Here is a 56112-nt window from a genome sequence, read left to right as displayed (position 1 = left end):
ACGCTCTGGAGGGGGCTCAAGAGGGGTGGGGTCGAGACGTGCCGGGGCCGGTCCGCCGCAGCGGCCCGGGTCCCGGGACGGCCTCAGACGCGCCGACGCTTCGGGGGACGGGTGCCGTTGTGCGGCTGCGGGGTGACGTCCTGGATGGAGCCGACCTCGAGGCCCGTCGCGGTGAGCGAGCGGATCGCGGTCTCGCGACCCGAGCCCGGGCCCTTGACGAACACGTCGACCTTCTTCATGCCGTGCTCCTGCGCGCGGCGGGCAGCGGCCTCGGCGGCCATCTGCGCGGCGTAGGGCGTGGACTTGCGCGAGCCCTTGAAGCCCACCTGGCCGGCGGAGGCCCAGGAGATGACGGCGCCCGTCGGGTCGGTGATGGAGACGATGGTGTTGTTGAACGTGCTCTTGATGTGAGCCTGTCCGTTGACGACGTTCTTCTTGTCCTTGCGGCGCGGCTTGCGCGTCGCGGACTGGCGAGTCTTGGTTGCCATGTGGCGGAACTCCTCGGAAAAGTTCAGATGATCGGTGCGCCGTGCTCAGCGGCGCGGAGTGACTGCGATACGGCGCGGACGCCTCTCGCGCGGCACGGGGAGCGCGTCAGCGCGCCTTCTTCTTGCCGGCGACGGTGCGCTTGGGGCCCTTGCGGGTACGCGCGTTCGTCTTGGTCCGCTGGCCGCGCACGGGCAGGCCGCGGCGGTGACGCAGGCCCTCGTAGCTGCCGATCTCGACCTTGCGGCGGATGTCCGCGGCGACCTCGCGGCGAAGATCGCCCTCGATCCGGTAGTTCGCCTCGATGTGGTCGCGCAGCTGGACGAGTTCCTCGTCGGTCAGCTCGCGCACGCGCTTGTCGCCCGAGATCCCGGTCGATGCCAGGGTCTCGAGGGCGCGGGTGCGACCCACGCCGAAGATGTACGTCAGGGCGACCTCGAGGCGCTTTTCGCGCGGGAGGTCGACGCCCACCAGACGTGCCATAGTGCAGTTCTCCTACTTGTTCTCGGAGGCCTGATCCGACTCCTCGCGTTCCACGGATCCGGGGATCCGCCGCGCCGCAGCCTCCGCACTGCGGGTGTCCGATCGGCGGGGCCGATCGGCGGTGTCGTCTCTTCTGTTGTGTGTCCGCGATGCGGACGGGTGGCCCGGGGGCCGTGTCGCCGTGGCGACGGATGACGCAGGGGCGACCGGGTCGGGGGACCCGATCAGCCCTGGCGCTGCTTGTGACGCGGGTTGGAGCAGATGACCATGACGCGCGAGTGGCGACGGATCACCTTGCACTTGTCGCAGATCGGCTTGACGCTCGGCTTGACCTTCATTTCTTCCTTCTCACGAGAGGGAGGACGCCCGCTGGGCGCCCCCGATCTTCACCGCCGGGCGGCGTCGATCACTTGTAGCGGTATACGATGCGGCCCTTGTCGAGGTCGTAGGGGCTCAGCTCGACGACCACCCGGTCCTCGGGGAGGATGCGGATGTAGTGCTGCCGCATCTTCCCGGAGATGTGCGCCAGCACCTTGTGCCCGTTGTCCAGCTCGACGCGGAAGCGCGCGTTCGCGAGCGCCTCCGTGACCGTGCCCTCGACCTCGATCACGCCGTCCTTCTTGGCCATGCCTCTCCGATCTCCTCGCCCGTGCCTCGCGGGGCGGGGTCGCTTCGTCTCCGAGCGCGGTCCTGCTCCCCCGGGATCTCCGGGGGGTCTGGGGAACGCGCCGGGGTGGCACCCAGCAGCCCGGACGCTTCACACGCGCAGACAGGACGGAGCACACCCGATCGACCATCCTACACGTGACCGGCCGGAAGGCCGAGAGCAGGAGCGGATGACCCCGGTCACTCCTGCAGCGGGTCGGGGGCGATGCGCACGCCGAGCTCGGCGAGCTGCGCGGCCCCGGCATCGGCCGCGGTGAGCACGAGGATCCCCTGCTCGGTCACGGCCACGGAATGCTCCCAGTGCGCGGCCCGGCCGCCGCCGGTGGCCACGACCGTCCAGTCGTCCTCGAGCATCCGCCAGTCGCCGGGGCCCTGGATCAGCATCGGCTCGATCGCCAGGCACATGCCGGCGCGCACGGCCGGTCCGCGGTCGCGGGTGCGGTAGTTCATGACGTCGGGCGGCTGGTGCATGGCGGTGCCGATGCCGTGCCCGCCGAAGTCCTCGAGATGGGAGAGCTCCTCGCCCGCCGCCGCCTCGACATGGTCCTCGATCGCGGCGCCGATCTCGCCCACGCGCCGGGCTCCCGCGAGGGCGGCGATGCCTGCCCCGAGGGCCCCGCGGGTGACTTCGACCAGGCGGACGTCGGCCTCCGAGCGCGGCGCGCCCACGATGTGGGTGCGGGCGGCGTCGGAGTGCCAGCCCTCGACGATGCAGCCGCCGTCGATGGAGACGACGTCGCCCTCCTCGATCACCCGGGATCCCGGGATCCCGTGGACGACCTCCTCGTTGACGCTGATGCACAGCGTCGCGGGGAAGCCCTGGTACCCCAGGAAGTTCGGCGTCGCGCCCTCGTCGCGGATCATCGCCTCGGCCAGCCGGTCGAGATCCGCCGTGGTCATGCCCGGCCGCAGCTCGGCGGCGAGCATGTCGTGCACGCGGGCGAGCAGCGCTCCGCTGCGGCGCATGATCGAGATCTGCTCCGGGGTCTTCAGCTCGACCTTCGGGCGGCCGCGCAGGGCCATCAGGCGCCGAGCTCCGCCAGCAGCGCCGCGGTGACCTCGTCGATCGATGCCATGCCGTCCACGCGCCGCAGCAGCGAGCGCTCCTCGTACACGGCGATCAGCGGGGCGGTCTGCTCGGAGTACACCTCGATGCGACGACGGATCGTCTCCTCGGTGTCGTCGCTGCGCCCCTGCTCGGCGCCGCGGGCGACCAGGCGCTCCACGACGGCCTCGAGATCGACCTCGAGCAGCAGCACGGCGTCCAGGGACTGCCCGGCGTCCGCGAGGATCGCGTCCAGCGCGCCGACCTGGTCCAGGGTGCGCGGGTAGCCGTCCAGCAGGAAGCCGCCCTGGGCGTCGTCCTGTGCGAGCCGGTCGCGGACCATGTCGTTGGTGACGGAGTCGGGGACGTACTCGCCCTTGTCCATGTACGACTTCGCGAGCACGCCGAGCTCGGTCTCCTGGGAGACGTTGGCGCGGAAGATGTCGCCGGTGGAGATCGCGGGGATCGACAGGGCCGCGGCGATGCGCTCCGCCTGGGTGCCCTTGCCGGCGCCGGGAGGGCCGACGATCAGCAGCCGGCGCGCCGGGGCGGAGGAGGTGGGGGTGGTCATCGCAGGATCCCTTCGTAGTGGTGCTGCTGGAGCTTCGCATCGATCTGCTTCACGGTGTCGAGGCCGACGCCGATGATGATCAGCAGGGACGCGCCGCCCAGCGGGAAGTTCTGCGAGGCCCCGAGGAACACGAGGGCGAACAGCGGGATCAGCGAGATCACCGCGAGGTAGATCGCGCCGGGCGTCTGGATGCGGTTGATGACGTACTGCAGGTAGCGCTCCGTGGGGCGGCCCGCGCGCACGCCGGGGACGAATCCCCCGTACTTCTTCATGTTGTCGGCGATCTCCTCCGCGTTGAAGGTGATCGAGACGTAGAAGAACGCGAAGAAGATGATGAGGCCGACGTACACCAGCGCGTAGATCCAGGAGAACGACGCCCCCATCACCAGGTGCGTGTTCACCCACTGCACCCACGGGGCGGCCTGGTCGTCGGCGAAGGAGGTGGCCAGCTGCGGCAGGGCGAGGATCGAGGAAGCGAAGATCACGGGGATCACGCCGGCCTGGTTGATCTTCACCGGGATGTACGTGGAGGTGCCGCCGTACATGCGGCGGCCCACCATGCGCTTGGCGTACTGCACCGGGATGCGGCGCTGCGCCTGCTCGACGAACACCATGCCGACCATGACCACGAGGGCCACCAGCACCACGAGGGAGAAGATCATCCAGCCCTGCAGCTGGAAGATCTGGCCCAGGGCGCTGGGGAACGAGGCCGCGATCGAGGTGAAGATCAGCAGGGACATGCCGTTGCCGATGCCGCGCTCGGTGATGAGCTCGCCCATCCACATGATGATCACGGTGCCGACGGTCATGGTCATCACCATGAGCAGCAGGACCGGGATGGACTGGTCGGGGATCACCTCGAGGGCGCAGCCGACGAAGAAGTTGCCCGAGCGCACGAGCGTGATGATGGTGGTGGCCTGCAGGATCGCCAGGCCGATGGTGAGGTACCGGGTGTACTGCGTGAGCTTGGCGGTGCCCGACTGCCCTTCCTTGTGGAGGGCCTCGAACCGCGGGATCACCACGCGCAGCAGCTGCACGATGATGGAGGCGGTGATGTAGGGCATCACGCCGAGCGAGAAGATCGACAGCTGCAGCAGGGCCCCGCCCGAGAAGACGTTCACCATGCCCAGCACGCTGGTGCCGCCCGAGAGCGTCGGCTCCGCGCAGATCATGACGTTCGTGTAGTCGAAGCCGGGGGTCGGGATGAAGACGCCGAGCCGGTAGACGGCGAGAAGGCCGAGGGTGAAGAAGATCTTCGCCCGGAGCTCCGGGGTGCGGAACGCTCTGATGAACGCGTTCACTGGCTAAGTCCCTCCTGGGGTCCGATGGCGGACGAAAGGTCAGTGTGACCGGTCCAGCTGTGGGGCACCGGTGTCGCGCGCGTGCGGCGGCGCTGACCGGCCCCGACCATGACGAAGGGGCACCGCGGCACAGGCTATTCTGCGCCGCGGTGCCCCGTCAAAAGACACTCACGCGGTGGTGACGGACCCGCCCGCCGCGGTGATCTTCGCCTCGGCCGAGGCCGAGAACTTCTGCGCCGTGACGTCGAGCTTGACGCTCACGTCGCCGGTGCCCAGCACCTTGACGGGCTGGTTCTTGCGCACGGCGCCCTTGGCGACGAGCTCCTCGACTGTGACGGTGCCGCCCTCGGGGAACAGCTCCTGCAGGGTCGCCAGGTTCACGACCTGGTACTCGACGCGGAACGGGTTGGTGAAGCCGCGCAGCTTGGGCAGGCGCATGTGCAGCGGCATCTGGCCGCCCTCGAAGCCGGCCTTCACCTGGTAGCGCGCCTTGGTGCCCTTGGTACCACGGCCCGCGGTCTTGCCCTTGGATGCCTCACCACGGCCGACGCGGGTGCGCGCGGTCTTGGAACCGGGCGCGGGGCGCAGCTCGTGGAGCTTCAGGGGGCTCTGGGAATTGTTCTCAGTCATGGGATTCAGTCCACCTCTTCGACCGTCACCAGGTGGGTGACGGCGCGGATCATGCCGCGGATCTCGGGACGGTCCTCCTTCACCACCACGTCGCCGATGCGCTTGAGGCCGAGGCCGCGCAGGGTCGCACGCTGGGGCTCAGTCCCACCGATGGTGGAACGGACCTGGGTCACCTTCAGCTGCATCACGCACCCACCTTCTCGGCACGAGCGGCGGCACGACCGGCGGCCTGCGCACGCAGCAGGGCGGCGGGGACGACGTCCTCGACCGGGAGGCCACGACGGGCGGCCACGGCCTCCGGCTCCTCCAGCTGCTTGAGCGCCGCGATGGTCGCACGCACGATGTTGATGGAGTTGGTCGAGCCGAGCGACTTGGAGAGCACGTCGTGCACTCCGGCGCACTCGAGCACGGCGCGGACCGGACCGCCGGCGATCACACCGGTACCCGGAGCGGCCGGACGCAGCAGGACGACGCCCGCCGCATCCTCACCCTGGACGGGGTGCACGACGGTGCCCTGGATGCGCGGGACGCGGAAGAAGTTCTTCTTCGCCTCCTCGACACCCTTGGAGATCGCAGCCGGGACCTCCTTGGCCTTGCCGTAGCCGACACCGACGGTGCCGTCGCCGTCGCCCACGACCACGAGGGCCGTGAAGCTGAAGCGGCGGCCGCCCTTGACGACCTTCGACACGCGGTTGATGTTCACCACGCGCTCGAGGAAGGCGGACTTCTCCGCTTCCTGGTTGCGGCCGCCGCGGCCCTCGCCACGACGCCCGCCGCGCTCGCGACCGCCGCCGCTGCGCTCCTCGGTGCTGCTGCTGTTCTCGCCCCGTCGGCCGGTGGCCGCGGGACCGTTGCTTCGCTGCTGTGCAGCCATGTTCAGATCCTCTTCTCGTCCTGGTTCCGGAGGGCGGTCACAGTGCCAGGCCGGCTTCGCGGGCGCCGTCGGCGACGGCGGCCACGCGGCCGTGGTACTTGTTGCCGCCGCGGTCGAAGACGACGGCCTCGATGCCGGCGGCCTTGGCGCGCTCGGCGACCAGGGTGCCGACAGTGCGGGCCTTGTCCGACTTCGTGGCGGACGCGGCGCGCAGGTCCGCCTCCATGGTGGAGGCCGAGGCCAGCGTGACGCCCTGGGAGTCATCGACGACCTGGACGAACACGTGGCGCTGCGAGCGGGTGACGACCAGGCGCGGACGCGCCGGGGTGCCGACCACACGACGACGCACGCGCAGGTGACGACGGCCGCGAGCACGCAGCTTGCTGCCGACGCGACCCTTGGTGTGCTTGAGTGCGTAACCCATGATCACTTACCAGCCTTTCCGGCCTTGCGCAGGACCGTCTCGTCCGCGTAGCGCACGCCCTTGCCCTTGTAGGGCTCCGGCTTGCGCAGCTTGCGGATGTTGGCCGCGACCTCGCCCACCAGCTGCTTGTCGATGCCGCTCACCGAGAACTTGGTGGGGGTCTCGACCGCGAAGGTGATGCCCTGGGGCGCCTTCACCACGACGGGGTGGGAGAAGCCGAGGGCGAACTCGAGGTCCGTACCCTTCGCCGTCACGCGGTACCCGGTGCCGACGATCTCCAGCTTCTTCGTGTAGCCCTCGGTGACCCCGAGGACGATGTTGTTGATGAGCGTGCGCGTTAGGCCGTGCAGGGCCTTGTTGCGGCGCTCCTCGTCGGGACGGGAGACGACGATGGAGCCGTCCTCCGCACGCTCGACGGTGAGGGGCTCGGGGACCTGGTGGGTCAGCTCGCCCTTGGGGCCGCTGACCGTGACCGTGCGGTCCTCGATCTTGACGTTCTGGACAGAGGCCGGCACTGCGACCGGCAGGCGTCCGATGCGGGACATTTCGCCTCTCCTCTTCCGCTCACCAGATGTAGGCGAGGACTTCCCCACCCACACCCTTCTTGGCTGCCTGCTTGTCGGTCAGGAGACCGCTGGACGTGGACAGGATCGCCACGCCCAGGCCGCCGAGGACCTTGGGCAGATTGGTGGACTTGGCGTACACGCGAAGGCCGGGCTTCGAGATGCGGCGGATGCCGGAGATGGCGCGCTCGCGGCTCTGGCCGTACTTCAGCTCGAGGACGAGGGTCTTGCCGACCTCGGCCTCCTCCTCGTGCCAGCCGAGGATGTAGCCCTCGGCCTTGAGGATGTCCGCGATTCGGCTCTTCAACTTCGAATACGGCATGGACGCGGTCTCGTGGTACGCCCCGGAGGCGTTCCGGATCCGCGTGAGCATGTCCGCGATCGGGTCGGTCATGGTCATGTCTGTAGCTTCTTCCTCACCTGGTTTCCTTCACCGACGTGCGGCTCGGGACCTATGGTGATAGTCCTTACCAGCTGCTCTTCGTGACGCCGGGGAGCTCACCGCGGTGAGCCATCTCCCTCAGGCACACGCGGCACAGCCCGAACTTGCGATACACCGAGTGCGGACGGCCGCACCGCTGGCACCGGGTGTAGGCGCGCACCGCGAACTTGGGCTTGCGCTCCTGCTTCTTGATCAGGGCGGTCTTTGCCATGTCAGTTCTCCTTGAAGGGGAAGCCGAGCAGCTTGAGCAGCGCGCGTCCCTCGTCGTCGGTCTTCGCCGTGGTCACGACCGTGATGTCCATACCGCGGACCCGGTCGATCTTGTCCTGGTCGATCTCGTGGAACATGACCTGCTCCGTGAGACCGAAGGTGTAGTTGCCGTTGCCGTCGAAGTGCTTGGGCGACAGTCCGCGGAAGTCGCGGATGCGCGGAAGCGCGGTCGAGAGCAGACGGTCCAGGAACTCCCACATGCGGTCGCCGCGCAGCGTGACGTGCGCGCCGATCGGCATGCCCTCACGCAGCTTGAACTGGGCGATGGACTTGCGGGCCTTGGTGACCTGCGGCTTCTGGCCGGTGATCTGGGCGAGATCGCGGATCGCGCCGTCGATGACCTTGGAGTCGCGCGCGGCGTCGCCGACGCCCATGTTCACGACGATCTTCGTCAGGCCCGGGACGAGCATGACGTTCTCGTAGCCGAACTGCTCGGTGAGCTGGCCCTTGATCGTCTCGCGGTAGGTGGTCTTCAGACGCGGGGTGGGCGCCTGGGTGGCGGTCTCGGTCATCAGATGTCCTTCCCGGAACGCTTGGCGAAGCGGACGCGCACCTGCTTGGTGCGGCCGTTCTCGAGCTCCACGGTCTCCACGCGGTAGCCGACCTTGGTGGGCTTGTTGTCCTCCGGGTCGACCAGCGCCACGTTCGAGACGTGGATCGGGGCCTCGCGCTGCTCGATGCCACCGGCGCCGCCGGCCTGCGTCGGCTTCAGGTGGTGGGTGCGGCGGTTGACGCCCTCGACCAGCACGCGCTGGCTCTCGGGGAAGACCTGCAGGACCTTGCCCTGCTTGCCCTTGTCGCCCGCCTTCAGGCCGCGCTTGGCGGCCTTGTCCTCGTCGCTGGTGCGACCGGTGATGACCTGGACCAGGTCACCCTTCTTGATCTTGATCTTCGACATGATCAGATCACCTCCGGGGCGAGCGAGACGATCTTCATGAACCGCTTGTCACGCAGCTCGCGGCCCACGGGGCCGAAGATGCGCGTGCCGCGAGGCTCGCCGTCGTTCTTGAGGATCACCGCTGCGTTCTCGTCGAAGCGGATGTAGGAACCGTCGGCACGACGGCGCTCCTTGCTGACGCGGACGACGACGGCCTTGACCACATCGCCCTTCTTGACGTTGCCACCGGGGATCGCGTCCTTGACGGTGGCCACGATGGTGTCGCCGATGCTGGCGTAACGGCGACCGGAGCCACCGAGAACGCGGATGCAGAGGATCTCCTTGGCACCCGTGTTGTCGGCGACCTTGAGTCGCGACTCCTGCTGAATCACTCCGTACTCCTGTCGTCTCGCCGGTTCTCTCACCGGCGTTAATGGGCGGTGCGAGCCTGGCGGAACGGATGGTGGACCGTTGCCCGGCACCCGCCCCGGCGGGGCGGTGGTCGGTGCGGTCGGCCTCGGGCATCAAAAAACCCTCCGGCGGACTCAGGCACACGCCGCAGCATCGGCCGGATGGCCGGTGCAGCACGGGCGGTGCGAGGTCTCCGTCGGGGGATGGACGCTGCCGTCCGCGAGAGCCGTGGCACGATATGCCCGCCGCGGACCGGGGTCCGCGGCCGATGGGCACGACGCGTCACGACATCGCAACCGTTCCAGCATACGGGAGGCGGGCGGCAGGCGATAGGGCGGGTGCCGGGAGGGACATGTGTCCTTGCTCATGAACGACCGAATCCTGCCGATCCCGGTTCCCTCGGCCCCTCCCGATGGGGTAGGGCCTCGCGGAGGCCCGAGGGTCCGGCCCCGAGCGCTGCGGAGGGCACCGGCCCGAGGGGTGGCCCCTCGGGTCTAGGCGCCGGGGGCGACGTACCAGTACGACGTCGCGCCGTCGCAGGCCTCGGGCATGTCCAGGCCCGCGGACGCCTTCCCGGAGCCGGAGCCGCCGAGCCGGACGGCGTCGCCCACGGCGTAGGTCTCCGGCCGGGGATCGGTGACCTCGAAGATGAGATGGGATCGGGAGCCTCCGTGATCCAGCACCATGCAGCCGTCCTGCTCCGCGATCGTCCCCTCGACGAGCGCGGAATCGCCCATCCCCGTGGCCGGCATCGTGATCCAGGTCAGGCCCGACTCCCCCGCCGGGTCCCCCGAGCCGGCGCATCCCACGGCGCCCGCAGCGAGCGCCACCGACGCGACCGCCGCGGCCGCGGACTCCGCCGGACGCCGCGGCCCTCGCGCTCCGAGCCGCCCCGCCGTGCGGATCGCCGCTCCGCGGATCTCCGGCTCTCGCCTCGCCATCGGCCCAGAATAGCCATCGGCCCAGAATTCTGGCAGCCGCTGCCGGAGCGGCCTCCCCGCCGCGTCCCGGGGCACCCTCTCCTCCCGGCGGGCGCGTGCCCGCTCCCCCGGCGTCCCCTCCGTCGGCGCGCCGCCTGGGATTCCCGCCGCCCCACGGCGCTCTCGCGCCTCCTACACTCGACGGATGATCGACATCGACGTCGCACGACGACTCCGAGATGCCGGGCTCACGTGGGAGCCCTCCGACGGCGACCTGTTCGCCGTCGACACCGAGCTGCTGCGGGACGACGCCTTCATGCTGTCCTCCATGGTGATCGAACGGGGCCTGGGCCGGCACGGCGAACGGATCTTCAAGTTCAACGGCACCACCGAGTGGGCGCTGGACTCCATCGAGCAGCACGAGGCGATCTGGATCCCCCGCGAGGAGCAGCTGCGCGAGGCGCTCGGCCCCGCGTTCCGGAGCCTCGAGCTGCGCGAGGACGGCCATCACACCGTGCGCTTCCGGGCGGGCCCCGACGGTGCGCAGCAGGAGGTCAGCGCCCCCAGCGCGGAGGACGCCTACGCCGGCGCCCTGCTGGTCGCCCTCACCGCCGCCTGATCGATCCGGCCGTCCGGGTCCGTCGCCCCGGCGGGCACGCAGGGAGGGCCCGCGGCCGCCGGGGACGACGAGACGGGCCGGACCCCCGAAGGGATCCGGCCCGTCTCATGCATCGGGTGCGGTCACGAGGACCGTCCGATCACTTGGCCTTCTCGACGACCTCGACCAGGCGCCACCGCTTGGAGGCGGACAGCGGTCGGGTCTCCATGATGAGGACGCGGTCGCCGATGCCGGCGACGTTCTCCTCGTCATGGGCCTTGAACTTCTGCGTCTTCTTCATGACCTTGCCGTACAGAGCGTGCTTCACGCGCTCCTCGACCTCGACGACGATGGTCTTGTCCATCTTGTCGGAGACGACGAACCCGTTCAGGGTCTTGCGGTACGGACGCTCGTGCGAGGAGGCGTGCGTGCCCTCCTTGGCGAGGCCCTCGGTGGAGTTCTCGTTCATGGTTTCTCAGTTCCTCGCTTCGCGGTCACTCGGCGGAGCCGGGAGCCTGACGGATCCCCAGCTCGCGCTCGCGCAGGATCGTGTAGATCCGCGCGATGTCCTTCTTGACGGACCGCAGTCGTCCGGTGCTCTCGAGCTGCCCGGTGGCGGACTGGAAACGAAGCTTGAACAGCTCGTCCTTGGCCTTCGCCAGCTCGTCGGCCAGCTTGGCGTCGTCGAGCTTGTCGAGCGCTTCAGCGGTGAGCTTGGTCGCTGCCATCAGATGTCACCACCCTCTCGGCTCAGAATGCGGCACTTCATGGGGAGCTTGTGGATCGCGAGGCGGAGAGCCTCCCGAGCCACATCCTCCGGGACGCCCGCGACCTCGAACATGACGCGGCCGGGCTTGATGTTGGCGATCCACCACTCGACCGAACCCTTACCGGAGCCCATGCGGACCTCGGCAGGCTTCTTGGTGAGCGGACGATCGGGGTAGATGTTGATGAACACCTTGCCGCCACGCTTCATGTAGCGCGTCATGGCGATACGAGCGGCCTCGATCTGACGGTTGGTGACGTAGGCCGGCGCGAGCGCCTGGATGCCGTAGTCGCCGAACGCCAGCTCGGTGCCACCCTTGGCCATGCCGCTGCGGGTGGGGTGGTGCTGCTTGCGATGCTTGGTCCTGCGCGGGATCAGCATGTCGCTCAGGCCTCCGTTCCGGACTCAGCGGGCGCGGACGCCTGCTCGGCAGGGGCGGAGGTCTGCGGGGCAGACTCGGCGCCCTGACGCGCGGCGGCGTTGCGCTCGTTGCGACGACCACGGGGACGCTCGGCACGCGGGCCGCGTCCGCCGGAGCGGGGGGCCTGCGTCGCGGCCTGGGCCGCGAGCTCCTTGGCGGTGACGTCGCCCTTGTAGATCCACACCTTCACGCCGATGCGGCCGAAGGGGGTGCGGGCCTCGTAGAAGCCGTAGTCGATGTTCGCGCGGAGCGTGTGCAGCGGCACACGGCCCTCGCGGTAGAACTCGCTGCGGCTCATCTCGGCGCCGCCGAGGCGGCCGGAGACCGCCACGCGGATGCCCTTGGCACCGGCGCGCTGCGCGGACTGGATGCCCTTGCGCATGGCGCGACGGAAGGACACACGAGCAGCGAGCTGCTCGGCGATGCCCTGCGCCACCAGCTGGGAATCGGCCTCGGGGTTCTTGACCTCGAGGATGTTCAGCTGGATCTGCTTGCCGGTGAGCTTCTCGAGCTCGCCGCGCAGACGCTCGGCCTCCGCACCACGACGCCCGATGACGATGCCCGGGCGGGCGGTGTGCAGGTCGACGCGGACGCGGTCACGGGTTCGCTCGATCTCGACCTTGGAGATGCCGGCGCGCTCGAGCCCCTCGGACATGAGCTTGCGAATCGCGACGTCTTCCTTCACGTAGTCGCGGTAGCGCTGCCCCTCCTTGGTGGAGTCGGCGAACCATCGGCTGGTGTGCTCCGTGGTGATCCCGAGGCGGAACCCATTGGGATTGACCTTCTGGCCCATTCGGGACTCCTTACTTGTTCGCGGGAGCGACCACCACGGTGACGTGGCTGGTGCGCTTCTTGATCTGGAAGGCACGACCCTGAGCACGCGGCTGGAACCGCTTCATGGTCGGACCCTCATCGACGTACGCGGCGGAGACGACGAGCTCGCGCTCGTCGAACCGCTCCCCCGCCTGATCGGCCTTCACACGGGCGTTGGCGATCGCGGACTGGACGAGCTTGAGGACGGGCTCGCTGGCGGCCTGCGGTGCGAACCGCAGGGTGTCCAGGGCCTCGGCCGTGCTCTTGCCACGAATCAGGTCGACAACGCGCCGGGCCTTCATGGGCGTCATGCGGAGATACCGCACCTGCGCCTTGGCTTCCATTGCTTCCTGCTTTCTCTTCGAGTTCGAGAAGTGCAGTCGCTGCTGACCGGGGTCAGCGACGACGGCCCTTCTTGTCGTCCTTCTCGTGGCCCTTGAAAGTCCGCGTCGGGGCGAACTCGCCGAGCTTGTGGCCGACCATCGACTCGGTGACGAACACCGTGACGTGCTTGCGACCGTCATGCACTGCGAAGGTGTGGCCGAGGAAGTCCGGGGTGATGACCGAACGGCGCGACCAGGTCTTGATGACGTTCTTGGTGCCCTTCTCGTTCTGCACGTCCACCTTCTTCTGAAGGTGGTCGTCGACGAACGGGCCCTTGGAAATGCTGCGTGGCATGTTTCTGACTCCCTATCAGCGCTTCTTGCCCGTGCGACGACGGCGCACGATGAGCTTGTCGCTTTCCTTGCCCGGACGGCGCGTGCGGCCCTCCGGCTGGCCCCAGGGCGACACGGGGTGACGACCACCGGAGGTGCGACCCTCGCCACCACCGTGCGGGTGGTCGACCGGGTTCATCACGACACCGCGGACGTGCGGGCGCTTGCCCTTCCAGCGCATGCGGCCGGCCTTGCCCCAGTTGATGTTCGACTGCTCGGCGTTGCCGACCTCGCCGATGGTGGCGCGGCAGCGGGCGTCCACGTTGCGGATCTCGCCGGAGGGCATGCGCAGCTGCGCGAAGCGGCCCTCCTTGGCGACCAGCTGCACGGAGGCGCCGGCGGAACGGGCGATCTTCGCGCCGCCGCCGGGGCGGAGCTCGATCGCGTGGATGACCGTACCCAGCGGGATGTTCCGCAGGGGCAGGTTGTTGCCGGGCTTGATGTCGGCCTCGGGGCCGTTCTCGATCCAGTCGCCCTGACGCAGCTTCGCCGGCGCGAGGATGTAGCGCTTCTCGCCGTCCGCGTAGTGCAGCAGCGCGATGCGCGCGGTGCGGTTCGGGTCGTACTCGATGTGCGCGACCTTGGCGTTCACGCCGTCCTTGTCGTGACGACGGAAGTCGATCACGCGGTACGCGCGCTTGTGGCCACCGCCGCGATGACGGGAGGTCACACGGCCGTTGTTGTTGCGGCCGCCCGACTTCGACAGGGGGCGCACCAGCGACTTCTCCGGCGTGGAACGGGTGATCTCGACGAAGTCGGCGACGCTCGAGCCGCGACGGCCCGGCGTAGTCGGCTTGTGCTTACGAATTCCCATGGTGGGTTTCCCTCAGACTCTCTACGGCTCTTCGGTGATCAGTCGCCTCAGGCGACCGATCCTCCGAAGATGTCGATGGTTCCGTCGGTCAGGGTCACGATGGCGCGCTTGGTGTCCTTGCGCTTGCCCATCCCGAAGCGCGTGCGGCGCGTCTTGCCCTGGCGGTTGATCGTGTTCACCGAGGCCACCTTGACGTCGAAGATCTTCTCGACGGCGATCTTGATCTCGGTCTTGTTGGCGCGCGGGTCCACCAGGAAGGTGTACTTGCCCTCGTCCATCAGCCCGTAGCTCTTCTCAGAGACGACCGGGGCGAGCAGGATGTCGCGCGGGTCCTTGTTCAGCGAGGTCACTTCGAATCCTCCTCAGCGGATGCCCGGACGGCGGGCACGAAACCGGCGGCCTCAGCGGCCTCCGGGGTCGCGAACCAGACCTCGGCCTTGGTGCGGCCGTACCACGGGGAATCCTGGGTGTGGTACTTCTTCGAGTCCTTGTTGCCCTTGATGGTGAAGCCCTCGGGGGCGGAGCCATCGGCCAGCGGGGACGCGGAGCCCTCACCGAAGGGACCCTCGACCGCAGCGGCCGGAGCGGCCTCGGCGGCGGGAGCCGCCTGCGCGGCGGGGGCGGCCTCGGCGGCCGGGGCGGCGGCCGGAGCAGCCTTCGCGGTGCCGAAGGTGGGCAGGGACAGGGTGGCCTGGGCCACGAAGTCCTCGAGCGCGCCGGAGGTGAACACGACGTCGTCGGAGAGCATGACGTCGTAGGTGTTCAGCTGATCGGCGTACAGGACGTGCGCGGTGGGCAGGTTGCGCGAGCTGAGCGCACCGAGCTCGTCGTCACGACGCACGACCACCAGCAGGTGCTTGCGGTCGGAGACGGCGGCCAGGGTCTTCAGCGCGGCCTTGGTGGACGGGGCGTCACCCTCGAGGAGGGCGGACACGACGTGCACGCGGCCGTTGCGGGCCCGATCCGAGAGGGCACCGCGCAGCGCGGCGGCCTTCATCTTCTTCGGGGTGCGCTGGGAGTAGTCGCGCGGCACCGGGCCGTGCACGACGCCACCGCCGGCGAACTGCGGAGCGCGGGTCGAGCCCTGGCGGGCGCGACCGGTGCCCTTCTGCTTGTAGGGCTTGCGACCGCCGCCGGAGACCTCGCCACGGTTCTTCGCCTTGTGCGTGCCCTGGCGGGCAGCGGCCTGCTGGGCGACGACGACCTGGTGGATCAGCGGGATGTTGGTCTGCACGTCGAAGATCGACGCGGGCAGCTCGGCCGTGCCGGACTTCTCACCGGCCGGCGAGAGCACGTCAATGGTCAGATTCTCTGCCATCGGTCTCAGGCCTCCTTCACGGGGCTCTTGGCAGCCGAGCGGACCAGCACGAGACCGCCCTTGGGGCCGGGGACGGCACCCTTGACGAGCACGAGGCCCTTCTCGACGTCGACCGCGTGGACGGTCAGGTTCTGGACACTGGTGCGGACGTTGCCCATGCGGCCGGCCATGCGCAGGCCCTTGAACACGCGTCCGGGGGTGGAGGCGCCGCCGATCGAACCGGCCTTGCGGTGGTTGCGGTGCGCACCGTGGGAGGCGCCGACGCCCGAGAAGCCGTGACGCTTCATGACACCGGCGGTGCCCTTGCCCTTGGTGGTGCCGACGACGTCGACCTTCTGGCCGGCGGCGAAGACCGACGCATCGATCTCCTGGCCGACGGTGTACTCGGCGGCGTCGAGGGTGCGCAGCTCGGCGAGGTGACGGCGCGGGGTCACGCCGGCCTTCTCGAAGTGGCCCTTCAGCGGCTTGGTCACCTTGCGGGGGTCGATCTGCCCGAAGGCGATCTGGATGGCGTCGTAGCCGTCGGTCTCGACGGAGCGGACCTGGGTCACGACGTTCGAGCCCGTCTGGACGACGGTCACGGGGACGAGCTTGCCGTTCTCGTCCCACACCTGGGTCATCCCGAGCTTCGTGCCCAGGACGCCGGCGACGGCGCGGGCGCGCTGGCCTGTCAGTTCGTTGCTCATCTCGACCTACCTCAGAGCTTGATCTCGATGTTGACGTCCGCCGGCAGATCGAGGCGCATCAGCGAGTCCACGGCCTTGGGCGTGGGATCGACGATGTCGATCAGTCGCTTGTGCGTGCGCATCTCGAAGTGCTCACGGGAGTCCTTGTACTTGTGCGGCGACCGGATGACCACGAAGACGTTCTTCTCGGTCGGCAGCGGCACCGGGCCCACAACCGTCGCGCCGGCGCTGCTGACCGTGTCGACGATCTTGCGCGCCGAACTGTCGATCACCTCGTGGTCGTACGACTTGAGCCGAATGCGGATCTTCTGTCCCGCCATGGCGTCCTGTCTCTCTCTCGTCTGGACATTCGCGCAGCTCCCTCCCGGTACCCGAGGACGGGCGTGTCGGCCTCGCCGGGGCGATGAAGCCCATGGCGGAGCCGCCGAGGATCGGCTGCGGCTGTGCTGATCTCCCTCATGACGACGCGCATTCGACGCGGGGGCGCCGTTCGCGTCCTGGGGCTGGGCCTCATCCGGTGATCATTCGCCGCGCCGCGAGGCGTGGAGAACGGAACCGGGCATGTCGGCCCGCACAGACAACTCGTCCAGTCTGCCAGAGACCTGGGCGCATTCCAAGGTCGAGGGCTCGTGCACCGGCTCACACCGACGCGGATCACACCCCGGCCCCCGTGGTGACGCGGGGGCCGGGGCGGGGGCTCACTTGCTCGTGCTCGGCCCGACGCCGCCCTGCAGCTGACGCTGGAAGATCACGTAGACGATGAGCACGGGGATGATCGTGATGGTCACCGAGGCGAACATCCCCGACCAGTCCGTCTGGTAGCCCTGCTGGGCCTGCATGTTGGCCAGTCCCTGCGCGAGGACGTACTTGTCCTTGTCGGTGTTCAGCACGACCGGGATCAGGTACTGGTTCCACAAGCCCAGGAAGTTGAAGATCGCGACCGAGACCATGCCGGGCTTCGCCATCGGCAGCATGATCTGGAAGAAGGTGCGGAAGTCCCCCGCGCCGTCGATGGCCGCGGCCTCCCCGATCTCGTCCGGGAGCTGGCGGAAGAACGCGAACAGGAAGAACACCGTGAACGGCAGCGCGAACGCCACGTAGCTGAGGATCAGCCCCGTGTACGTCCCCAGCAGGGACATCGACTGCAGGATGAAGAACAGCGGCACGATCGCGAGGAACAGCGGGAAGGTCAGCCCCGCCACCAGGGCGAAGTAGATGATGCTGCGCCCCGGGAACGAGAACCGCGCCAGCACGTAGGCGCACATCGCGCCCAGCAGCATGACCAGCACCAGCGCGCCGCCCACGACGATCACCGTGTTCAGGAAGTACCCGCCGATGCCGGCCGTCGTCCACGCCCGCGCGAAGTTCTCGACATGCCAGGTGGTCGGCAGGGCGAAGGGATCGGCGAGGATGCCCAGGGAGTCCTTGAAGGAGCTGATCACGGTCCACAGCAGGGGCAGGACGACGATCAGCGCCCAGATCACCAGGACCCCGTGGCTGACGCCGGCGAAGATGCGGTCCGAGGCCGGCACGGTCGCGCCCCGGGACGGGCTCGGCCCCTCCGGCACGGCGCGGGGATCCTGCTCGCCGCGGAGGTCCGATGCGGCACGGGGACCCGTGGCCCCGTCACGGGAGACGGCGCTCATGCGTCCTCCTTCTTCCGGGTGACGACCTGGACGAGGATCGCCATCATCAGGGTGATCACCGCGAGCACGACGCCCATGGCGGAGGCCCGCCCGAAATCGGACTTCTGGAACGCGGTCTCGTACAGGTAGCGGGCCACGACCTCGGTGCTCTTGGACGTGCCGCCGCCGGGGGTCATGACGTTGATGAACACGAACATGTCCAGCGCCATGATCCCCATGTAGGTCATCGCGGTGGAGACGTTGTCCTTGATGATCGGCAGCACCACCTGCACCGCCAGGCGCAGGCGGCCCGCGCCGTCCAGTCGCGCGGCCTCGATCACCTCGGAGGGGACCGCCTTGATCGCCGCGACGAACAGCACCATGTAGAAGCCGACCATGTTCCAGACGACGGCGAGCACCACGGCCGCCATGGCGAAGCGGGGGTCGCCCAGCCAGGCGATCTGCGACTCGATGCCCACCAGGCCCAGCAGGCCGTTGAGCAGGCCGCCGCCCGGTGCGTAGATGAAGGCGAACAGGATGCCGATGACCACCGAGGGGATCACGTACGGGAAGAAGCTGATCACCCGGTAGATGTTCGCGCCGCGGATCCCGCGGATCTCCCCGCGCGAGCTGCCGCCGATGGTCACGAGGGTCGCCAGAGCGAACCCGAGGGAGATGACCACGACCGGCAGCACGATCATCAGGACGAGGTTGTTGCGCAGCGCCAGATGGAACGTGCGGTCCTCGAGCAGGGCCCGATAGTTCCCCAGGCCGATGAACTCCTGGTGCGAGGAGACTCCGCGCCAGTCCGTGAAGGAGTAGTAGATGGCCTGCGCGAAGGGGCTCACCACGAACACCACGTAGACGAGCAGGGGGAGCCCCAGGAACAGGGCGAAGAAGAGGACCCTGCCGGGTGTCAGCCGACGGCCCGCCCCGCGGGGGCGCCGGGGCGCCCCCGCGCGGGCATCGGCCGGTGCGCCGCTGGTGGGGACGGCCGTCACGGGACGTCGAACTTCGTGACGGTGTCGTCCTCGCGGACGGCGTCGATCAGCGCCTGCTGCTTCTCGCGGAGCTGATCGGCCGTGGTCCTCCCGTCCAGGAACTCGGTCCACAGGGTCACGTTGTCCGCGCCGAGCCCGTACCACTCCGAGAAGTTGTAGTTGAACGTGTCGGCACCCGCGGCCTCGATCATCGCCAGCGTCGAGGTGAGCGCCGTGGAGGCGTCCGCCGGATCCGGGGCGGCGCCCTGGACCACGGTCGGCGAGCCGGTGAGCGCGGTGAACTGGGTGGCCTGCTCCTGGGAGAGCATGACGCGCAGGAACTCGAGCCCGCCCGCGGCGTTCTTCCCCTGGGACGGCACCATGAAGGGCTCCCCCGCCGTGCCGTGGATCGCGGCCAGGGGCAGCGCGGCCCCCTCGCCCAGGAGCGGGACGGGCGCGCCGGTGAGCGCATAGTCCTCCGGCGTGACGTCCCGCTGCTCGTTCTCGATCCACGATCCGGAGGGGTACATGACCGACTTGCCGGTGACCCAGTCCGTCTGCGCCTGCGTGTGCTTGACGCCGGCCCCGCCGGGCACGAAGAACCCGGCCTTCACCGCCTCCTCGAGAGCGGCGTAGGCCTGCACCACGGCATCCTGCGCGAAGGCGTCCGGCTCGAGGCGGTCGATGTTCTTGGCCACCTCCACGCCGCCCTGCTTGACGGCCATCGACAGCGCGAGCTCCTGGTAGTACGTCGAGGCGTTCTGCCCGCCGTAGGAGAACAGGTGGCTGCCGGCCGCCTTCACGGTCTCGCCGAGCGCCATCAGCTCGTCCCAGGTGGTGGGGACGCTCCACCCGTTGTCGTCGAACTGCTTCTGGGAGTACCAGAGGGCGTAGACGGTGTACACGTAGTTCATGGCCAGGAAGGACCCCGAGTACGTCCCCGGATCCGTGGCGCCGGGCAGCAGGCTCTCCCCCACGGTGCCGCCGTCGATGCTGGGCGCCTCGAGCAGCGCGTCGAGCTCGGCCAGCTGCCCCTCGCTGATGAGGGCCTCGGTGTCCATGCTCTGCGCGCCGGAGTTGTCGAAGACATCCGGCGGGGTGCCCCCGACGAAGCGCGGCTGCAGCTCCGGCCCGATGTTGACGGTGGAGTTGACCTCGACCGTCACCCCGGGATGGAGCTCCTCCATGGCCTTGCCGGCCGCGATCGCGTACTCGTCGCCGTACCCGCCGTCGAAGATGACCACGTCGACCGTGGATCCCTCGGCCACGCCGAAGGGATTGCCGTCGCTCTTCTCCCCGCCGCCGTCGGCAGGCGCGTCAGGGGCGCCGCCGCCTCCGCCGCCCGCGCAGGCGGAGAGCGCGGCGACCCCGGCCGTCGCGCTCGCGGCGGTCATGAACCGGCGTCGCGACAGCGCCAGACGGTCTGCCGGGGTGAGGAGGGCGTCATCGTGTGCGTGTTCCATGGCTCCTGCTTTCGTCGTTGAACCGGATCCTCCGGGACGGGGCGGGACCGCAAGCACCTCGTGAGCACCCCGTGACCGCGCCGTCGGCCCAGCGTACCCCCGCCTGGTGACTGTATGTGCTCGCATCGGCCACCTTTCGGTCACAATACGACATTCCGCCGGCCTCCGGTGCGAGGACCGGGCCCTGCCCATGCACGCACTGCCCAGGAGACTGCCGGAAGACATGCGGCCTGCTGATCTACCCTGAGGCCCATGAGCAATCCCCAGACCTCCCCGCTGACCGCGCGGCTGTACGACCTCGAGTACCCCCGCTCGCTCGGCGTCTACAGCACCTACGCCGAGGTGCAGACCGTGGTGGACACCCTCGCCGATGCCGAGTTCCCCGTCCAGCACACCATGATCGTGGGCACGGACCTCAAGCTCATCGAGCGCGTGACGGGCCGGAAGACCTGGGGCCGCACGATCCGCAACGGGGTGCTGTCGGGTCTGTGGATGGGACTGTTCATGGGCCTCCTGTTCGTCCTGCTCACCGGACAGCCGCTCGTCATGCTGCTGACCACGGTGATCATGGGCATCATCTTCTTCACCGTGTGGTCGGCGGTGGGCTATGCGGCCAGCGGCGGGAAGCGGGACTTCACCTCGATGACCGCCACCATCCCGATGCAGTACGAGCTGATGGTCGAGCACACCCACGCCGGCACCGCCCGGGAGATCCTCGCCGCCCACGGCACCGCCGTCCCCGCGGCGCCGCCGCGCCGGCCCCAGACGTCCTCCCCCGGCAGCCCGCCGGTCCCGCCCTCCGCGTCCGTGCCTCCCCCGGCTCCGGGCAGCGGTCCCGGGACGGGAACGGGTCCGGGGGCGTCGCCCCATCGCCCCACCTACGGCCGTCCGGCCGCGCCGCCGGCGGCGACGCCCGCAGCCGCTCCGTCCTCGCCGCGGCCCAGCTACGGCCGCCCCGCCCAGAGCGCGCCGTCCGCCCCTGTCGCTCCGGCGCCCGCCCCGGGAGCGCCCTCCTCGGCGGCCCCCGGACCCTCGGCGCCGATGCCGCCCGCCTCCCCGACGGCGACGCCCGCGCCCCCGGCGCCCTCCGGCGGCCGCAGCTACGGCTACTCCGCCCCTGGACCGTCCGCCTCCGAGGACTCGGAACAGCCCGCGCGCCCGGCTGCCGAGCAGAGCGAGGACCAGCACCGCTCCTGAGACGCCCTCGCGCGGGGCCGCGCAGGCCGCGGTCACGCAGGACCCGAAGACGCCGTTCCGGATCTCCCGGGACGGCGTCTTCTGCGTCTGCGCAGAGGCGACCGGTCGCCCGATCGCCCGTCCCCCGATCCCGTCCCGGCCGCCTGGTCCCGGTCGCCTCTGCGTGCGTCCGGACCGGTCCTCGCCCCGCGGCAACGGCCCCGGTGGAGCACGCACGGCACCGGGCATGGCAGAAGCCCCGGACCGTTCCCGGTCCGGGGCTTCTGTGCTCAGCATCCGCAGGGCGGACGCATCACGGCTGCGGGGTCGCCCCCGCGGTGATCACTTGGTGATCTTGGTGACGCGGCCGGAGCCCACGGTGCGGCCACCCTCACGGATGGCGAAGCCGAGGCCCTCCTCCATGGCGATCGGCTGGATCAGCTCGACCGTCATCTCGGTGGAGTCGCCGGGCATGACCATGTCGGTGCCCTCGGGGAGGGTGATCACGCCGGTGACGTCCGTGGTGCGGAAGTAGAACTGCGGGCGGTAGTTCGAGTAGAACGGGTTGTGACGGCCGCCCTCGTCCTTGGACAGGATGTAGACCTGCGCCTCGAAGTCGGTGTGCGGGGTGATCGAACCCGGCTTCACGACGACCTGGCCGCGCTCGACGTCCTCACGCTTGGTGCCGCGCAGAAGCAGACCGCAGTTCTCGCCGGCCCACGCCTCGTCCATCTGCTTGTGGAACATCTCGATACCGGTGACCGTGGTCTTCTGCGGCTCGCGGATGCCGACGATCTCGACCTCGGAGTTGATGGCGAGCTTGCCGCGCTCCACCTTGCCGGTGACGACGGTGCCACGACCGGTGATCGTGAAGACGTCCTCGACGGGCATGAGGAAGGGCTTGTCCATGTCACGGACCGGGTCCGGGACGGACTCGTCGACGGCGGCCATCAGGTCCTGGACGGACTTGACCCACTGCTCGTCGCCCTCGAGGGCCTTCAGAGCGGAGACGCGGACGACGGGGGCGTCCTCGTCGAACTCCTGCGAGCCCAGCAGCTCACGGACCTCCATCTCGACGAGCTCGAGGATCTCCTCGTCGTCGACCATGTCGGACTTGTTCAGCGCGACCAGCAGGTAGGGGACGCCCACCTGGCGGGCGAGCAGAACGTGCTCGCGGGTCTGGGCCATCGGGCCGTCGGTGGCGGCGACCACGAGGATCGCGCCGTCCATCTGCGCCGCGCCGGTGATCATGTTCTTGATGTAGTCGGCGTGACCCGGAGCGTCGACGTGAGCGTAGTGACGCTTCTCCGTCTGGTACTCGATGTGCGAGATGTTGATCGTGATGCCGCGCTGCTTCTCCTCGGGCGCGTTATCGATCTGATCGAAGTCCCGCTTCTCGTTGAGGTCCGGGTACTGGTCGTACAGGACCTTGGAGATCGCAGCGGTCAGCGTGGTCTTGCCGTGGTCGACGTGACCGATGGTGCCGATGTTGACGTGCGGCTTGTTCCGCTCGAACTTGGCCTTCGCCATGGTGGTGTCCTCCTAGGACTTCTAATCTGGGTACTTCGTGTGGATCGGGATCGGAGACCGCCCGCCGCAGCGAGGGCTCCGCGCGATGCCGGGGAAGCGGGCCGGATGAATCCTACCGGCTTCCCCGGCTTCTCACTCGCCCCGGGTCTTCGCGATGATCTCGTCCGAAATGGTCTTCGGGACCTCCGCGTAGCTGTCGAACTGCATCGTGTACATCGCGCGACCCTGGGTCTTGGACCGCAGGTCGCCGACGTACCCGAACATCTCCGACAGCGGGACGAGAGCACGGACGATCTTGACCCCGCTCGCGTCCTCCATCGACTGGACCTGCCCGCGACGCGAGTTCAGGTCGCCGATGACATCTCCCATGTACTCCTCCGGAGTACGGACCTCGACGCTCATGACGGGCTCGAGCAGCACCGGCGACGCCTTGCGCAGCGCCTCCTTGGTGGCCATCGAGCCGGCGATCTTGAACGCCATCTCCGACGAGTCCACGTCGTGGTAGGCGCCGTCGATGAGGTCGGCCTTCACGTTCACGACCGGGTAGCCGGCCAGCACGCCCGAGGCGAGGGCATCCTTGACGCCGGCGTCGACGCTCGGGATGTACTCGCGCGGGATGCGGCCGCCCGTGACGGAGTTGGCGAACTCGTAGAACACGCCCTCCTCCGCGTCCTCGAGAGGACCGAAGGTGATCTGGACCTTGGCGAACTGGCCGGAGCCGCCGGTCTGCTTCTTGTGCGTGTAGTCGAACTTCTCGACGGTCCGCTTGATGGTCTCGCGGTACGCGACCTGCGGCTTGCCGATGTTCGCCTCGACCTTGAACTCGCGGCGCATGCGATCGACCAGGATGTCCAGGTGCAGCTCGCCCATGCCCTTGATGACCGTCTGCCCGGTCTCCTCGTCGAGCTCGACCTGGAAGGTCGGGTCCTCCTTGGCGAGCTTCTGGATCGCGACCGAGAGCTTCTCCTGGTCGCCCTTGGTCTTGGGCTCGATGGCCACCGAGATCACGGGCTCCGGGAAGCTCATGGACTCCAGCTGGATCGGGTTCTGCAGATCGCAGAGCGTGTCACCGGTGTTGGTGTCCTTGAGGCCGATGAAGGCGTAGATGTGGCCCGCGAAGGCCTCCTCCACCGGGTTCTCCTGGTTGGCGTGCATCTGGAACAGCTTCCCGATGCGCTCCTTCTTGCCCGAGGTGGCGTTCAGCACCGCGTCGCCGGAGGCGACGTGGCCGGAGTAGACGCGCACGTAGGTCAGCGCACCGAAGAACGGGTGCGAGGCGACCTTGAAGGCCAGCGCGGAGAAGGGCTCCTCCGTGGAGGGCTTGCGGGTCAGCTCCTTCTCCTCGTCCTTGACGTCGTGGCCGATCATCGGCGGCACGTCCAGGGGCGAGGGGAGGTAGTCGATGACCGCGTCGAGCATGGGCTGGACGCCCTTGTTCTTGAACGCGGAGCCCGCGAAGACCGGGTAGGCCTCGGAGTTGATCGTCAGGTGGCGGATGCCGGCCTTGAGCTGCTCCTCGGTGAGGTCGCCCTCCTCGAGGTAGGCCTCCATGAGCTCCTCGGTGGACTCGGCGACGTCCTCGACCAGCTTGGCGCGGTACTCGTCGACGGTGTCCTGGAGATCGGCGGGGACGGGGATCTCGACCTGGTACTGGCCGAGCGTCGCGTCGCCCTTCTTCTTGCCGAAGGGGGCGGCGGACTCGTCGTCCGGGAAGACCTCGGGCCACTCGAAGGCGGCCTGCTTGACGAGGTCGACGACGCCGCGGAACTCGTTCTCCGCGCCGATCGGGACCTGCATGACCAGCGGCTTGGCGCCGAGGCGCTCGATGATGGTGCGCACGGTGAAGAAGAAGTCCGCACCGAGCTTGTCCATCTTGTTCACGAAGCAGATGCGCGGCACGACGTACTTGTCGGCCTGGCGCCACACGGTCTCCGACTGGGGCTCCACGCCCTCCTTGCCGTCGAACACGGCGACCGCTCCGTCGAGCACGCGCAGCGAGCGCTCCACCTCGACCGTGAAGTCCACGTGGCCGGGCGTGTCGATGATGTTGATCTGGCTGTCGTTCCAGTAGCAGGTCGTCGCGGCGGACGTGATGGTGATGCCGCGCTCCTTCTCCTGCTCCATCCAGTCCATCGTGCCGGCGCCGTCGTGGGTCTCGCCGATCTTGTAGTTCACGCCGGTGTAGTACAGGATGCGCTCGGTGGTGGTGGTCTTGCCGGCATCGATGTGGGCCATGATGCCGATGTTGCGGACCTTCTTGAGGTCCTTGAGCACTGCGAGTGCCACGGGCTTGTGCCTTTCTGGAGGGCTGCTGGTCAGCTGTGCCGGATGAGGTGAGGTGGGGCCCGCCCGGAGGCGGACCCCACCGGAGCTCACCAGCGGTAGTGGGCGAAGGCCTTGTTGGACTCGGCCATCTTGTGCGTGTCCTCGCGACGCTTGACCGCGGCACCGAGGCCGTTGGACGCGTCGAGGATCTCGTTCATCAGCCGCTCGGTCATCGTGTGCTCACGACGAGCGCGCGAGTAGCCGACCAGCCAGCGCAGAGCCAGGGTGGTGGAGCGGCCGGGCTTCACGTCGACCGGGACCTGGTAGGTCGCGCCGCCGACTCGGCGGGAGCGGACCTCGAGGCTCGGACGGATGTTGTCCAGGGCCTTCTTCAGGGTGACGACGGGATCCTGGCCGTTCTTCTCGCGGCAGCCCTCGAGGGCGCCGTAAACGATCGACTCGGCGACGGTCTTCTTGCCGTCGAGGAGGATCTTGTTGATGAGCTGGGTGACCAGCGGCGAGCCGTAGACGGGGTCGACGACGAGCTGGCGCTTGGGAGCTGCTCCCTTACGAGGCATTACTTCTTCTCCTTCTTGGCGCCGTAGCGGGAGCGCGCCTGCTGGCGGCCCTTCACGCCCTGCGTGTCGAGGGACCCGCGGACGATCTTGTAGCGGACACCCGGGAGGTCCTTCACTCGGCCGCCGCGCACGAGCACGATGGAGTGCTCCTGCAGGTTGTGGCCGACGCCGGGGATGTAGGCGGTGACCTCGATGCCGGTCGACAGACGCACGCGGGCGATCTTGCGCAGCGCCGAGTTCGGCTTCTTCGGGGTCGTGGTGTACACGCGCGTGCACACGCCGCGACGCTGGGGCGAGCCCTTCAGCGCCGGCGTCTTCGAGGCGGAAGTCTTGGGGTTCCGCCCCTTGCGCACCAGCTGTTGGATAGTAGGCACTTCGTCTCTTCCTCTTCAGCCCCCGGAACTGTTCGCACCGGAGGATCGACTTCTTGCGGCCGCTCGCGCGGCCCGCGACCCCATGCATCCGATCCCACGTCAGGGAACGACAGCGATGCGCAGACCCGCCCGACCGGCGGTGCCGGTCGCGCGTCCGAGAACCGTGAGCGCGGCCCGTCCGGCCGGGGCGTGACGCCGCCTCGGTCGGGTCCGTGGGCCATGGGCTCCCCGGATTCGGGCACACTGCGAGGATCCGCTCCTCGCGGGGGATTCCTCCGGCTGCTGCTCACGGTCCGGCCGGCCGATGGGCCGTCCTCCCCGCGAGCGCGGGCCGGGACTCATCCCGGTTCACGACCAGAGGGCGCTCCGGACGCTCTGACCAGTCTAGTGACGCACTGTGACTCGGTCAAAGCTCCGGAGGGCATCCGTCGCACATCACACCCTGTGGTAGTCGCGCGCGGGCGAGGGCCGCGCGGGCCGGTTCCTGCGCCCCGCGCGGGAGCAGCGCGGCACGCCGGAGCCCCGCACCTGCGGATCTGCAGGTGCGGGGCTCCGGGCGTGCGGGGGACGGGACGGTCAGGAGATCTTCTGGTACTGGACCGTGATGTGGCCCTGGCCGAGGTCGGCGATCTGGCTGAACGCGCCGGAGGACAGGTCCAGGCAGCGGCCGCCGATGTACGGGCCGCGGTCGTTGATCCGGACCACGACGCTCTTGCCGTTGGAGGGGTTGGTGACCCGGAGCTTCGTGCCCAGCGGGAGGGTCTTGTGGGCCGCGGTCATCGCGTTGCGGTCGAAGGTCTCGCCGCTCGCGGTCGGGCCGCCGTGGGTGCCGTCGCCGTCTCCGTAGTGGGAGGCGCCGCAGGTGCTCACGTTGCCCGACGGGGTGCCGGACTCCTCGGACTGCGAGGACGACTTCCGCGAGGAGGAGCTCGAGGACGACCCGGAGCTCGAGGAGGAGTCGTCGGAGGAGGAGTCGTCGTCCGAGGAGGAGTCGGAGGACGAGCTCGAGCTGCTCTCCTGGGTCTCCTCGGGCTCGGGGGCCTCCTCCTTGGTGCCCTTGAGGACGACCTCGGTGGTGGGCTCGACGGTGACCTTCTCGGAGACGGTCTCGGTGGCGGTGACCTCGCCGTCCTCCTTCGTCTCCTTGATGACCTTCTCGCGGGTGCCGTTCTTGCCCTCGGTCTTGACCTTCGTGGTGCCGGCGGGGAGCGTGTCGTCCTCGACGGTCTTGGTCTCGAAGGGGATCTCCTCGGTGACCGTGCGCTCGCCCTCGCGCAGACGCTGCACGTGGACGACCATGCCGTCCTCGACGGCGCTCTCGCGGGGCACGTCGGTGACGTCGGTGGGCTCGATGTCGGTGAGGACCTGGTCCATAGCATCGCCGACGGTCAGGGCGTTGACGCCGAAGGTGACCTCGCCGTACTGGCCGACGAAGGTGATGTTCTTGCGGGTGATGACCTCGACGGTGTTCGCGTCGTCGGAGAGCTCGGTGTCGGGGGCGGGGGTGACCTTCGCGCCCTCGGCCCGGAACTCCATCCCGGACAGCGCGTCGGAGACGGTGGTCCCCGTGGTCAGCACCTCGGTCGGCTTCCCGTCGATGGTGACGGTGACGGGGCGGCGGGCCTCGATCGTGATCTCGGTGCCGTCGCTCACGGTGCTGTCCAGCGAGGGGGTCACCAGGTCGGTGTCCTTCACGGTGATGCCCTGCGCCTCGAGGACCTCGGCCACGGTCGGGCTGAAGGTGCGCACGGTGCTCTGCTCGCCGTAGGCGTCGACCGCGACCTCGTTGGACATCGCGAACGCGGTGCCTCCGCCGCCTGCGGCGAGGACGCAGACCGTCGCTGCGGAAATGATCCAGGGGGCCTTCTTCGCCATCGTTCACCTTTTCGTATCAGGCGCCGTGGCGCCGCACTCTCACTGCGGACCGTTGCGGCCTCGCGTCGTCTCGAAATGTCGGCCGCCCGGCCGGAGGGGGTCCGAGGATCCTGGCCGGGGCCGGGCGGGAGCACGTGCGCTGCGGACGCACCGCGCGGAGGAAGGGACGCGCTCGATCGAACCGCTGTCCATCGTGCCCGGGCGCGCGCGGGGGCGAAAGGGCGGGGACCAGGCTTTGAGGTTCCCGCTGGCGATCCTTTACCAGTCCGTGACGGTCCTGGTCGCCCAGGTCACGCGGTGAGGGGGCGAGGGGCGCAGAGCGGTGGTGTGGACCTCACCGGTCGGCGGGCGCGGCGGCTCCAGGCCGTTACGAGCGCTCCCGCTCCCGGGCGCGGGCTCGTGGCCTGCGCGCTCCGGGAGCGGGATCGGCGCTCCCCGCATACGCCGGGGAACCTGGTCCTCCCGGCGCCCAACCCCTGGGCACCTGCCATGCTTCCGTGCCGGACCCGCCCGGCGCCTCGCACGATCGGAGGAGATCAGGACTCATTCCGGTAACGGCCGCGGGGTGCGCGCTCCCCGCCGGGGCCCCGGCGCTGCGGCGAGCGGGCTCAGCTCGGCGAGTACAGCCGGTACTGCACGGCCCGCACCACCAGCTGGGCCAGGCTCTGCGCGCCCAGCTTGTCGCGCAGGCTGCGGGCGTGGGTCTTGACGGTGGTCTCGGCGACGTGCTGCCGAGCGGCGATGGTCTGGTAGTCCATCCCCTCGCAGATCAGCTGCAGGGTGGCGTGCTCGCGCTCGGTGAGCGCCGGGAACCGTGCCGGGCTGTCGGGCTGGAGGTCGCCGCTGATGGCGATGTCCGCGGCGAGGTTCTTCAGCAGCGAGGGCGACTCCCCCGCCGCGGCGAGCCGCACGGCGGCCACGAGCGCCTCGGGCGGCGCCGTCTTGGTCACGACCGCCATCGCCCCGGCCTCCAGGGCGCGGGCGATGCCGGGCCCCGGCGAGATGGTCGTGAGGATCAGCACCGTGGCGCGCGGGTCCTCCTGGAGGATCTTCGCCGTGGCGTCGATGCCGCTCATCCCCGGGGCCATGTTCACGTCCATGAGCACGATCTGCGGCCGCAGGGCGCGGAACGCGTCGACCGCGTCCTCGCCGCTGTGCTCGACGCCGAGGACCTGCAGGGACGGATCGGCCTCGAGCACGGCCGCGATCGCGCGCGTCGTCCACCGGTCGTCGTCGACCACGAGCACGGTGATGGGCGGATCGGACGGCGGGGGTGCCTGCGCGCTCACACGCACTCCCGCCGGTAGCGCTCGGGGTCGGTGTACTTCCAGAGCGCGCACCGCCAGTCGCCGAGCGTCTCCTCGGACACGATCCCGGAGATGATCCCGGGGACGGCCCGCCGCTCCCCCGCCTCCCGGTCGGCCGGGGCCCCGCGGGAGGGCGCGTCGGGGCGCGCGGTCCCCGCCGCCCGCATCAGCAGGACCAGCAGCAGCGTGATCATGGTCGGTCTCCCCCTGTCGTCAGGACGATTCCACGGCATGCGCCAGGGGCGGTGCCTCATCCGCGCGGAGGAGATCCTCCGCGGAGATCCCCGGCGGGACCGCGGGGACCGGGGCGCCATCGGCGGGCAGGGGGATGCGCACGAGGACCTCGGCGCTGTCCCCATCCGGGCGGCGCACCTCGCAGCTGCCGCCCAGGAGCTCCGCGCGCCGCGTCAGCGTGCGCGGGGTGAAGCCCGACGGCGAGGCGACGGCGTTGTGCGAGGCCAGCTGCAGGGCGCTCCCGCCCTCCCCCGGGATCACCTCGACCGTGATCACGCAGGGAGCATCGGTGCGGGCATGCTTGAAGACGTTCGTGGCGAGCTCGGTGAGCAGCTTCTGCGCCGCATCCACCACCGGCGCCGGGACCGCGGGCGGCAGCGCACCGAACCGGACGTCCAGGGCGAACCCTCCGGCCACGGCGCCGGCCGTGATCGCCCCGGTGACGGACTTCAGCGCCTCCGAGAGGTCGGTGCTGCGGTCCTGCTCGTCGTCCCCGCGCAGCCGGGACAGCAGCTGGCGCAGCTGGCGCTGGGAGCGGTCGTTGACCATGCCGAGCTCGGAGAGGGTGCGCACATCGGGGCCGCGCCCGGCGGCCGCCTCCTGCCCGAGGACCCGGATGATCGCGGCCTGGGTCGCCAGGCCGTGGGAGACCGTGTCGTGGGTGTCGATGGCGACCTGGATGCGCAGGCGCGACAGCTCGTGCTCGTGGCGGCGCACCGCATCCTCGCGCCGGGCGATCTCCGCCTGGATGCGGGCCTCCCCCAGCCCGGCGCCGAGGCCCAGCACGGAGACGAGCACGGCGACCAGCAGGGTGACCTGCGCATCGCTGGCGGATCCGGAGCTCGCTCCGACCATCCTCCCGACCAGGACCTCCAGGGCGAGGCCCGCCACAGCCACGGCCCAGAGCCGATACCGGCGGTACGTGAGCAGCACCCCGGCGGCGACCAGGACGTCCAGGTTGAACGGGTTGACCAGATCGGGGTCGACCCCCATGAACGCGAAGGTCCCCAGGATGCCCGCGACCAGCGTGAGCCGCGGGAGGAACGCGGAGACGATCACCAGCAGCCCGGCGATCACGCTCAGGGCCACGTAGCCGGGACCGCCGGCGGGATCGAAGCCGGTGGGGAGGATCGTCATCGTCCCGAAGAACACCGTCACGAAGCGCAGCGGCGGGTCGATGAACCGCGGGCCGATGAGGAAGGCGAGCAGGCGCCGCCACCACGGCGCGGAGTCCTGCGGGCGGAGGGAGGGGATCACCGCAGCCATTGTGCCAAGTCGCGGGGCCGGCGCCCAGCTCCCCGTTTCCGGAGGGGCCCGGGAGCGCCGCAGGGGCGGCCCCACCCGGAGGTGGGACCGCCCCTGCGGACGGGGGCCGGACGGGCCGGGGTCTCCCCCGCGCCCGCCCGGTCCGGATCAGCGGAAGTCGCTGCGGAACGGATCGGCGTAGTCGATGTCGTCCAGCGAGACCGAGCCGCCGCCGAAGCCGGAGAAGTCCAGCTCGTCGTAGCCGGGCACCTGGTACATCTGGGCCTTCGCCTCGTCGGTCGGCTCCACCGCGATGCGGCGGAAGCGGGACAGGCCCGTGCCGGCCGGGATCAGCTTGCCGATGATCACGTTCTCCTTGAGGCCCATCAGCGAATCGCTCTTGCGGTTCAGGGCGGCCTCGGTGAGCACGCGGGTCGTCTCCTGGAAGGAGGCGGCCGAGAGCCAGGAGTCCGTGGCCAGGGAGGCCTTGGTGATGCCCATGAGCTCGGGACGGCCGGAGGCCGGCTGCCCGCCCTCGGAGAGGATCTTGCGGTTCTGGCGCTCGAAGTGGACGCGCTCGGAGAAGTCGCCCGGCAGCAGATCGGTGTCCCCGGACTCGATGACCGTCACGCGACGGAGCATCTGGCGCACGATGACCTCGATGTGCTTGGCGTGGATGTCCACGCCCTGCGAGGTGTAGACCTTCTGGACCTCGTCCACGAGGTGCTTCTGCACCGCGCGGGGGCCGAGGATCCGCAGCACCTGCTTCGGGTCCACCGAGCCCTGCGAGAGCTGCTGGCCGACCTCGACGTGATCGCCGTCGAAGACCAGCATGGACACGCGCTTGGAGACCGTGTAGGTCACCGGGTCCGAGCCGTCGTCCGGGGTGATGGTGACCCGACGCTGCTTGTCGTTCTCCTCCACCTCGACGCGACCGGCGGTCTCGGTGATCGGCGCGAAGCCGGCCGGGGTGCGGGCCTCGAACAGCTCCTGCACACGCGGCAGACCGTGCGTGATGTCGCCGTCGGCGCTGGCCACACCACCGGTGTGGAAGGTACGCATGGTCAGCTGGGTGCCGGGCTCGCCGATGGACTGCGCGGCGATGATGCCGACGGCCTCGCCGATGTCCACCAGCTGGCCGGTCGCGAGCGAGCGGCCGTAGCAGGCGGCGCAGGTGCCCACGGCCGAGTCGCAGGTCAGCACGGAGCGGATCTTCACCTCGGTGGTGCCCGCAGCGACCAGCTTCTCGATGAGCACGTCGCCGACATCGGCGCCCGCCGGGGCGAGCTCGTTGCCGTCGGCGTCCAGCACCGCGGTCGCCAGGGTGCGGCCGTAGACCGTGGTCTCCGCGTGGTCGTGCACGCGCAGCGCCCCGGCCTCCTCGACCGCGATCGGCAGGACCAGGCCCTTGGAGGTGCCGCAGTCGGCCTCGCGGACGATGACGTCCTGCGAGACGTCGACCAGACGACGGGTCAGGTAGCCGGACTGGGCGGTCTTCAGCGCCGTGTCCGCCAGGCCCTTGCGGGAGCCGTGCGAGGCGATGAAGTACTCCAGCACCGACAGGCCCTCGCGGTAGTTCGAGAGGATCGGACGCGGGATGATCTCACCCTTCGGGTTCGTCACCAGCCCGCGCATGCCCGCGATCTGACGGATCTGCATCCAGTTGCCTCGGGCGCCCGAGTGCACCATGCGGAAGATCGCGTTGGTGGACTCGAAGTTCTCCCGCATCGCGTTGTCGACCTCGTTGGTCGCTTCGGTCCAGATGTCGATCAGCTCGGAGTTGCGCTCGACCTCGGACACGAGGCCCAGGTCGCGGTTCTCCTGCACCTGCGCGGCCTTCGCCTCGTACTTGGCGAGGATCTCCGGCTTCGACGGCGGGGCGACGACGTCGGAGAACGCGAAGGACACGCCCGAGCGGGTGGACCACGAGAAGCCGTAGGACTTCAGGGCGTCCAGCGACGCGGCCACCTGGCCCTTGTCGTAGCGCTCGGCCAGCTGGTTCACGATCGAGCCCAGGCGCTTCTTGGCGACCTGGCCCTCGACGTAGGGGAAGTCCACCGGCAGCGTCTCGTTGAAGAAGACGGTGCCCAGCGTGGTCGACAGGGTGATCGGGTCACCCTCCTCCCAGCCCTCGGGGGCCTCCCAGTCCGCCGGCGGCACGATCTCCGGGAACCGGATCGACACCGGGGCGTTGAGGTCCAGCTGCCCCATGTCGAAGGCCATGATGGCCTCCGCCACGGAGGAGAAGGAGCGCCCGGCGCCCAGGCCGTCCTCGTGGACCGTCGTCAGGTGGTAGAGGCCGATGATCATGTCCTGCGCGGGCATGGTCACGGGCCGGCCGTCCGACGGCTTGAGGATGTTGTTGCTGGAGAGCATGAGGATGCGGGCCTCGGCCTGCGCCTCGGCGCTCAGCGGCAGGTGCACGGCCATCTGGTCGCCGTCGAAGTCCGCGTTGAAGGCGGCGCACACCAGCGGGTGCAAGTGGATCGCCTTGCCCTCGACCAGCTGCGGCTCGAAGGCCTGGATGCCCAGGCGGTGCAGCGTCGGCGCACGGTTCAGCAGGACCGGGTGCTCGGTGATGACCTCCTCGAGCACGTCCCAGACCTCGGGACGGGCGCGCTCGACCATGCGCTTGGCGGCCTTCACGTTCTGCGCGTGGGAGAGATCCACCAGGCGCTTCATCACGAAGGGCTTGAACAGCTCCAGCGCCATGCCCTTGGGCAGGCCGCACTGGTGCAGCTTCAGCTGCGGGCCGTTCACGATGACCGATCGGCCCGAGTAGTCCACGCGCTTGCCCAGCAGGTTCTGGCGGAAGCGCCCCTGCTTGCCCTTGAGCATGTCGGAGATCGACTTCAGCGGGCGGTTGCCCGGGCCCGTGACGGGACGGCCGCGGCGGCCGTTGTCGAACAGGTTGTCCACCGACTCCTGCAGCATGCGCTTCTCGTTGTTCACGATGATCTCGGGGGCCCCGAGATCCAGCAGGCGCTTGAGGCGGTTGTTGCGGTTGATCACGCGACGGTACAGGTCGTTGAGGTCGGAGGTCGCGAAGCGGCCGCCGTCCAGCTGCACCATCGGACGCAGGTCCGGCGGGATGACCGGCACGCAGTCCAGCACCATGCCCTCGGGCGAGTTGGTGGTGGAGCGGAACGCGGAGACGACCTTGAGGCGCTTGAGCGCGCGGGCCTTCTTCTGTCCCTTGCCGTTGGCGATGATGTCGCGGAGGATCACGGCCTCGGCGTCCAGGTCGAAGTCCTGGAGCCGCTTCTGGATGGCCTCGGCGCCCATGCCGCCCTCGAAGTACGTGCCGTAGCGCAGCTTCATGGCGCGGTAGAGCTGCTCGTCGCCCTCGAGGTCGGCGACCTTGAGGTTCTTGAAGCGGTCCCACACGGCCTGCACGCGGGCGATCTCCGCGTCGTACTTCTTGCGGATCTGGGCCTGCTCGCGGGCCGCGGAGTCGCGGACCTTGCGCAGGGCATCGGCCTTCGCGCCCTCGGCCTCGAGCTTGGAGAGGTCCTGCTCGGCGGAGACGGCGCGATCGTTGATCGCGGCCTCGCGCTCGTTCTCGAGCTCCTTGATCTCCAGGTCGTGACGGGCCTGGAGGTCCGGGAGGTCCTCGTGGCGGGCGTCGACGTCCACGTCGGTGATCATGTACGCGGCGAAGTAGATGACCTTCTCGAGGTCCTTCGGCGCGAGGTCCAGCAGGTAGCCCAGGCGGCTGGGCACGCCCTTGAAGTACCAGATGTGGGTGACGGGGGCGGCCAGCTCCACGTGGCCCATGCGCTCACGGCGGACGGCCGACTTGGTGACCTCCACGCCGCAGCGCTCGCAGACGATGCCCTTGAAGCGCACGCGCTTGTACTTGCCGCAGTAGCACTCCCAGTCCCGGGTGGGACCGAAGATCTTCTCGCAGAACAGGCCGTCCATCTCGGGCTTGAGCGTGCGGTAGTTGATGGTCTCCGGCTTCTTGACCTCGCCGAACGACCAGGTGCGAATGTCATCGGCGGTGGCCAGGCCGATGCGGAGCTCGTCGAAGGTGTTGACGTCGAGCACAGGTGTCCTTCTCTCGAATCGAAAATCGTGGGGTCTGAGGGATCAGGGTCGAGGGAGGGTCCCCGGGGCGGCCGCAGCCGCCCCGGGGACGATCGCTCAGACCTCTTCGATGGAGCCGACGCCCTCGTGAGGACGGCGGGACAGGTCGATGCCGAGCTCCTCCGCCGCGCGGAAGACCTCCTCGTCGCTCTCGCGCACGTCCATGCTGGTGCCGTCCGAGGAGAGCACCTCGACGTTCAGGCACAGCGACTGCATCTCCTTGAGGAGAACGCGGAACGACTCGGGGATCCCGGGCTCCGGGATGTTCTCTCCCTTGACGATGGCCTCGTAGACCTTCACGCGGCCGGAGACGTCGTCCGACTTGATGGTGAGCAGCTCCTGCAGGGCGTAGGCGGCGCCGTAGGCCTCCAGGGCCCACACCTCCATCTCGCCGAAGCGCTGGCCGCCGAACTGGGCCTTACCGCCCAGCGGCTGCTGCGTGATCATCGAGTACGGACCCGTCGACCGGGCGTGCAGCTTGTCGTCGACCAGGTGGTGGAGCTTCAGGATGTACATGTAGCCCACCGAGATCGGCGCCGGGAACGGCTCGCCGGAGCGGCCGTCGAACAGCTGCGCCTTGCCGTTCTCGCGGACCATGCGCACCCCGTCACGGTTGGGGGTGTGGTTCGCGATGAGGGCGTCGAGCTCGTCGGCGCTGAGGCCGTCGAACACCGGGACGGCCACGGGCGTGTTCGGCTCGCCGTGCAGGGCGGCCTCGGGCAGCTCGCGGGCGGCGTCGGAGGCGGGGTCGATGTCCCAGCCGTTCTTGGCCACGTACCCCAGGTGCGTCTCCATCACCTGGCCGATGTTCATACGGCCGGGCACGCCCATCGGGTTGAGGATGATGTCCACGGGGGTGCCGTCCTCGAGGAACGGCATGTCCTCCACGGGCAGGATCTTCGCGATGACGCCCTTGTTGCCGTGGCGGCCGGCGAGCTTGTCGCCGTCGGTGATCTTGCGCTTCTGGGCCACGTAGACGCGGACCATCTCGTTCACGCCGGTGGGGAGGATGTCGGACTCGTCCTCCTCGGTGAACACCTGCACGCCGATCACGGTGCCGGACTCGCCGTGGGGCACGCGCAGCGAGGTGTCGCGCACCTCGCGGGCCTTCTCGCCGAAGATGGCGCGCAGCAGGCGCTCCTCGGGGGTCAGCTCGGTCTCGCCCTTCGGGGTGACCTTGCCGACCAGCACGTCGCCGGGCTCGACCTCGGCGCCGATGCGGATGATGCCGCGCTCGTCGAGGTCGGCGAGGACGTCGTCGCCCACGTTGGGGATGTCGCGGGTGATCTCCTCCTTGCCGAGCTTCGTGTCGCGGGCGTCGACCTCGTGCTCCTCGATGTGGATCGAGGTGAGGACGTCGTCCTGGACCATCCGCGAGGACAGGATGATGCCGTCCTCGTAGTTGTGGCCCTCCCACGACATGAACGCGACCAGCAGGTTCTTGCCGAGCGCGAGCTCGCCCTCCTCCGTGGAGGGGCCGTCGGCCAGGATCGAGCCGGCCTCGACGCGGTCGCCCTCGGAGAACAGGACGCGCTGGTTGTAGCAGTTGCCGGCGTTGGAGCGCTGGAACTTGCCGATCGGGTACGTCTGACGGGTGCCGTCATCGGCCATCACGGAGATGAGGTCCGCGGACAGCGTCTCGATGACGCCGGCCTTCTGCGCGACGACCACGTCGCCGGCGTCGACGGCCGCACGACGCTCCATGCCGGTGCCGACCAGCGGCATCTCGGTCTTCAGCAGCGGCACGGCCTGGCGCTGCATGTTCGAGCCCATCAGCGCACGGTTGGCGTCGTCGTGCTCGAGGAACGGGATCATCGCGGTCGCGACGGAGACCATCTGGCGGGCCGAGACGTCCATGTAGGAGACGTCCGACGGCGGGACCAGCTCGGGCTCGCCGCCGGGCATGCGCGAGAGCACGGCCTCGTCGAGGAAGGTGCCGTTCTCGTCGATCTTCGCGTTCGCCTGGGCGATCACGTGACGGTCCTCGTCGTCCGCGGTGAGGAAGACGATCTCGTCGGTGACGACGCCGTTCACGACCTTCCGGTACGGCGTCTCGACGAAGCCGAACGGGTTGATGCGCGCGAACGTCGCCAGCGAGCCGATGAGGCCGATGTTGGGACCCTCAGGGGTCTCGATCGGGCACATGCGACCGTAGTGCGAGGGGTGGACGTCACGGACCTCCATGCCCGCGCGGTCGCGGGAGAGGCCGCCCGGGCCCAGCGCCGAGAGGCGACGCTTGTGCGTCAGGCCCGACAGCGGGTTGTTCTGGTCCATGAACTGCGAGAGCTGGGAGGTTCCGAAGAACTCCTTGATCGCCGCGGTCACGGGGCGGATGTTGATCAGGGTCAGCGGCGTGATCGCCTCGACGTCCTGGGTCGTCATGCGCTCGCGGACCACGCGCTCCATGCGCGACAGGCCGGTGCGGACCTGGTTCTGGATCAGCTCGCCGACCGCGCGGATGCGACGGTTGCCGAAGTGGTCGATGTCATCGGTCTCGACCCGCAGCTCCTTGCCGCCCTCGGTCGTGTAGCCCTCGACGCCCGCGTGCAGCGACACGAGGTACTTGATGGTCTGGACGACGTCCTCGAGGGACAGCGTGGACTGCGACAGCGGCGACTCGATCCCGAGCTTCTTGCCGATCTTGTAGCGGCCGACCTTCGCGAGGTCGTAGCGCTTGTCGTTGAAGTAGAGGTTGTTCAGCATGGCCTCGCCCGCATCGCGCGACGGGGGCTCGCCCGGGCGCTGCTTGCGGTAGATGTCCATGAGGGCCTCGTCCTGCGAGGTGATGCGGTCCTTCTCCAGGGTGGAGCGGATCGACTCGAACTCGCCGAACTCCTCGAGGATGTCCGAGGGGGACATGCCCAGGGCCTGCAGCAGCGTGGTGACGGACTGCTTGCGCTTGCGGTCGATGCGCACGCCGACCTGGTCGCGCTTGTCGACCTCGAACTCGAGCCACGCACCGCGGGAGGGGATGACCTTCGCGGAGAAGACGTGCTTGTCCGAGGTCTTGTCGATCGACTCCTCGAAGTACACGCCCGGGGAGCGGACGAGCTGGGAGACGACGACGCGCTCGGTGCCGTTGATGATGAAGGTGCCCTTGTCGGTCATGAGCGGGAAGTCGCCCATGAAGACCGTCTGGGTCTTGATCTCGCCGGTCTCGTTGTTCATGAACTCCGCGATGACGTACAGCGGAGCCGAGTAGGTGAGGTCCTTCTCCTTGCACTCCTCGACCGTGTGCTTCGGCTCGTCGAAGGTGTGATCGCGGAAGGAGAGCGCCATGTTGCCGGCGAAGTCCTCGATCGGGGAGATCTCCTCGAAGATGTCGGCGAGACCCGAGGTCTGGGGGACGTCCTCGCGACCGACGGCAGCGGCCTCCGCGGCACGCTCCTGCCAGCGCTCGTTGCCCAGCAGCCAGTCGAAGGACGTGGTCTGCAGGCTCAGGAGGTCCGGGACGTCGAGAGGGTCGCCCAGCTTCGCGAAGGTGACGCGCGGCGAGGCCGTGCGCAGGGCAATATCGGTGGTGATATCGGTGCTCGAGGCAGCCAAGGGGTGGTCCTTCCACAGGCCGATGACAGTGGTGGGGGCGCACGGATCCGGAGGACGGACACAGCGCAAGGACCGAGCATACAAGAATACACGGATGGACACAAGGGGCGCGCGAACGCCCGGGTCCATCCGCGTCGACCGCCATATGCCTGGCGCGGAAGGCGGAGCCTCCTGTCTGACTGTCTCGTCACTCCCGGCGGGACCGCGCCCGCAGTGCGGGGGTCCGGCTCGGGTGATGCGTTCGACAGGAACAGCTCACGTTCAGGATACAGGATGCGCGCCCGGAGCGCCGGAGTCAAGCAGGCGCGCCTCCGCGGGCGTCGGCCGGCCGGCCTTCGAGCACGTCAGGACGGGACCCGCCGCAGCACGTGACCTCCGCACGGAGCGGGAGCACGGAGCAGGGAGCGACCGCACGGAGCAGGGCGCGGCAGCACGGCGCGGAACGCACGGCCGAGCGCCGCGGCGAGGCGTACGCCTCCGCCGCGGCGCCGACAGTCCGATGCCCCTCTCAGCGGCGACGCCCGCGCAGGACGAGAGCAGCGCCCGCACCCAGCAGGAGCAGGGCGAGGATCACGACGCCGGCGACCTCGACGCCGGTGGTCACCAGGGACCCGGAGCCCTTCGCCCCGGCCGGCTCGCCGGCACCGCCCTGGCCGTTCCCAGCGCCGTTGCCGGCTCCGTTCCCGCTCCCGTGGCCGGATCCGTTCCCGTTGCCGTTCCCCGATCCGTTGCCGCTGCCGGCTCCGTCGCCGTTGCCGCCTCCGTTGCCGTTGCCGGATCCGTTCCCGCTGCCGTTCCCCGATCCGTTGCCGTGGCCCGGGCCGTTGCCGTTCCCGTTGCCATTCCCGGGGCCGCCGTCGCCGTCGTCCTCGGGCGGGGAGAGCACCAGATAGGTGGCACGGGAGGTGCCCGGGAAGGTCACCGTCCCGTCGGCCCAGGTCGCGTCGATCGTGACGCGGGTGCCGTCCTCGAGGACGCGCACGACGCGGGAGCCCTCCTGCGCCGGGAGCACGATCACGGCGTCCAGCGCGGCGAACTCCTCCCGGTTGGACAGGACCCAGGACGCTCCCCCGTCCACGTCCGAGCGCACGGCCGAGAGGGCGTCGTCGGAGCGGAAGGTCCCGGTCGCCGAGGCCGGGCCGTCCCGCAGGGTGACCTGGGCCAGGGTGATCGTCACCGTGACGGTGCGCTCGGCGCGGCCGCCGCCGGGGCCTGCGGCCAGGAGCGTCGCCGTGCTCTCCCCCTCGACGAGGACCGTCCCCGGGGCGAGGACGAGGCTCGCGCCGTCGACCGCCCCGCCGTCGGAGGCGACCGTGTAGGCGGCGAGGACCTGCTCGGCCAGCGCGGCCTGGTCGCCCAGCTGCTCGCGGTGGACCTCGAGCTCCACGGCGTCCGGGCCGGTGATCTCGATGGTCTCCACGACGGCGAAGGGCACCGTGCGGGCGGTGACGTTGCCGGCGAGGTCGGTGGACTCCACCGTCAGCGTGTGCGCGCCCGGCTCGAGGGCGGAGAGGTCCACCGCGGAGCTCAGCGTGTCCTGCTGCGCCCGCGTGGAGGCCCCGGTGGCCGTGGCGGCCTCCTCCATCTCGAGGTCGCGGACGTCGATCAGGGCGTCCTCGACGGAGATCTGCTCGGTCTGCAGGTCCGTCTGCTGGGAGTCGACGACCTCGCCGTCCACGCTCACGCGCAGCGTCGCGAGGTTCTCATCGGCCGCCGAGGCGGTGACCTCCTGCTCGGCCGGGACGGACTGGTCCGCGGCGAGGCCCTCCACCGTGACCTCGGGCGCCTCCGCGTCCAGGACGACGGGGATCGCGCCCAGCAGGGTGTTGCCGTTGGCGTCGGACATCTGCACCAGGATCACGTCGCCGTCGGCCACGGAGATGTCCTCGGAGAAGTCCCGCTGGTTGGACTCGGCGCCGAGGCCGGAGTCGTAGAAGACCTCGGTGACCGTCGAGTCGTTCAGGGCGAAGGCGTATCCCCACCCGTCGTCCGAGGCGGTGCCGGCGAAGCGCACCGTCTCCGAGGCGGTGAACAGCGTCCCGCCGTGCAGCACGGGCTCGTCGACCTGCAGGGTCGGGGCGACCACGTCGACGTACAGGGCGAGCCCCAGGTCCAGGACCGTCGTGCCCTGCTCGTCGCGGGCGGCGAGGCGCACATGGTTCTCGCCGGTGGTCACCGGGAGGTCGACCTGGAAGGTCCCGTCGGCGGCGATCGTCGCGGGACGCTCCTCGCCGCCGGTCCAGGCGCCGTCCTCGCCGACGGTGCGCGCGGTGGTGAGCACGACCTCGGTGATCCCCGGATCGACCTGGCCGCGCAGGGTGAAGGTCGTGCCGTCCTCGCTCACGTCCGGGCTGTCCCCCGCCACGAAGCAGGCTCGCTGGGCGAGCTGGCAGTCGAGGTTGGTCAGGACGAGCCCCGGCGGCTGGGGCAGGGCGCTCTCGCGCCCGGCGATCGGCAGGGCGAGCGTCCCGGTGCCTGCTCCGTCGCTCGCCGCCAGGACGATGACGGTCTGCTCCGGCGCGGGGGTGAGCGTCGCGGTGAAGGAGCCGTCGGCCTCGAGGGGCACCTCGGTGCCGTCGGCCGTGAGGCTCAGCGCAGCGCCGGCCCGCTCGTCCTGGACCGTGCCCTCGAGGACGACGTTGCCGTCCTCCCCCAGGGCGACGCGGCCCTGCGGGTCGAGGGTCCCCTCGGCGAGGGCGATCTGCGGGGGCGTCCCGTCGAAGGTGACGTCGACGGCGACCCGCGCGAGCTCGGTCCCGTCCGCGCCGCGGGCGATCGCCGCGATCTCCTGCTGGCCCTCGGCCAGCGGGACCTCGGCGACGAAGCGAGCGCCGTCCAGCGGGACATCGGCCCCGGCGACCTCGACCGTCGCGACGTCGGCGCTGACGTACCCGACCAGGGACAGGACCCCGTCGGTGACCAGATCGGACTGCTCGCCGATCACGGCGCCCTCGGCGCCGAGTGCCTGCCCGTCCGCCAGCACCAGGGCCTCGCCCGTCAGCACCGCGGTGGCGGTCCCGGTGTTCAGGCCGAGGTCCTGCGCGGTGACGGTGACGACCGCGGTCTGCTGCGGGTCCTCGACCTGGACCGTGTAGCGGCCCTCGCCCAGCTCGGTGACGGGAAGGCGGGTGCCGTCGGCGGCGGCCACCAGGGGCGCCTCGAGCAGGCCCGATCCCGCATCGGTGACCGTCAGCGGCAGGGTGGTCCCCTCGAGGCGGCCGATGGACACCTCCGGGGCGGTGGCGTCGACGCCGAAGGGCAGGTCGGTGACCTGCCAGTCCTGGTCCTCGGAGAGGCGGGCGCTGACGCGGTAGATGTACTCCCCGTCGGGGACGGGGACGAAGGTCGCCTGCTGCGGGTCCCAGACGGTGCCGTCGAAGGTCGCGCCGGTCCAGGTCAGGGCCTGCGGATCCGGCACGGCGATGTAGTCCGCCAGCAGCGTCCGGTAGACGGCCTGCTCCATGCCGAGGGTCTTCACGGGCGTGCCGTCGACGCGCAGGATCTCGTAGCGCACGTCCCCGGCGTTGCGCTGCAGGGCCAGCTGCGAGGAGATCGCGTCGAGCTGGCCGTCCCCGTTCGGGGACAGCCGCAGGCGGATGTCGCCGAGCTCCAGGGGGTAGGTCGCGCCGTCCGCGGAGCCGATGAGCTGGGTGGTCACGCCCAGGCCCTCGACGAGCTCCTCCCCGGCCGGGGTGAGGATCCGCTCGGCGTTCCAGTCCCCGACGAAGCCCAGGTAGGGGACGGCGAGATCGGGCTCGTCCGCGGTGGTCGCGGCCAGCTGCGCCCATCCGCCCACGAAGTGGTCGGCGCCGCCCTCGGGGGTGAGGGTGAAGGTGACCTCGGCGGTGCCGTGCGCGGGGACGGTGACGGCCGTGGCATCGGCCGTGAGGGTGCCGGCCGCGGCGCGCACGCCCGTCGGCGCTCCCGGCTCGTTCGTCTCCGCCAGGACCTGCTGCCCGGCGGGGATCTCGTAGGAGCGCTCGGCGTCCCCGGAGTTGGTGAGGGTGACGGTGAAGCTGCGCTCCCCCGTGATCTCGCGCAGGGCGACCGAGGGCCGGCCCTCGACCGTGCCCGTCACCTCGGTGTCCAGGGCACGGTCCACGCGGCCCAGGCCCGCGCCCACCTGGCGCGGCGAGTACGGCATGCCGTCGGCGTCCACCGGGATCTGCGCGGTGTTCATCAGCGCGGCGGTGGCGAGGTCGACCCGCTCCGGGCCCTCGGGCCCGGCCCCGCCGGCGGCCTGGTCCTCCAGCAGCAGGGCCATCATCCCGGCCACGTTCGGCGAGGCCATGGAGGTGCCGCTGCTGGTGCCGTAGGTGTCGTCGTTGTACGTCGAGTACACCGAGCCGCCGATCCCGGCGACATCGGGCTCGAAATCGAGCGTCGGCGTGGTGCCCCAGGAGGTGAAGGAGGAGGGCTGCAGCGCCGTGTCGAGCTCGGTCAGGGAGACGTCGTCGGTCACCCGCACCGTGGTCGGGCCGGCCGCGATGGCCTCCCGGATCGCCAGTCCCCCGGTCCGGGTGGTGACGACGCCCGGGATGGTGACGTCCTCGACGCCGGCCATGCCGAACAGCACGTCGCCGCCGGCGGCCGAGTTGAACACGACCACGCCCCCGGCCCCGTGCTCGATGGCCAGCTGGAACTTGGTCGAGAAGTCGATCTCGCCGCGCTCGATGAGGGCCCAGTCCCCGCCGAGGTCCTGACCGGCGGCGTAGTCCTGCTCGCGGCCGAGGCCGACGTCGACGATCGGGTGGTCGGCATCGTCGAGCGTCCCGGTCGCTGCGGCGTACGGGATCTCCTGGCCGTCGCCGGCCCCGCCGATGACGGCCACGAAGTCGGTGGCCACGGAGTTGTCGATCGACGCGACGGTCAGGGCGCTGCCCTGGCTGCCGGGGGCGCCGAGGGTGCCGTCGTCCAGGACGCCGAGGTAGTCGTCGTCCTCGCCGGTCAGCGAGAAGTTCTGCCCGTCGTTGCCGGCGGCGACGACGGTCACCACGCCCGCGTCCCGCGCGGCCTCGATCGCCCGGGCGGTGCCGTCGGAGGTGTTCTTGAACCCGTTCGGGGAGCCCAGGGACATGTTGATGACGTCCGCGTCGAGCTTCACGGAGTCCTCGATCGCGGCGATGATGTCGGAGTCGCGGGCTCCTCCCCCGCTGTTGGAGAAGACCTTCATCGCCAGCAGCTGCGCGTTGGGGGCGACGCCGTCCACGCGGCCGGTGGCCAGGACGTCGTCCGCCTCGTCGCCCTCGGAGCCGTTGGCGGCGGCGATGCCGGCCACGTGCATGCCGTGCTGGGACGAGGTCGTGTCCTTGATGACCATGTTCTCGTCGGCGTAGTTGTAGCCGGTGGGGACCTTGCAGGTGAACCCTGCCTCGGGCGCCGGGTCGATGCGCTGGATCTTCGCGGCGCCGCAGTCGTCCAGGCGCATGTCCTGGTGGCTCGGGTCGATGCCGGAGTCGATGATCGAGATGACGGTGCCGGTGCCGTCGGTGCCGTGGGCCTCGAATGCCGCCGGGACGCCCTCCAGCTGCCGGGCCGTGTGCTCGACCGGCTCGTACACCCGCTCCCTGCGCACCGAGGCCACCTGCGGCTGGGTCGACAGCGGCGCCAGCTGATCCACCGGCATCGACGCGGAGAACCCGTTGACCAGGTAGCCGAACTGGGCATCGACCTCGATGCCGTAGCGGTCCGCCCAGCTCGCCAGCAGCTCGTCCTGCACGGCGAGGTTGCTGCGCTCGGCGCTCTCGCTGGGGGTGCGGGGCTGGTCGCGGAGCATCACGACGACATCGACGCGCTCCGCGGAGGAATCGGCACCGGCGGCGCCGCCCTCGGTCCCCGGCAGGGCCGGAGCCGTCGTGCCCACGGGGTCGGGATCCTGCGGATCGGCGAGGGCGGCAGGGGCGCTGAGGCCCGTGACGGCGAGGAGGAGCGCGCTCGAGAGCACGCAGAATCTGCGGATGGAACGAGGGGTCACCGATGCTCCCGACTGGTTGTGACACGGGTCTCGGCAGACTATCGGTGATTCAGGGCCCGTACAGTCCCCGGTCAGCTCCCCTTCGGTCACGACCTGATAACACTGCCCTGCGCAGGCCCGTGATCGGATGTCTCCGCAGGCTCGCGCAGGTCCGGGAGGCTCGTCCAGGAATGCGGACGGGCCGCCCCGCAGAAGCGGGACGGCCCGTCACCGGATCGCTCCGGGAAAGCCGGGGGCGCAGGCGCCCCACGCCGCGGACCCGAGGGGCCGCGGCGGGCGGGTCACTTGATGGTGACGGTGGCGCCGGCGCCCTCGAGCTGCTCCTTGGCCTTCTCGGCCGCGTCCTTGGAGACCTTCTCGACGACGGCCTTGGGGGCGCCGTCCACGACCTCCTTGGCCTCCTTCAGACCGAGGGAGGTGAGGGCGCGCACCTCCTTGATGACGGCGATCTTGGCGCTGCCGGCGGACTCGAGGATGACGTCGAACTCATCCTTCTCCTCCTCGGCGGCAGCGGCGTCGCCGCCACCCGCGGCACCGGCCGCGGCAACCGCGACGGGAGCAGCGGCGGTCACATCGAAGACCTCCTCGAACTGCTTGATGAAGTCGGAGAGCTCGATGAGGGAGAGCTCCTTGAAAGCCTCGATCAGCTCGTCGTTGCTGAGCTTCGCCATGATGACGTTCCTTCCTGTTCAGGGCCCGATGTCCCTGGGGCTTGTGTGCGGCGCGGGCGCGCCTGGTCCTGCCGGTCCCTCCGCCGGGGCGGACGGGCCGAGTTCAGCGCTGACGCGCTGTGGGTGCGATGCGGGAGGTCCGAGCCGAGGCTCAGGCGTCCTGCTTCTCGCGCAGCGCGTCCACGGTGCGCACCGTCTTCGACAGCGGCGCCTGGAACACGGCGGCGGCCTTGGACAGGTTCGCCTTGAGGGCGCCTGCGGCCTTGGCCAGCAGCACCTCGCGGGACTCGAGGTCCGCGAGCTTCTTGACGTCGTCCTCGGTGAGGGTCTTGCCCTCGAAGAACCCGGACTTGACGACGAGCTGGTCGTTCTCCTTGGCGAAGTCACGCAGGGTCTTGGCCGGGGTGACCGGCTCGCCCTTGATGAAGGCGATGGCCGTGGGACCGGCCAGCTTGCCCTCGAACGCGTCGATGCCGGCCTCGCGGGCGGCGATCTCCGTGAGCGTGTTCTTCACCACGGCGTAGGTGGTATCGGCTCCCAGTGCACGACGCAGCGTCTTCAGCTGCTGCACGGAGAGACCGCGGTACTCGGTGAGCACCGCTGCGTCGGACTCACGGAACAGTTCCGTGAGCTCGGCAACGGCATCCACCTTCTCGGGCTTCGCCATGGCCCTCCTTCCAGAGGTCTCAGTCGCCGGCTGAGAGAAGCCCTGCGCAGAATCATGCACAACGACGAAAGAGCCCAGACGCGCAGGCGCCTGGGCTCCGATCGCAGCCGCATGGTGCCCCGGAGGGCACAGCGGACCGCGGGGGTCCTTGGGTCACCTGCGCAGGCGCTCCCGTACGGGAATCCTTCGGTCGCTCTCGGTGGCGAGGGCGACGACCGGCGGTCTTCGGTGGTTCCACAGTACCGGTCCGCGCACCCTCCGGTCCACGCGGTATCGCGCGGGATGCGTCACAGCCGGGCGGTCGGCGGCGGGCCGCGCACGGCAGCGCCCCGCCCACCGCAGGGGTGGACGGGGCGCTGCGCGGGGAACCGGCCGAGGACCGGATCGCTGACGGGGCTCAGGCCTCGTCGGTGTCCTCGGTGAGGTTGCGGGTGCGGTTGACATCGACGGGGATGCCGGGGCCCATGGTGGTGGACACCGTGATCTTGGTGATGTAGCGGCCCTTGGAGGAGGACGGCTTCAGTCGCAGGATCTCGTCGAGCGCCGCGACGTAGTTCTCCACCAGCTGCGTGTCGGTGAACGAGGTCTTGCCGACGATGTAGTGGAGGTTCGCCGCGCGATCGGTGCGGAACTCGATCTTGCCGCCCTTGATGTCGTTCACGGCCTTGGTCACGTCCATGGTGACCGTGCCGGTCTTCGGGTTCGGCATGAGGCCGCGCGGACCGAGGACTCGGCCGAGCTTGCCGACCTTGCCCATCAGGTTCGGGGTGGCCACGGCCGCGTCGAAGTCGGTCCAGCCGCCGGCGACCTTCTCGATGAGGTCGTCGTCGCCGACCTCGTCGGCGCCGGCCGCGAGGGCGGCCTCAGCCTGCGCGCCCACGGCGAAGACGATCACGCGGGCCGTCTTGCCGGTGCCGTTGGGCAGGTTGACGGTGCCGCGCACCATCTGGTCCGCCTTGCGGGGGTCGACGCCCAGGCGCATCGCGACCTCGACGGACGCGTCGAACTTCGCCGGGGAGGTCTTCTGAGCCAGACGCAGAGCGTCGAGCGGGGAGTACAGGCGGCCGTCCTCGATCTTGGCGGCGCCGTCCTTGTAAGCCTTGCTGCGGAATGCCATTGTCGTCAGTCCTCCACCGTGATGCCCATGGAACGAGCGGTGCCGGCGATGATCTTCGCCGCGGCATCCATGTCGTTCGCGTTCAGATCAGGCATCTTGGTCTCCGCGATCTCGCGGACCTGCGCCTGGGTGATCTTGCCGACCTTGTCGGTGTGCGGCGTGGCCGAGCCCTTCTGGAGGCCGGCGGCCTTCTTGATGAGCTCAGCGGCCGGCGGGGTCTTGGTGATGAACGTGAACGAGCGGTCCTCGTACACGGTGATCTCGACCGGGATGATGTTGCCGCGCTGATCCGCAGTGCGGTCGTTGTACGCCTTGACGAACTCCATCATGTTGACGCCGGCGGCGCCGAGTGCCGGACCCACGGGCGGCGCAGGGGTGGCCTGGCCGGCCTGGATCTGGAGCTTGATGATGCTCGCGATCTTCTTCTTGGGAGCCATTGCTCTTCCTCACTGTGTCGTGGTTCGGGCGGAGCTCATCAGTGCTCCTCCCACGGGTGGCGCCTCGCGGCGCCGGAGCGGGATGCTCCGATCAGATCTTGGCGACCTGGTCGAAGCCCAGCTCCACCGGGGTCTCGCGTCCGAAGATGGACACGAGGACCCGGAGCTTCTGGTGCACCGGATCGATCTCGGAGATCGACGCGGGCATGGTCTCGAACGGACCGTCCATGACGGTCACGGACTCGCCGATCTCGAACGCCGGCATCTTCTGCTCGGCCTTCTTCGCGGCGGCGGCCGACGAGGAGCGCTTCTTCTCCGGCAGCCCCACCGAGGGCGCCAGGAGCGAGTAGATCTCGTCGAAGTTCAGCGGGGTGGGGTCGGTCGCGTTGCCGACGAAGCCGGTGACGCCCGGGGTGTCCCGCACGACGCGCCAGGACTCATCGGTCAGGTCCATGCGGACCAGCACGTACCCGGGCACCCGCACGCGGCGGACGATCTTCTTCTGGCCGTTCTTGATCTCCGCGGCATCCTCCATCGGGACCTCGATCTGGAAGATGAACTCCTCCATGTTCTGGGTCTCGATGCGGGTCGTCAGCTGCGACTTCACACGGTTCTCGTGGCCGGAGTAGGAGTGCACGACGTACCACTCGCCCGGCGCGGAGCGCAGCTGGCGCTTCAGCGCGACGGTGGGGTCCTCGGGCTCGGGCTCCGCGGGGGCCTCGGCCGCGGCCTCGTCCTCGGGGGCGTCCGCCTCGTCGACGGGCAGCGCGTCGGTCTCCGAGGCGTCGGAGCCCTCGGCGGCGGGCGCCTCGGCGACGTCGGCTCCGGGCTGCTCGGAGAGCTCGGCCGTCTCGTCCTCGTCCGATGCGGACGCCTCGGCGCCGGCCTCGGTCTCGAGGTCCTCCGTCAGGAGGGACTGCTCATCGGCCGCCGGAGCGGACGACGAGAACGCAAGGGTGTCGTCGACGTCGTCGTAGGAGTCCTGGGAGTCAGTGGACTGCTCGTTCGCCACCGTGAACCTGCTTTCCTTGCGGCTGTGGATCGGAACCGGCCCCCTCGGGCCCGATCACGCCCGGCACGGAGGCGGAGGACTCAGAGTCCCTGATCCGGGACCACGAAGGTGAACCGGGCCAGCCAGCCGAAGGCGAAATCGAGGCCGAAGACCAGAAGGATCATCGCGAAGACGAAGCAGAGGACGGTGATCGAGTAGACGACCAGCTCCTTGCGCGTCGGGACGACGACCTTCTTGAGCTCGGCGATGACCTGACGGATGAACAGCCCGATCGCCAGGAAGGGATTCGAGGATCCCTCGCCCCGACCGCGCTCGGCGGTCTCAGGATGCTGCTGGCTGGCACTCACGTGTGGACTGTCCGATCTCGTCGTGGTCATCCGCATCCGGACGGGGCCACCCGACCGGACGAGCAGGGCAGACAGGGCTCGAACCTGCAACCTGCGGTTTTGGAGACCGCTGCGCTACCAATTGCGCCACTGCCCTACGCCGGACCGGAGTCCGGCACGGTCCAGGCGTCCCGGGGTCCCCGTCTCCGAGGCTCCCGACCCGCGCTGGGCCGACGACCAGCATACCCATGCCCGGCCGGGTGCGCGAATCACCCGGCCCCGGATCACGGCGCACATCACATCCGACGCCGGGCGGCGCGGCGCCCGGGAGGCCGGTCGGCGCCGGCGTGGAACGCCTGGCACGGGACCCTGTCCTCTGCGACGATAGTCCTCGTGACCGACAACGACGCATCCGCCAGCTCCCCCGCCGCCGCCCGCGTGTCCCGCCGCGTGGGCTCGATCTCCGAGTCCGCGACGCTCGCGGTCGATGCGAAGGCCAAGGCGCTCAAGGCCGCCGGCCGCCCGGTGATCGGCTTCGGCGCCGGCGAGCCGGACTTCCCCACCCCCGCTCACATCGTCGCCGCGGCGCAGGAGGCGGCGGCCGACCCCCGCAACCATCGCTACAGCCCTGCGGCGGGCCTGCCCGAGCTGCGCTCCGCGATCGCGGAGGCCACCGCGCGGATGGACGGGTACACCCCCGAGGTCTCGCAGATCCTCGTCACCAACGGCGGGAAGCAGGCCGTCTACCAGACCTTCGCGACGCTGCTGGACCCGGGCGACGAGGTCATCCTGCCGGCGCCCTACTGGACCACCTACCCCGAGGCGATCCGTCTGACCGGCGCGATCGAGGTGCCCGTGCTCGCCGGCGCGGACCAGGACTACCTGCCCACCCTGGACCAGCTCGAGGCCGCCCGCACCGATCGCACGAAGGCGATCCTGCTGTGCTCGCCCTCGAACCCGACGGGCTCGGTGATGAGCGCCGCCCAGGTCGAGGAGCTGGGCCGATGGGCCCTCGAGCACGGCATCTGGGTGATCTCGGACGAGATCTACCAGCACCTCACCTACGACGGCGTCCCCTTCACCTCGATCCTCTCCGTGGTGCCGGAGCTCGCGGACACCACGGTGCTGCTCAACGGCGTCGCCAAGACCTTCGCGATGACGGGCTGGCGGGTCGGCTGGATGATCGGCCCGAAGGACGTCGTCTCCGCGGCCGGGAACCTGCAGTCGCACCTGACCTCGAACGTCGCCAACGTCACCCAGCGCGCCGCGCTCGCGGCCCTGACCGGCCCGATGGACACGGTCGACGAGATGCGCGAGGCCTTCGACCGTCGTCGCCGCCTGATCGTCGAGAAGCTCTCCGCGATCGACGGGTTCACGGTCCCCACCCCGACGGGCGCCTTCTACGCCTTCCCGGATGTGAACGGGGTGCTGGGCCGGGAGATCCGCGGCACGCGCGTGGAGACCTCCGTCGACCTGGCGGCGGCCGTCCTCGAGCATGCCGAGGTCGCCGCGGTCCCGGGCGAGGCCTTCGGCGCTCCCGGGCACCTGCGCTTCTCCTACGCCCTGGCCGACGCGGACCTCGTCGAGGGCATCGACCGCCTGGCGGCCCTGCTGGCCGAGTGACCGGTCCCGGCCCCTCGGGCGCGCCCGCCGTCCCCGCGGGCGCCGTGCCTACGGGCGCCGTGCCTGCGGGCGACCGCCCGCAGGACGTCGCGGCGCCGGATGCGGGCCGGCGCGACGGCGGGCGGGATCTGGCCGCGCTCCCGAAGGCGCATCTGCACCTGCATTTCACGGGGTCGATGCGCATCGCGACGCTGCGCGAGCTCGCCGCCGCCCGCCGGCTGCGGCTGCCGGAGAGCCTCGTGGACGACAGGGCCCTGCACGTCGAGCCCACGCACCGGGGCTGGTTCCGCTTCCAGCGCCAGTACGACACGGCGCGCCAGGTCGTGGACTCCGAGGAGGCGATGCGCCGGATCGTGCGCGAGGCGGCCGAGGACGACGCCGCCGAGGGCTCGGGCCGTCTCGAGCTGCAGGTCGACCCGACCAGCTACGCCCCGCACGTCGGCGGGATCACCCCGGCGCTCGAGATCGTCCTGGACGAGGCGGCCGCGGCGGAGGCCGCGACCGGGGTCAGCATCGGCATCATCGTCGCGGCCTCCCGCACCCGCCATCCGCTGGACGCCCGGGCCCTGGCCCGTCTGGCCGTGCGCCATGCCGGGCCGGTGGTGGGCTTCGGCCTGTCCAACGACGAGCGCCGCGGCAGCACCGCCGACTTCGGGCCCGCCTTCCGGATCGCCCGCGACGGCGGCCTGGCCTCCTTCCCCCACGGCGGGGAGCTGCTCGGCCCCGCGCACGTGGCCGAGGCGATCACGCATCTGCGCCCGGACCGGCTGGGCCACGGCGTGCGCAGCGCGGAGGATCCGAGGGTGCTCGAGCAGGTGGTCGAGGCGGGCATCGGCCTGGAGGTGTGCCCCGCCTCCAACGCCTCGCTCGGCGTGATCCCCACCCCCGAGGACGTGCCGCTGCGGCGGCTGGTCGAGGCCGGGGCGCAGGTCGCGCTCGGCGCGGACGATCCGCTGCTGTTCGGCTCGCGGCTGCTGGACCAGTACCGCACGGCGCGGGCGATCGGCTTCGACGACGCCGAGCTGGCGGCCCTCGCCGCCAGCTCCATCCGGATCAGCCGGGCCGATGAGGCGACGAAGGCCCGCCTCCTCGCCGGCGTGGAGGCCTGGCTCGCGTCCTGAGCGGCCCCCGCCCCTCAGGAGTCGGCCTCAGCCCCCGCACCTCAGGCGTCGGCCTCGGCCCCCGCGCCTCAGCCGTCGGCCTCAGGCGTCGATGCCCGCCCCCGCCGAGGGCAGGGCCAGGAAGAACACCGGGGCCGTGAAGCCGTGCTCGGCGAAGGCCGCGGCGATCGCGGCGGCGACGGCCTCCGCCGCATCGGCCTCGACCAGGGCGATGGTCGAGCCGCCGAATCCGCCGCCGGTCATGCGAGCCCCGTGGGCTCCGGCGGCGCGGGCGGCGTCCACGGCGACGTCGAGCTGGGGCACGGTGACCTCGTAGTCCTCGCGCAGGGAGTCGTGGGAGGCGTTCAGCAGCGCGCCGAGCTCGACGACGTTCTCGCGCACGGACCCGGAGGCCAGCACCCGGTCGAACTCCCGCACCCGCTCGATCTCGGTGATGACGTGGCGGGCGCGGCGGCGGATCACCGGGTCCTCGATCCGGGCGAGGTGGTCCTCCAGACCGGCCGCGTCCACGTCCCGCAGGGTCGGCACCTCGAGCAGGCGCGCGGCGGTCTCGCTGTCGCGGCGCCGGGCGACGTACTCCCCGTCGACATGGGAGTGCTCGGCGCGGGTGTCCGTGATGAGCAGGGCGAGACCCTGGCCGGCGAGGTCCCACGGGACCGGCCGGGTGGAGACGTCGCGGCAGTCCAGCAGCAGCGCATGCCCCTCCTCGCACAGCACCGAGGCGGACTGGTCGAGCCCTCCGGTGGAGGCGCCGGCGAACTCCGTCTCGGCGCGGATCGAGGCCTGCACGCGCTCCAGCGGGGTCGTGCCGAGCCCCAGCAGGGAGTCGACCGCCTGCGCCACGGCGCACTCGAGGGAGGCGGAGCTCGACAGTCCCGCCCCGAGGGGGACGTAGCCGTCCACGACGATGTCCAGTCCCGCCCCGCGGGCGCCGTCGGTGCGGGCGATGACGTCCCCGAGCGCCCAGACCACCCCGGCGACGTATGCGGTCCAGCCTCCGGCGGCGGAGGGGTCGAGGTCCGCGACGGCGATCTCCTCGGTCCCCTCGGCCTGCGCCGAGCGCAGGCGCAGGATGCCGGTGTCGGTGCGCGAGGCGGCGACGAAGCAGCGGTGCGGGATCGCCATCGGCAGGCAGAGGCCGTCCTGGTAGTCGACGTGCTCGCCGATGATGTTCACGCGCCCCGGGGCGGAGAACACGCCCTCGGGGGCGGCGCCGAAGGTCTCCTCGAACAGCTCGCGCACGCGCCGCACGGCGGCGGCGCGCTCGGGCGCCGCGGACAGCAGGGCGGCGGCTCCCGAGGGGGCGTCCGGGGCGGGGGTGGTCACGGCGTCGTGGGTCATCGTCGTCCTTCCGGGACGTCAGGCGGGTCCAGGGCGGGACCCAGTATCTCCCGGGCGCCCGTGCGCGCGCGCGTCCGTCCCGCCGGACTGGGTCGGTACGGCGTGCTCGGGCGCCTCGAGGTCGAGGGCGTCGGCGATCTCCGGCGGGAGGCTGGCCATCTCCCCGGTCATGGTGGAGGGCTGGACGATCGGCTCGGTGACGCCGCGGCGCCGGTGGCGGCGGGGGCCGATGGACAGCCGGCGCCGGCGCAGCGTCGTGAACGGCGCGGAGATCACCGGGGTGAAGGACACCGCGGTGCGGGTCCGCGCGACGAACAGGCGGGCCGCCAGCAGCTGCCCGAGCACCGCGCCGCCGGCGATGGCGATGGCGATCTCCGCCGCCCCGAACAGCTCCAGGGCGCCGGCGACGACGTCGTCCCCGAGCCCGAGCAGACCGCGGTAGATGCGGCTGCCGGGCACCAGCGGGATCACCCCGGCCATGACGAACAGCAGCGCGGGCGCGCGCAGGCGCCGGGCGAGGACCACGGCGATCAGGCCCACGAACAGGGAGGCGGCGGCCACGGCCCAGACGCGATCCATGTCCAGGCCCGCGAGGGAGTGGGCGATCACGGCGGAGGCCGCCGCCACGCCCGCGATCCACGCCAGGCAGCGCACCGGCACATGGGTGCCCACGCCGTACCCGAGCCCCATCACGGCCCCGGAGACGGTGAGCATGAGCGCCGAGCCGAGGGTGACCGGCAGCGACCCGGTGATCGAGATGTCCGCGCCGACCCGGTCGGCCAGGAGCATGCCTCCGCGCACCCCGGCGACGACGCCGACGGTGAGCATGATCGTCTCGAGGATCCTGGCCGAGGCGGTCACGTACCAGCCGGTCACCGCGTCCTGCATGGCGCCGATCGACGTCAGCCCCGCCAGCAGCACGATGATGCAGGCGACGACGACGATCGAGGAGTTCACCCCGGGGTGCACGAAGGACACGGCGGTGGCCACGAGCACGCCGGCGAAGCCGCCGACGGCCTGGCCGTAGAACAGCGGCAGCCGCATCCGTGCGAGCCGGTCGCCGATCACGGTGAGCAGCCCGGCGGCGAGCGTCGCGGCGAGGATCACGAGGGTGTCGGCCCCGAAGCTGAGGGCCGCTCCCCCGCCCATCACCGCGAAGCCGGCGACCACCAGCGCGAAGGAGTAGTGCGGCTTCTCCTGGCCGATGGCGGCCGCCCGGGCGCGGGCCTCCTCCAGGGCCACCTCGCCGGAGATGTACCCCTCGGTGACCTCCTCGAAAGCGGTCAGGCGGGCGAAGTCCTGCACGCGGGTGCCGGCGGCACGGATCCTCGTGAACGGCGTGGACACGTCGTCGGGGAGGTACGAGATCGAGACCTCGTCGAAGGTGACCTGCACCGCGACGCTGCGCAGGCCGGCGGAGCTCGTGATGCGCAGCACCTGCGCGGTGACCTCGGAGGCCGCCGCGCCGTTGGTCAGCATGCCCTCTCCGATCCTCATCGCGAGGTCGAAGACGGCGTGCAGGCGGGCGATGTCGGTGGACACGGCTGGAATCGTGTCACACTGGATCGGCCGTCGCGAACCTGCCGGGCATCGCGTCCGCGCGCTGCGACGACCCGCCGAGAACCCGATTCCGGTCGAGACCTGGAGGATTCGCAGAACATGTCCCACCCCGCATCGCCCACGCCCCGCGAGGCCCTCGCCCGCCTGCTGGAGGGCAACGCCCGCTTCACCACCTCGCAGCCGCAGTACCCGAACGTCTCGGCGGAGCATCGCACGCGCCTGCGCGAGGGCCAGAGCCCCTTCGCCGTCGTGGTCGGCTGCTCCGATTCGCGCGTGAGCGTCGAGCTGCTGTTCGACCAGGGCTTCGGCGACCTCTTCGTGGTCCGCAACGCCGGGCACGTGCTGGGCCGCTCCACCCAGGCCTCGGTCGAGTTCGCCGTCTCCCAGCTGGGCGTCGGCGTCGTCTTCGTGCTGGGGCACGAGTCCTGCGGCGCGGTGGCCGGGACGGTGCAGTTCCTCGAGGAGGGCACCACGCTGCCCGGCGAGATGCCGCTGCTGGTCGAGCTGGTCCAGGAGCACCTGGACCCGAGCAGCCCGCGCCAGGACGCGGTGACCCGCCACGTCCGCGGCACCATCGAGGACCTGCTGGAGAAGTCCTCGCTCGTGCGCGAGGCGCGCGAGGCGGGCGAGATCGTCGTCGCCGGCGGCGTCTACGGGCTCGAGGACGGGCACGTCCAGCTGGTCTGGGAGGACACCTCGGCCCCGTCGGAGACCGCGGCCCGCTGAGATCCGGGATGCCCCTCGGCCCGGCACGGCCGGGCCGGGGGCATCGGCCGATCAGAGGCGGGGGCCATCGGCCGATCAGGTTGCGGGCATCGGCCGATCAGAGGTTGGGAGCCCCCGAGAGCGCCGCGAGGCCGATCGCGAGCACGGCGAGGACGGCGACGTCCGTCGCCCGGCCGCGCACGGCCACGGCCCCCATCGCCGTGGTCGGCAGCAGCGCACGCAGCAGGGCCAGCGCCCCGAGCAGTCCGGCCAGCAGCAGCCCTGCCGTCGGCGCCCGCCCCATCAGGCCCAGGACCACGGCCGCGACGAGCACGCACAGGGCGAGCACCAGGACCGCCTGCCGGCGCAGGGCGGCGCGCAGGGTGAAGGGGGATCGCTCGGCAGCCACGGGGACACCCTACGGCCCGCGGCCGGGCGCGCCCGGCACCGTCCCGGCGCGGGGCGACGACGCACTAGGCTGACCGCTGTCACCAGCGTCGTCGACAATCCCCACCAGGAGCCCTTCACGATGAGCACCCCCTCGTCTCCCGTCGCCGCCGTCCGCTCCGAGCACGATCTGCTCGGCGACCGCGACGTCCCCGCCGATGCCTACTTCGGCATCCAGACCCTCCGAGCCCAGGAGAACTTCCACATCTCGGGGGTCCCCCTCTCCCACTTCCCCCGGCTCATCGAGGCGCTGGCGCACGTCAAGCAGGCCGCGGCCATCGCCAACCGGCGCCTGGGCGCGCTGGACGCCGAGCGCGCCCACGCCATCGAGCAGGCCTGCGTCGAGATCGCCGGCGGCGCCCTGCACGAGCACTTCGTGGTCGACATGATCCAGGGCGGCGCCGGGACGAGCACCAACATGAACGCGAACGAGGTGATCGCGAACCGGGCGCTGGAGATCCTGGGCCACGAGAAGGGCCGCTACGAGCACCTCCACCCCAACAACCACGTCAACCTCGGCCAGTCCACCAACGACGTCTACCCGACCGCCGTGCGCCTGGCCATGATGCTGTCCTTCCCGGCGCTGGCCGAGGCGATGGACACCCTCATCCTCGCGCTGCGGGAGAAGTCCGCCGAGTTCTCGGACGTGCTGAAGATGGGCCGCACGCAGATGCAGGACGCGGTGCCGATGACCCTGGGCCAGGAGTTCGCGGCCTGGGCCACCACCAT

General features: G+C 70.3%; 58 protein-coding genes and 1 tRNA gene (1 of these 59 only partly in view). 6 read left to right on the top strand and 53 right to left on the bottom strand.

Going from position 1 to position 56112, the window contains the following annotated elements; all coding sequences use genetic code 11:
• Positions 1-83 precede the first annotated feature (83 nt).
• From rpsK to BF93_RS19525, 18 genes are all read right to left on the bottom strand, one after another.
• Entirely contained in the window at positions 84-488 is a 405-nt protein-coding gene (rpsK, locus tag BF93_RS06345) for a 30S ribosomal protein S11 (protein ID WP_038371364.1), read from the bottom strand.
• Positions 489-594: 106 nt separating this feature from the next.
• Positions 595-969, bottom strand: coding sequence for a 30S ribosomal protein S13 (gene rpsM, locus BF93_RS06340; protein WP_038371363.1), 375 nt, complete (start codon positions 967-969; stop codon positions 595-597).
• A 224-nt stretch (positions 970-1193) separates the two neighbouring features.
• A complete protein-coding gene (gene rpmJ / locus BF93_RS06335; RefSeq protein WP_038371361.1) occupies positions 1194-1307 on the bottom strand; it encodes a 50S ribosomal protein L36 in 114 nt (37 codons plus the stop codon).
• 68 nt (positions 1308-1375) lie between these two features.
• Entirely contained in the window at positions 1376-1597 is a 222-nt protein-coding gene (gene infA / locus BF93_RS06330) for a translation initiation factor IF-1 (RefSeq protein WP_038371360.1), read from the bottom strand.
• 218 nt (positions 1598-1815) lie between these two features.
• Complete coding sequence (gene map / locus BF93_RS06325; protein ID WP_038371359.1) at positions 1816-2658, bottom strand: type I methionyl aminopeptidase; 843 nt, start codon at positions 2656-2658, stop codon at positions 1816-1818.
• Positions 2658-3251 carry an adenylate kinase gene (locus tag BF93_RS06320; protein WP_038371358.1) on the bottom strand — a complete coding sequence of 198 codons (594 nt, stop codon included), beginning with the start codon at positions 3249-3251 and terminating at the stop codon, positions 2658-2660. The genes map and BF93_RS06320 overlap by 1 nt, the downstream gene beginning before the upstream one ends.
• A complete protein-coding gene (gene secY, locus BF93_RS06315; RefSeq protein ID WP_038371357.1) occupies positions 3248-4552 on the bottom strand; it encodes a preprotein translocase subunit SecY in 1305 nt (434 codons plus the stop codon). The genes BF93_RS06320 and secY overlap by 4 nt, the downstream gene beginning before the upstream one ends.
• Before the next feature lie 168 nt (positions 4553-4720).
• Positions 4721-5182, bottom strand: coding sequence for a 50S ribosomal protein L15 (gene rplO, locus BF93_RS06310; RefSeq protein WP_038371356.1), 462 nt, complete (start codon positions 5180-5182; stop codon positions 4721-4723).
• A gap of 5 nt (positions 5183-5187) precedes the next feature.
• Positions 5188-5370, bottom strand: coding sequence for a 50S ribosomal protein L30 (rpmD, locus tag BF93_RS06305; protein ID WP_038371355.1), 183 nt, complete (start codon positions 5368-5370; stop codon positions 5188-5190).
• A complete protein-coding gene (rpsE, locus tag BF93_RS06300) occupies positions 5367-6056 on the bottom strand; it encodes a 30S ribosomal protein S5 (protein WP_038371354.1) in 690 nt (229 codons plus the stop codon). The genes rpmD and rpsE overlap by 4 nt, the downstream gene beginning before the upstream one ends.
• 37 nt (positions 6057-6093) lie before the next feature.
• Complete coding sequence (gene rplR, locus BF93_RS06295; RefSeq protein WP_038371488.1) at positions 6094-6480, bottom strand: 50S ribosomal protein L18; 387 nt, start codon at positions 6478-6480, stop codon at positions 6094-6096.
• 2 nt (positions 6481-6482) lie between these two features.
• Entirely contained in the window at positions 6483-7025 is a 543-nt protein-coding gene (gene rplF, locus BF93_RS06290; protein ID WP_038371353.1) for a 50S ribosomal protein L6, read from the bottom strand.
• 19 nt (positions 7026-7044) lie between these two features.
• Positions 7045-7443, bottom strand: coding sequence for a 30S ribosomal protein S8 (gene rpsH / locus BF93_RS06285; RefSeq protein ID WP_038371352.1), 399 nt, complete (start codon positions 7441-7443; stop codon positions 7045-7047).
• 67 nt (positions 7444-7510) lie between these two features.
• Entirely contained in the window at positions 7511-7696 is a 186-nt protein-coding gene (locus BF93_RS06280) for a type Z 30S ribosomal protein S14 (RefSeq protein WP_038371350.1), read from the bottom strand.
• Position 7697: 1 nt separating this feature from the next.
• Positions 7698-8267, bottom strand: coding sequence for a 50S ribosomal protein L5 (gene rplE, locus BF93_RS06275; protein WP_038371348.1), 570 nt, complete (start codon positions 8265-8267; stop codon positions 7698-7700).
• Complete coding sequence (rplX, locus tag BF93_RS06270; protein WP_038371346.1) at positions 8267-8653, bottom strand: 50S ribosomal protein L24; 387 nt, start codon at positions 8651-8653, stop codon at positions 8267-8269. Before rplX ends, rplE begins: the two co-directional genes overlap by 1 nt.
• Positions 8654-8655: 2 nt before the next feature.
• Positions 8656-9024 carry a 50S ribosomal protein L14 gene (rplN, locus tag BF93_RS06265; protein WP_038371345.1) on the bottom strand — a complete coding sequence of 123 codons (369 nt, stop codon included), beginning with the start codon at positions 9022-9024 and terminating at the stop codon, positions 8656-8658.
• A 513-nt stretch (positions 9025-9537) separates the two neighbouring features.
• Positions 9538-9984 carry a hypothetical protein gene (locus tag BF93_RS19525; protein WP_156954061.1) on the bottom strand — a complete coding sequence of 149 codons (447 nt, stop codon included), beginning with the start codon at positions 9982-9984 and terminating at the stop codon, positions 9538-9540.
• A gap of 184 nt (positions 9985-10168) precedes the next feature.
• On the opposite strand from BF93_RS19525, the gene BF93_RS06250 reads away from it, so the two are divergent.
• The gene (locus BF93_RS06250) at positions 10169-10582 is read left to right on the top strand and encodes a hypothetical protein (RefSeq protein WP_038371341.1); all 414 of its coding nucleotides are present in this window, start codon (positions 10169-10171) and stop codon (positions 10580-10582) included.
• A gap of 139 nt (positions 10583-10721) precedes the next feature.
• Here BF93_RS06250 and rpsQ read toward each other — a convergent pair whose 3' ends face one another.
• The 14 genes from rpsQ to ngcE form a co-directional block, all read right to left on the bottom strand.
• Positions 10722-11030, bottom strand: a complete 309-nt coding sequence (gene rpsQ, locus BF93_RS06245; protein WP_038371340.1) for a 30S ribosomal protein S17 — start codon at positions 11028-11030, stop codon at positions 10722-10724.
• A gap of 25 nt (positions 11031-11055) precedes the next feature.
• A complete protein-coding gene (gene rpmC / locus BF93_RS06240; RefSeq protein ID WP_038371339.1) occupies positions 11056-11289 on the bottom strand; it encodes a 50S ribosomal protein L29 in 234 nt (77 codons plus the stop codon).
• Positions 11289-11708 (bottom strand): 50S ribosomal protein L16, encoded by a 420-nt coding sequence (rplP, locus tag BF93_RS06235; RefSeq protein WP_038371338.1) that lies wholly within the window; start codon positions 11706-11708, stop codon positions 11289-11291. Before rplP ends, rpmC begins: the two co-directional genes overlap by 1 nt.
• Positions 11709-11713: 5 nt before the next feature.
• The gene (gene rpsC, locus BF93_RS06230) at positions 11714-12541 is read right to left on the bottom strand and encodes a 30S ribosomal protein S3 (protein ID WP_038371337.1); all 828 of its coding nucleotides are present in this window, start codon (positions 12539-12541) and stop codon (positions 11714-11716) included.
• Between the two features lie 10 nt (positions 12542-12551).
• On the bottom strand, positions 12552-12905 hold the full coding sequence (rplV, locus tag BF93_RS06225) for a 50S ribosomal protein L22 (protein ID WP_038371335.1): 354 nt from the start codon (positions 12903-12905) through the stop codon (positions 12552-12554).
• A 52-nt stretch (positions 12906-12957) separates the two neighbouring features.
• Entirely contained in the window at positions 12958-13239 is a 282-nt protein-coding gene (rpsS, locus tag BF93_RS06220) for a 30S ribosomal protein S19 (RefSeq protein WP_038371333.1), read from the bottom strand.
• 15 nt (positions 13240-13254) lie between these two features.
• Positions 13255-14091 carry a 50S ribosomal protein L2 gene (gene rplB / locus BF93_RS06215; RefSeq protein WP_038371332.1) on the bottom strand — a complete coding sequence of 279 codons (837 nt, stop codon included), beginning with the start codon at positions 14089-14091 and terminating at the stop codon, positions 13255-13257.
• 47 nt (positions 14092-14138) lie between these two features.
• The gene (gene rplW, locus BF93_RS06210; RefSeq protein ID WP_038371330.1) at positions 14139-14441 is read right to left on the bottom strand and encodes a 50S ribosomal protein L23; all 303 of its coding nucleotides are present in this window, start codon (positions 14439-14441) and stop codon (positions 14139-14141) included.
• A complete protein-coding gene (gene rplD, locus BF93_RS06205) occupies positions 14438-15409 on the bottom strand; it encodes a 50S ribosomal protein L4, sunset domain variant (protein WP_038371328.1) in 972 nt (323 codons plus the stop codon). Before rplD ends, rplW begins: the two co-directional genes overlap by 4 nt.
• A 5-nt stretch (positions 15410-15414) precedes the next feature.
• The gene (gene rplC / locus BF93_RS06200) at positions 15415-16095 is read right to left on the bottom strand and encodes a 50S ribosomal protein L3 (protein ID WP_038371326.1); all 681 of its coding nucleotides are present in this window, start codon (positions 16093-16095) and stop codon (positions 15415-15417) included.
• 11 nt (positions 16096-16106) lie between these two features.
• A complete protein-coding gene (gene rpsJ / locus BF93_RS06195; RefSeq protein WP_038371325.1) occupies positions 16107-16415 on the bottom strand; it encodes a 30S ribosomal protein S10 in 309 nt (102 codons plus the stop codon).
• 378 nt (positions 16416-16793) lie between these two features.
• A complete protein-coding gene (locus tag BF93_RS06190) occupies positions 16794-17741 on the bottom strand; it encodes a carbohydrate ABC transporter permease (protein ID WP_038371324.1) in 948 nt (315 codons plus the stop codon).
• Positions 17738-18721 (bottom strand): carbohydrate ABC transporter permease, encoded by a 984-nt coding sequence (locus tag BF93_RS06185; protein ID WP_038371323.1) that lies wholly within the window; start codon positions 18719-18721, stop codon positions 17738-17740. Before BF93_RS06185 ends, BF93_RS06190 begins: the two co-directional genes overlap by 4 nt.
• Positions 18718-20163, bottom strand: coding sequence for an N-acetylglucosamine/diacetylchitobiose ABC transporter substrate-binding protein (ngcE, locus tag BF93_RS06180; RefSeq protein ID WP_051486610.1), 1446 nt, complete (start codon positions 20161-20163; stop codon positions 18718-18720). Before ngcE ends, BF93_RS06185 begins: the two co-directional genes overlap by 4 nt.
• 252 nt (positions 20164-20415) lie before the next feature.
• Between ngcE and BF93_RS19745 the strand changes: the two genes are divergently transcribed.
• Positions 20416-21360, top strand: coding sequence for a general stress protein (locus BF93_RS19745; RefSeq protein WP_198025366.1), 945 nt, complete (start codon positions 20416-20418; stop codon positions 21358-21360).
• Between the two features lie 321 nt (positions 21361-21681).
• On the opposite strand, the gene tuf is transcribed toward BF93_RS19745, so the two are convergent.
• From tuf to BF93_RS06085, 18 genes are all read right to left on the bottom strand, one after another.
• Positions 21682-22869: an elongation factor Tu gene (gene tuf / locus BF93_RS06170; RefSeq protein ID WP_038371322.1), complete on the bottom strand. Its 1188-nt coding sequence runs from the start codon at positions 22867-22869 to the stop codon at positions 21682-21684.
• A gap of 132 nt (positions 22870-23001) precedes the next feature.
• Positions 23002-25155, bottom strand: a complete 2154-nt coding sequence (fusA, locus tag BF93_RS06165) for an elongation factor G (protein ID WP_038371321.1) — start codon at positions 25153-25155, stop codon at positions 23002-23004.
• A gap of 86 nt (positions 25156-25241) precedes the next feature.
• Positions 25242-25712, bottom strand: a complete 471-nt coding sequence (gene rpsG / locus BF93_RS06160) for a 30S ribosomal protein S7 (RefSeq protein ID WP_038371320.1) — start codon at positions 25710-25712, stop codon at positions 25242-25244.
• A complete protein-coding gene (rpsL, locus tag BF93_RS06155) occupies positions 25712-26086 on the bottom strand; it encodes a 30S ribosomal protein S12 (RefSeq protein ID WP_038371319.1) in 375 nt (124 codons plus the stop codon). Before rpsL ends, rpsG begins: the two co-directional genes overlap by 1 nt.
• Positions 26087-26662: 576 nt before the next feature.
• Positions 26663-27961, bottom strand: coding sequence for a septal ring lytic transglycosylase RlpA family protein (locus tag BF93_RS20195; protein ID WP_051486609.1), 1299 nt, complete (start codon positions 27959-27961; stop codon positions 26663-26665).
• Between the two features lie 608 nt (positions 27962-28569).
• Positions 28570-29250, bottom strand: coding sequence for a response regulator transcription factor (locus tag BF93_RS06145; protein WP_232226216.1), 681 nt, complete (start codon positions 29248-29250; stop codon positions 28570-28572).
• On the bottom strand, positions 29247-29462 hold the full coding sequence (locus tag BF93_RS06140) for a hypothetical protein (RefSeq protein ID WP_038371316.1): 216 nt from the start codon (positions 29460-29462) through the stop codon (positions 29247-29249). The genes BF93_RS06145 and BF93_RS06140 overlap by 4 nt, the downstream gene beginning before the upstream one ends.
• Positions 29463-29481: 19 nt before the next feature.
• Positions 29482-30759, bottom strand: a complete 1278-nt coding sequence (locus BF93_RS06135; RefSeq protein ID WP_156954060.1) for a sensor histidine kinase — start codon at positions 30757-30759, stop codon at positions 29482-29484.
• Positions 30760-30915: 156 nt separating this feature from the next.
• Positions 30916-34797, bottom strand: a complete 3882-nt coding sequence (locus BF93_RS06130) for a DNA-directed RNA polymerase subunit beta' (protein ID WP_038371313.1) — start codon at positions 34795-34797, stop codon at positions 30916-30918.
• Positions 34798-34893: 96 nt separating this feature from the next.
• Positions 34894-38382 carry a DNA-directed RNA polymerase subunit beta gene (gene rpoB, locus BF93_RS06125; RefSeq protein ID WP_038371312.1) on the bottom strand — a complete coding sequence of 1163 codons (3489 nt, stop codon included), beginning with the start codon at positions 38380-38382 and terminating at the stop codon, positions 34894-34896.
• A gap of 508 nt (positions 38383-38890) precedes the next feature.
• Positions 38891-44356 carry a S8 family serine peptidase gene (locus BF93_RS06120; RefSeq protein WP_051486608.1) on the bottom strand — a complete coding sequence of 1822 codons (5466 nt, stop codon included), beginning with the start codon at positions 44354-44356 and terminating at the stop codon, positions 38891-38893.
• A 281-nt stretch (positions 44357-44637) separates the two neighbouring features.
• Positions 44638-45027 carry a 50S ribosomal protein L7/L12 gene (gene rplL, locus BF93_RS06115; RefSeq protein ID WP_038371310.1) on the bottom strand — a complete coding sequence of 130 codons (390 nt, stop codon included), beginning with the start codon at positions 45025-45027 and terminating at the stop codon, positions 44638-44640.
• 151 nt (positions 45028-45178) lie between these two features.
• Positions 45179-45694 carry a 50S ribosomal protein L10 gene (gene rplJ / locus BF93_RS06110; RefSeq protein WP_038371308.1) on the bottom strand — a complete coding sequence of 172 codons (516 nt, stop codon included), beginning with the start codon at positions 45692-45694 and terminating at the stop codon, positions 45179-45181.
• A gap of 397 nt (positions 45695-46091) precedes the next feature.
• On the bottom strand, positions 46092-46811 hold the full coding sequence (gene rplA, locus BF93_RS06105; RefSeq protein WP_038371307.1) for a 50S ribosomal protein L1: 720 nt from the start codon (positions 46809-46811) through the stop codon (positions 46092-46094).
• Positions 46812-46816: 5 nt separating this feature from the next.
• Positions 46817-47248 (bottom strand): 50S ribosomal protein L11, encoded by a 432-nt coding sequence (rplK, locus tag BF93_RS06100; protein WP_038371306.1) that lies wholly within the window; start codon positions 47246-47248, stop codon positions 46817-46819.
• A gap of 91 nt (positions 47249-47339) precedes the next feature.
• Positions 47340-48260: a transcription termination/antitermination protein NusG gene (gene nusG / locus BF93_RS06095; protein WP_038371305.1), complete on the bottom strand. Its 921-nt coding sequence runs from the start codon at positions 48258-48260 to the stop codon at positions 47340-47342.
• Between the two features lie 80 nt (positions 48261-48340).
• Positions 48341-48607: a preprotein translocase subunit SecE gene (gene secE, locus BF93_RS06090; protein WP_038371304.1), complete on the bottom strand. Its 267-nt coding sequence runs from the start codon at positions 48605-48607 to the stop codon at positions 48341-48343.
• 63 nt (positions 48608-48670) lie between these two features.
• Positions 48671-48743 (bottom strand) — tRNA-Trp (locus BF93_RS06085).
• 236 nt (positions 48744-48979) lie between these two features.
• Between BF93_RS06085 and BF93_RS06080 the strand changes: the two genes are divergently transcribed.
• Positions 48980-50209 carry a pyridoxal phosphate-dependent aminotransferase gene (locus BF93_RS06080; RefSeq protein WP_038371302.1) on the top strand — a complete coding sequence of 410 codons (1230 nt, stop codon included), beginning with the start codon at positions 48980-48982 and terminating at the stop codon, positions 50207-50209.
• A 59-nt stretch (positions 50210-50268) separates the two neighbouring features.
• Positions 50269-51330, top strand: a complete 1062-nt coding sequence (locus BF93_RS06075; protein ID WP_051486623.1) for an adenosine deaminase — start codon at positions 50269-50271, stop codon at positions 51328-51330.
• 81 nt (positions 51331-51411) lie between these two features.
• On the opposite strand, the gene galK is transcribed toward BF93_RS06075, so the two are convergent.
• Positions 51412-52671 (bottom strand): galactokinase, encoded by a 1260-nt coding sequence (galK, locus tag BF93_RS06070; protein WP_051486607.1) that lies wholly within the window; start codon positions 52669-52671, stop codon positions 51412-51414.
• 18 nt (positions 52672-52689) lie between these two features.
• Entirely contained in the window at positions 52690-54213 is a 1524-nt protein-coding gene (locus tag BF93_RS06065; RefSeq protein WP_084148316.1) for a threonine/serine exporter family protein, read from the bottom strand.
• A gap of 117 nt (positions 54214-54330) precedes the next feature.
• Here BF93_RS06065 and BF93_RS06060 point away from each other — a divergent pair, with 117 nt between their 5' ends.
• Entirely contained in the window at positions 54331-54957 is a 627-nt protein-coding gene (locus BF93_RS06060) for a carbonic anhydrase (protein WP_038371301.1), read from the top strand.
• 97 nt (positions 54958-55054) lie between these two features.
• Here the strand turns inward: BF93_RS06060 and BF93_RS06055 are convergent, their stop codons facing one another.
• A complete protein-coding gene (locus tag BF93_RS06055) occupies positions 55055-55345 on the bottom strand; it encodes a DUF3017 domain-containing protein (RefSeq protein WP_038371300.1) in 291 nt (96 codons plus the stop codon).
• Positions 55346-55465: 120 nt separating this feature from the next.
• Between BF93_RS06055 and BF93_RS06050 the strand changes: the two genes are divergently transcribed.
• Positions 55466-56112: the start of an aspartate ammonia-lyase gene (locus BF93_RS06050; RefSeq protein WP_084148315.1), read on the top strand. The gene runs 868 nt beyond the window's last position; 647 of the gene's 1515 nt are visible here — the first part of the coding sequence; the start codon lies at positions 55466-55468; the stop codon falls past the right edge of the window.

It is taken from the genome of Brachybacterium phenoliresistens, from assembly GCF_000576425.1.
GTDB lineage: Bacteria > Actinomycetota > Actinomycetes > Actinomycetales > Dermabacteraceae > Brachybacterium > Brachybacterium phenoliresistens.
Note: the sequence above shows the minus strand (reverse complement) of the source record. Positions and strands in the feature narration are given on the sequence as shown.

Excerpts from the sequence above, each read along its gene's own strand:
- rpsK (WP_038371364.1), bottom strand. The coding sequence starts at position 488 with ATGGCAACCAAGACTCGCCAGTCCGCGACGCGCAAGCCGCGCCGCAAG.
- rpsM (WP_038371363.1), bottom strand. The coding sequence starts at position 969 with ATGGCACGTCTGGTGGGCGTCGACCTCCCGCGCGAAAAGCGCCTCGAG.
- rpmJ (WP_038371361.1), bottom strand. The coding sequence starts at position 1,307 with ATGAAGGTCAAGCCGAGCGTCAAGCCGATCTGCGACAAGTGCAAGGTG.
- infA (WP_038371360.1), bottom strand. The coding sequence starts at position 1,597 with ATGGCCAAGAAGGACGGCGTGATCGAGGTCGAGGGCACGGTCACGGAG.
- map (WP_038371359.1), bottom strand. The coding sequence starts at position 2,658 with ATGGCCCTGCGCGGCCGCCCGAAGGTCGAGCTGAAGACCCCGGAGCAG.
- BF93_RS06320 (WP_038371358.1), bottom strand. The coding sequence starts at position 3,251 with ATGACCACCCCCACCTCCTCCGCCCCGGCGCGCCGGCTGCTGATCGTC.
- rplO (WP_038371356.1), bottom strand. The coding sequence starts at position 5,182 with ATGACTGAGAACAATTCCCAGAGCCCCCTGAAGCTCCACGAGCTGCGC.
- rpsE (WP_038371354.1), bottom strand. The coding sequence starts at position 6,056 with ATGGCTGCACAGCAGCGAAGCAACGGTCCCGCGGCCACCGGCCGACGG.
- rplR (WP_038371488.1), bottom strand. The coding sequence starts at position 6,480 with ATGGGTTACGCACTCAAGCACACCAAGGGTCGCGTCGGCAGCAAGCTG.
- rplF (WP_038371353.1), bottom strand. The coding sequence starts at position 7,025 with ATGTCCCGCATCGGACGCCTGCCGGTCGCAGTGCCGGCCTCTGTCCAG.
- rpsH (WP_038371352.1), bottom strand. The coding sequence starts at position 7,443 with ATGACCATGACCGACCCGATCGCGGACATGCTCACGCGGATCCGGAAC.
- BF93_RS06280 (WP_038371350.1), bottom strand. The coding sequence starts at position 7,696 with ATGGCAAAGACCGCCCTGATCAAGAAGCAGGAGCGCAAGCCCAAGTTC.
- rplE (WP_038371348.1), bottom strand. The coding sequence starts at position 8,267 with ATGACCGAGACCGCCACCCAGGCGCCCACCCCGCGTCTGAAGACCACC.
- rplX (WP_038371346.1), bottom strand. The coding sequence starts at position 8,653 with ATGTCGAAGATCAAGATCAAGAAGGGTGACCTGGTCCAGGTCATCACC.
- BF93_RS19525 (WP_156954061.1), bottom strand. The coding sequence starts at position 9,984 with ATGGCGAGGCGAGAGCCGGAGATCCGCGGAGCGGCGATCCGCACGGCG.
- BF93_RS06250 (WP_038371341.1), top strand. The coding sequence starts at position 10,169 with ATGATCGACATCGACGTCGCACGACGACTCCGAGATGCCGGGCTCACG.
- rpsQ (WP_038371340.1), bottom strand. The coding sequence starts at position 11,030 with ATGAACGAGAACTCCACCGAGGGCCTCGCCAAGGAGGGCACGCACGCC.
- rpmC (WP_038371339.1), bottom strand. The coding sequence starts at position 11,289 with ATGGCAGCGACCAAGCTCACCGCTGAAGCGCTCGACAAGCTCGACGAC.
- rplP (WP_038371338.1), bottom strand. The coding sequence starts at position 11,708 with ATGCTGATCCCGCGCAGGACCAAGCATCGCAAGCAGCACCACCCCACC.
- rpsC (WP_038371337.1), bottom strand. The coding sequence starts at position 12,541 with ATGGGCCAGAAGGTCAATCCCAATGGGTTCCGCCTCGGGATCACCACG.
- rplV (WP_038371335.1), bottom strand. The coding sequence starts at position 12,905 with ATGGAAGCCAAGGCGCAGGTGCGGTATCTCCGCATGACGCCCATGAAG.
- rpsS (WP_038371333.1), bottom strand. The coding sequence starts at position 13,239 with ATGCCACGCAGCATTTCCAAGGGCCCGTTCGTCGACGACCACCTTCAG.
- rplB (WP_038371332.1), bottom strand. The coding sequence starts at position 14,091 with ATGGGAATTCGTAAGCACAAGCCGACTACGCCGGGCCGTCGCGGCTCG.
- rplD (WP_038371328.1), bottom strand. The coding sequence starts at position 15,409 with ATGGCAGAGAATCTGACCATTGACGTGCTCTCGCCGGCCGGTGAGAAG.
- rplC (WP_038371326.1), bottom strand. The coding sequence starts at position 16,095 with ATGAGCAACGAACTGACAGGCCAGCGCGCCCGCGCCGTCGCCGGCGTC.
- rpsJ (WP_038371325.1), bottom strand. The coding sequence starts at position 16,415 with ATGGCGGGACAGAAGATCCGCATTCGGCTCAAGTCGTACGACCACGAG.
- BF93_RS06190 (WP_038371324.1), bottom strand. The coding sequence starts at position 17,741 with ATGAGCGCCGTCTCCCGTGACGGGGCCACGGGTCCCCGTGCCGCATCG.
- ngcE (WP_051486610.1), bottom strand. The coding sequence starts at position 20,163 with ATGGAACACGCACACGATGACGCCCTCCTCACCCCGGCAGACCGTCTG.
- BF93_RS19745 (WP_198025366.1), top strand. The coding sequence starts at position 20,416 with ATGAGCAATCCCCAGACCTCCCCGCTGACCGCGCGGCTGTACGACCTC.
- tuf (WP_038371322.1), bottom strand. The coding sequence starts at position 22,869 with ATGGCGAAGGCCAAGTTCGAGCGGAACAAGCCGCACGTCAACATCGGC.
- rpsG (WP_038371320.1), bottom strand. The coding sequence starts at position 25,712 with ATGCCTCGTAAGGGAGCAGCTCCCAAGCGCCAGCTCGTCGTCGACCCC.
- BF93_RS20195 (WP_051486609.1), bottom strand. The coding sequence starts at position 27,961 with ATGGCGAAGAAGGCCCCCTGGATCATTTCCGCAGCGACGGTCTGCGTC.
- BF93_RS06140 (WP_038371316.1), bottom strand. The coding sequence starts at position 29,462 with ATGATCACGCTGCTGCTGGTCCTGCTGATGCGGGCGGCGGGGACCGCG.
- rplL (WP_038371310.1), bottom strand. The coding sequence starts at position 45,027 with ATGGCGAAGCTCAGCAACGACGAGCTGATCGAGGCTTTCAAGGAGCTC.
- rplJ (WP_038371308.1), bottom strand. The coding sequence starts at position 45,694 with ATGGCGAAGCCCGAGAAGGTGGATGCCGTTGCCGAGCTCACGGAACTG.
- rplA (WP_038371307.1), bottom strand. The coding sequence starts at position 46,811 with ATGGCATTCCGCAGCAAGGCTTACAAGGACGGCGCCGCCAAGATCGAG.
- rplK (WP_038371306.1), bottom strand. The coding sequence starts at position 47,248 with ATGGCTCCCAAGAAGAAGATCGCGAGCATCATCAAGCTCCAGATCCAG.
- galK (WP_051486607.1), bottom strand. The coding sequence starts at position 52,671 with ATGACCCACGACGCCGTGACCACCCCCGCCCCGGACGCCCCCTCGGGA.
- BF93_RS06060 (WP_038371301.1), top strand. The coding sequence starts at position 54,331 with ATGTCCCACCCCGCATCGCCCACGCCCCGCGAGGCCCTCGCCCGCCTG.